The organism is Methanomassiliicoccales archaeon, assembly GCA_029907465.1.
In the GTDB taxonomy this organism is placed as follows: domain Archaea; phylum Thermoplasmatota; class Thermoplasmata; order Methanomassiliicoccales; family JACIVX01; genus JACIVX01.
In genome coordinates this window covers 1-57,671 of record JARYLV010000009.1, presented here as the reverse complement: position 1 = coordinate 57,671, position 57,671 = coordinate 1, and the positions used below count along the sequence as shown (strand labels likewise).

General features: G+C 48.9%; 54 protein-coding genes and 1 CRISPR repeat array (1 of these 55 running past the window's edge). Of the genes, 27 read left to right on the top strand and 27 right to left on the bottom strand.

All coding sequences use genetic code 11. The features are described 5' to 3' along the window. The 8 genes from QHH00_05050 to QHH00_05015 all read right to left on the bottom strand — a co-directional run. On the bottom strand, positions 1 to 955 hold the 5' portion of the coding sequence (locus QHH00_05050) for a V-type ATP synthase subunit A (GenBank protein MDH7508750.1). It extends 779 nt beyond the left edge of the window; only the first 955 of its 1,734 coding nucleotides appear in the window; it begins with the start codon at positions 953 to 955; the stop codon falls past the left edge of the window. A gap of 1 nt (position 956) precedes the next feature. Continuing rightward, positions 957 to 1,265 carry a V-type ATP synthase subunit F gene (locus tag QHH00_05045; GenBank protein MDH7508749.1) on the bottom strand — a complete coding sequence of 103 codons (309 nt, stop codon included), beginning with the start codon at positions 1,263 to 1,265 and terminating at the stop codon, positions 957 to 959. Continuing rightward, positions 1,265 to 2,326, bottom strand: a complete 1,062-nt coding sequence (ahaC, locus tag QHH00_05040) for an ATP synthase A1 subunit C (protein ID MDH7508748.1) — start codon at positions 2,324 to 2,326, stop codon at positions 1,265 to 1,267. The genes QHH00_05045 and ahaC overlap by 1 nt, the downstream gene beginning before the upstream one ends. A gap of 4 nt (positions 2,327 to 2,330) precedes the next feature. Continuing rightward, positions 2,331 to 2,888 carry a V-type ATP synthase subunit E family protein gene (locus tag QHH00_05035; protein ID MDH7508747.1) on the bottom strand — a complete coding sequence of 186 codons (558 nt, stop codon included), beginning with the start codon at positions 2,886 to 2,888 and terminating at the stop codon, positions 2,331 to 2,333. 30 nt (positions 2,889 to 2,918) lie between these two features. Continuing rightward, entirely contained in the window at positions 2,919 to 3,143 is a 225-nt protein-coding gene (locus QHH00_05030) for an ATPase (GenBank protein MDH7508746.1), read from the bottom strand. A gap of 5 nt (positions 3,144 to 3,148) precedes the next feature. Beyond that, the gene (locus QHH00_05025) at positions 3,149 to 5,143 is read right to left on the bottom strand and encodes a V-type ATP synthase subunit I (GenBank protein MDH7508745.1); all 1,995 of its coding nucleotides are present in this window, start codon (positions 5,141 to 5,143) and stop codon (positions 3,149 to 3,151) included. Then, positions 5,118 to 5,462, bottom strand: coding sequence for a hypothetical protein (locus tag QHH00_05020; protein MDH7508744.1), 345 nt, complete (start codon positions 5,460 to 5,462; stop codon positions 5,118 to 5,120). Before QHH00_05020 ends, QHH00_05025 begins: the two co-directional genes overlap by 26 nt. A gap of 147 nt (positions 5,463 to 5,609) precedes the next feature. After that, positions 5,610 to 6,056: a cytidine/deoxycytidylate deaminase family protein gene (locus QHH00_05015; GenBank protein MDH7508743.1), complete on the bottom strand. Its 447-nt coding sequence runs from the start codon at positions 6,054 to 6,056 to the stop codon at positions 5,610 to 5,612. Positions 6,057 to 6,180: 124 nt separating this feature from the next. Between QHH00_05015 and QHH00_05010 the strand changes: the two genes are divergently transcribed. Then, positions 6,181 to 7,266 carry a S26 family signal peptidase gene (locus QHH00_05010; protein MDH7508742.1) on the top strand — a complete coding sequence of 362 codons (1,086 nt, stop codon included), beginning with the start codon at positions 6,181 to 6,183 and terminating at the stop codon, positions 7,264 to 7,266. A gap of 37 nt (positions 7,267 to 7,303) precedes the next feature. On the opposite strand, the gene QHH00_05005 is transcribed toward QHH00_05010, so the two are convergent. Further along, positions 7,304 to 8,545, bottom strand: a complete 1,242-nt coding sequence (locus tag QHH00_05005; GenBank protein ID MDH7508741.1) for an ORC1-type DNA replication protein — start codon at positions 8,543 to 8,545, stop codon at positions 7,304 to 7,306. Between the two features lie 361 nt (positions 8,546 to 8,906). On the opposite strand from QHH00_05005, the gene QHH00_05000 reads away from it, so the two are divergent. Continuing rightward, a complete protein-coding gene (locus tag QHH00_05000; GenBank protein MDH7508740.1) occupies positions 8,907 to 9,389 on the top strand; it encodes a DNA-binding protein in 483 nt (160 codons plus the stop codon). 115 nt (positions 9,390 to 9,504) lie between these two features. Beyond that, positions 9,505 to 10,623: a GTPase HflX gene (gene hflX / locus QHH00_04995; GenBank protein MDH7508739.1), complete on the top strand. Its 1,119-nt coding sequence runs from the start codon at positions 9,505 to 9,507 to the stop codon at positions 10,621 to 10,623. A gap of 248 nt (positions 10,624 to 10,871) precedes the next feature. On the opposite strand, the gene QHH00_04990 is transcribed toward hflX, so the two are convergent. Continuing rightward, complete coding sequence (locus tag QHH00_04990) at positions 10,872 to 11,267, bottom strand: DUF3198 domain-containing protein (protein ID MDH7508738.1); 396 nt, start codon at positions 11,265 to 11,267, stop codon at positions 10,872 to 10,874. Positions 11,268 to 11,389: 122 nt separating this feature from the next. On the opposite strand from QHH00_04990, the gene QHH00_04985 reads away from it, so the two are divergent. The 5 genes from QHH00_04985 (at position 11,390) to QHH00_04965 (ending at position 16,776) form a co-directional block, all read left to right on the top strand. Further along, a complete protein-coding gene (locus tag QHH00_04985) occupies positions 11,390 to 11,782 on the top strand; it encodes a hypothetical protein (GenBank protein MDH7508737.1) in 393 nt (130 codons plus the stop codon). A gap of 106 nt (positions 11,783 to 11,888) precedes the next feature. Next, complete coding sequence (locus QHH00_04980; protein ID MDH7508736.1) at positions 11,889 to 13,244, top strand: tRNA(Ile)(2)-agmatinylcytidine synthase; 1,356 nt, start codon at positions 11,889 to 11,891, stop codon at positions 13,242 to 13,244. Between the two features lie 63 nt (positions 13,245 to 13,307). Continuing rightward, positions 13,308 to 14,483, top strand: coding sequence for an acetyl-CoA C-acetyltransferase (locus QHH00_04975; GenBank protein ID MDH7508735.1), 1,176 nt, complete (start codon positions 13,308 to 13,310; stop codon positions 14,481 to 14,483). Positions 14,484 to 14,512: 29 nt separating this feature from the next. Continuing rightward, complete coding sequence (locus tag QHH00_04970; protein ID MDH7508734.1) at positions 14,513 to 15,376, top strand: 3-hydroxybutyryl-CoA dehydrogenase; 864 nt, start codon at positions 14,513 to 14,515, stop codon at positions 15,374 to 15,376. 149 nt (positions 15,377 to 15,525) lie between these two features. Further along, a complete protein-coding gene (locus QHH00_04965) occupies positions 15,526 to 16,776 on the top strand; it encodes a M20 family metallo-hydrolase (protein ID MDH7508733.1) in 1,251 nt (416 codons plus the stop codon). Positions 16,777 to 16,826: 50 nt separating this feature from the next. On the opposite strand, the gene ftsY is transcribed toward QHH00_04965, so the two are convergent. The 3 genes from ftsY to rpl18a are packed head-to-tail and all read right to left on the bottom strand — an operon-like array spanning position 16,827 to position 18,441. Then, positions 16,827 to 17,783 carry a signal recognition particle-docking protein FtsY gene (gene ftsY / locus QHH00_04960; protein ID MDH7508732.1) on the bottom strand — a complete coding sequence of 319 codons (957 nt, stop codon included), beginning with the start codon at positions 17,781 to 17,783 and terminating at the stop codon, positions 16,827 to 16,829. A 5-nt stretch (positions 17,784 to 17,788) separates the two neighbouring features. Further along, positions 17,789 to 18,211 (bottom strand): prefoldin subunit alpha, encoded by a 423-nt coding sequence (gene pfdA, locus QHH00_04955; GenBank protein MDH7508731.1) that lies wholly within the window; start codon positions 18,209 to 18,211, stop codon positions 17,789 to 17,791. Continuing rightward, positions 18,208 to 18,441 carry a 50S ribosomal protein L18Ae gene (rpl18a, locus tag QHH00_04950; GenBank protein ID MDH7508730.1) on the bottom strand — a complete coding sequence of 78 codons (234 nt, stop codon included), beginning with the start codon at positions 18,439 to 18,441 and terminating at the stop codon, positions 18,208 to 18,210. The genes pfdA and rpl18a overlap by 4 nt, the downstream gene beginning before the upstream one ends. Before the next feature lie 76 nt (positions 18,442 to 18,517). Here rpl18a and QHH00_04945 point away from each other — a divergent pair, with 76 nt between their 5' ends. Beyond that, positions 18,518 to 19,357 carry a radical SAM protein gene (locus QHH00_04945; protein MDH7508729.1) on the top strand — a complete coding sequence of 280 codons (840 nt, stop codon included), beginning with the start codon at positions 18,518 to 18,520 and terminating at the stop codon, positions 19,355 to 19,357. Here the strand turns inward: QHH00_04945 and QHH00_04940 are convergent. After that, positions 19,348 to 20,190, bottom strand: coding sequence for a hypothetical protein (locus tag QHH00_04940; protein MDH7508728.1), 843 nt, complete (start codon positions 20,188 to 20,190; stop codon positions 19,348 to 19,350). The genes QHH00_04945 and QHH00_04940 overlap by 10 nt on opposite strands. 182 nt (positions 20,191 to 20,372) lie before the next feature. Continuing rightward, positions 20,373 to 21,614, bottom strand: coding sequence for a DNA primase catalytic subunit PriS (gene priS, locus QHH00_04935; protein MDH7508727.1), 1,242 nt, complete (start codon positions 21,612 to 21,614; stop codon positions 20,373 to 20,375). A gap of 199 nt (positions 21,615 to 21,813) precedes the next feature. On the opposite strand from priS, the gene QHH00_04930 reads away from it, so the two are divergent. Together QHH00_04930 and QHH00_04925 are read left to right on the top strand one after the other, a co-directional pair. After that, positions 21,814 to 22,443, top strand: a complete 630-nt coding sequence (locus QHH00_04930; GenBank protein MDH7508726.1) for a hypothetical protein — start codon at positions 21,814 to 21,816, stop codon at positions 22,441 to 22,443. Between the two features lie 150 nt (positions 22,444 to 22,593). Continuing rightward, a complete protein-coding gene (locus QHH00_04925) occupies positions 22,594 to 23,505 on the top strand; it encodes a zinc metalloprotease HtpX (GenBank protein ID MDH7508725.1) in 912 nt (303 codons plus the stop codon). A gap of 213 nt (positions 23,506 to 23,718) precedes the next feature. Here the strand turns inward: QHH00_04925 and QHH00_04920 are convergent, their stop codons facing one another. After that, positions 23,719 to 24,411, bottom strand: a complete 693-nt coding sequence (locus QHH00_04920; GenBank protein ID MDH7508724.1) for a PHP domain-containing protein — start codon at positions 24,409 to 24,411, stop codon at positions 23,719 to 23,721. Further along, the gene (locus QHH00_04915; GenBank protein MDH7508723.1) at positions 24,393 to 25,688 is read right to left on the bottom strand and encodes an orotidine 5'-phosphate decarboxylase; all 1,296 of its coding nucleotides are present in this window, start codon (positions 25,686 to 25,688) and stop codon (positions 24,393 to 24,395) included. Before QHH00_04915 ends, QHH00_04920 begins: the two co-directional genes overlap by 19 nt. Before the next feature lie 123 nt (positions 25,689 to 25,811). Between QHH00_04915 and QHH00_04910 the strand changes: the two genes are divergently transcribed. The 3 genes from QHH00_04910 (at position 25,812) to QHH00_04900 (ending at position 28,031) form a co-directional block, all read left to right on the top strand. Next, positions 25,812 to 26,528, top strand: a complete 717-nt coding sequence (locus tag QHH00_04910) for an ATPase domain-containing protein (protein ID MDH7508722.1) — start codon at positions 25,812 to 25,814, stop codon at positions 26,526 to 26,528. After that, a complete protein-coding gene (locus QHH00_04905) occupies positions 26,525 to 27,091 on the top strand; it encodes a hypothetical protein (GenBank protein ID MDH7508721.1) in 567 nt (188 codons plus the stop codon). Before QHH00_04910 ends, QHH00_04905 begins: the two co-directional genes overlap by 4 nt. Positions 27,092 to 27,518: 427 nt before the next feature. Further along, positions 27,519 to 28,031, top strand: a complete 513-nt coding sequence (locus QHH00_04900; protein ID MDH7508720.1) for a type IV pilin N-terminal domain-containing protein — start codon at positions 27,519 to 27,521, stop codon at positions 28,029 to 28,031. A gap of 639 nt (positions 28,032 to 28,670) precedes the next feature. Here the strand turns inward: QHH00_04900 and QHH00_04895 are convergent. Further along, positions 28,671 to 29,189, bottom strand: coding sequence for an RDD family protein (locus QHH00_04895; protein ID MDH7508719.1), 519 nt, complete (start codon positions 29,187 to 29,189; stop codon positions 28,671 to 28,673). A gap of 368 nt (positions 29,190 to 29,557) precedes the next feature. On the opposite strand from QHH00_04895, the gene QHH00_04890 reads away from it, so the two are divergent. The 7 genes from QHH00_04890 (at position 29,558) to QHH00_04860 (ending at position 38,600) form a co-directional block, all read left to right on the top strand. Then, positions 29,558 to 30,727 (top strand): MFS transporter, encoded by a 1,170-nt coding sequence (locus tag QHH00_04890; GenBank protein MDH7508718.1) that lies wholly within the window; start codon positions 29,558 to 29,560, stop codon positions 30,725 to 30,727. Positions 30,728 to 30,842: 115 nt separating this feature from the next. Beyond that, a complete protein-coding gene (locus QHH00_04885; GenBank protein ID MDH7508717.1) occupies positions 30,843 to 31,280 on the top strand; it encodes a PadR family transcriptional regulator in 438 nt (145 codons plus the stop codon). A gap of 124 nt (positions 31,281 to 31,404) precedes the next feature. Next, positions 31,405 to 32,340 carry a permease gene (locus QHH00_04880; protein ID MDH7508716.1) on the top strand — a complete coding sequence of 312 codons (936 nt, stop codon included), beginning with the start codon at positions 31,405 to 31,407 and terminating at the stop codon, positions 32,338 to 32,340. 114 nt (positions 32,341 to 32,454) lie between these two features. Beyond that, a CRISPR array of direct repeats spans positions 32,455 to 33,591; the repeat unit is 37 nt; unit sequence CTTTCAATCCTCGTTTTCTGAGGTTCTATATTGAAAC. Positions 33,592 to 33,932: 341 nt separating this feature from the next. Next, on the top strand, positions 33,933 to 34,445 hold the full coding sequence (locus QHH00_04875; protein MDH7508715.1) for a DUF367 family protein: 513 nt from the start codon (positions 33,933 to 33,935) through the stop codon (positions 34,443 to 34,445). 175 nt (positions 34,446 to 34,620) lie between these two features. Further along, entirely contained in the window at positions 34,621 to 37,251 is a 2,631-nt protein-coding gene (locus tag QHH00_04870; GenBank protein ID MDH7508714.1) for an ATP-binding protein, read from the top strand. A 1-nt stretch (position 37,252) separates the two neighbouring features. Next, entirely contained in the window at positions 37,253 to 37,546 is a 294-nt protein-coding gene (locus QHH00_04865) for a DUF424 family protein (GenBank protein ID MDH7508713.1), read from the top strand. Between the two features lies 1 nt (position 37,547). Continuing rightward, entirely contained in the window at positions 37,548 to 38,600 is a 1,053-nt protein-coding gene (locus QHH00_04860) for an NMD3-related protein (GenBank protein ID MDH7508712.1), read from the top strand. 11 nt (positions 38,601 to 38,611) lie between these two features. On the opposite strand, the gene QHH00_04855 is transcribed toward QHH00_04860, so the two are convergent. The 3 genes from QHH00_04855 to QHH00_04845 are packed head-to-tail and all read right to left on the bottom strand — an operon-like array spanning position 38,612 to position 41,124. Then, complete coding sequence (locus QHH00_04855; GenBank protein MDH7508711.1) at positions 38,612 to 39,364, bottom strand: molybdopterin-binding protein; 753 nt, start codon at positions 39,362 to 39,364, stop codon at positions 38,612 to 38,614. Positions 39,365 to 39,377: 13 nt separating this feature from the next. Then, on the bottom strand, positions 39,378 to 40,211 hold the full coding sequence (locus QHH00_04850; GenBank protein ID MDH7508710.1) for an ABC transporter permease: 834 nt from the start codon (positions 40,209 to 40,211) through the stop codon (positions 39,378 to 39,380). Positions 40,212 to 40,215: 4 nt separating this feature from the next. Continuing rightward, complete coding sequence (locus QHH00_04845; GenBank protein MDH7508709.1) at positions 40,216 to 41,124, bottom strand: ABC transporter ATP-binding protein; 909 nt, start codon at positions 41,122 to 41,124, stop codon at positions 40,216 to 40,218. Positions 41,125 to 41,263: 139 nt separating this feature from the next. Between QHH00_04845 and QHH00_04840 the strand changes: the two genes are divergently transcribed. Both QHH00_04840 and QHH00_04835 read left to right on the top strand, forming a co-directional pair. Beyond that, positions 41,264 to 42,136 (top strand): fumarate hydratase, encoded by an 873-nt coding sequence (locus QHH00_04840; protein ID MDH7508708.1) that lies wholly within the window; start codon positions 41,264 to 41,266, stop codon positions 42,134 to 42,136. After that, positions 42,133 to 42,729, top strand: a complete 597-nt coding sequence (locus tag QHH00_04835) for a FumA C-terminus/TtdB family hydratase beta subunit (protein ID MDH7508707.1) — start codon at positions 42,133 to 42,135, stop codon at positions 42,727 to 42,729. The genes QHH00_04840 and QHH00_04835 overlap by 4 nt, the downstream gene beginning before the upstream one ends. 52 nt (positions 42,730 to 42,781) lie before the next feature. Here the strand turns inward: QHH00_04835 and QHH00_04830 are convergent, their stop codons facing one another. Next, positions 42,782 to 43,831: a carboxypeptidase-like regulatory domain-containing protein gene (locus tag QHH00_04830; protein MDH7508706.1), complete on the bottom strand. Its 1,050-nt coding sequence runs from the start codon at positions 43,829 to 43,831 to the stop codon at positions 42,782 to 42,784. Positions 43,832 to 44,005: 174 nt separating this feature from the next. Here QHH00_04830 and QHH00_04825 point away from each other — a divergent pair, with 174 nt between their 5' ends. Further along, entirely contained in the window at positions 44,006 to 49,378 is a 5,373-nt protein-coding gene (locus QHH00_04825; GenBank protein ID MDH7508705.1) for an ATP-dependent helicase, read from the top strand. A gap of 1 nt (position 49,379) precedes the next feature. On the opposite strand, the gene QHH00_04820 is transcribed toward QHH00_04825, so the two are convergent. Then, complete coding sequence (locus QHH00_04820) at positions 49,380 to 50,291, bottom strand: sulfide-dependent adenosine diphosphate thiazole synthase (protein ID MDH7508704.1); 912 nt, start codon at positions 50,289 to 50,291, stop codon at positions 49,380 to 49,382. 268 nt (positions 50,292 to 50,559) lie between these two features. Here QHH00_04820 and QHH00_04815 point away from each other — a divergent pair, with 268 nt between their 5' ends. Continuing rightward, positions 50,560 to 50,934: a helix-turn-helix domain-containing protein gene (locus QHH00_04815; protein MDH7508703.1), complete on the top strand. Its 375-nt coding sequence runs from the start codon at positions 50,560 to 50,562 to the stop codon at positions 50,932 to 50,934. Here QHH00_04815 and QHH00_04810 read toward each other — a convergent pair. Genes QHH00_04810 through QHH00_04800 form a run of 3 tightly spaced genes read right to left on the bottom strand, consistent with a single transcriptional unit; the run spans position 50,907 to position 53,015 of the window. Beyond that, complete coding sequence (locus QHH00_04810) at positions 50,907 to 51,761, bottom strand: DNA glycosylase (GenBank protein MDH7508702.1); 855 nt, start codon at positions 51,759 to 51,761, stop codon at positions 50,907 to 50,909. The two genes, QHH00_04815 and QHH00_04810, sit on opposite strands and share 28 nt — an antisense overlap. Then, a complete protein-coding gene (locus QHH00_04805) occupies positions 51,758 to 52,588 on the bottom strand; it encodes a class I SAM-dependent methyltransferase (GenBank protein MDH7508701.1) in 831 nt (276 codons plus the stop codon). The genes QHH00_04810 and QHH00_04805 overlap by 4 nt, the downstream gene beginning before the upstream one ends. Then, on the bottom strand, positions 52,533 to 53,015 hold the full coding sequence (locus tag QHH00_04800; GenBank protein ID MDH7508700.1) for an adenosine-specific kinase: 483 nt from the start codon (positions 53,013 to 53,015) through the stop codon (positions 52,533 to 52,535). The genes QHH00_04805 and QHH00_04800 overlap by 56 nt, the downstream gene beginning before the upstream one ends. A 228-nt stretch (positions 53,016 to 53,243) precedes the next feature. Here QHH00_04800 and QHH00_04795 point away from each other — a divergent pair, with 228 nt between their 5' ends. Both QHH00_04795 and QHH00_04790 read left to right on the top strand, forming a co-directional pair. Next, a complete protein-coding gene (locus QHH00_04795) occupies positions 53,244 to 54,056 on the top strand; it encodes a TIM barrel protein (protein MDH7508699.1) in 813 nt (270 codons plus the stop codon). Positions 54,057 to 54,198: 142 nt separating this feature from the next. Continuing rightward, positions 54,199 to 55,296 (top strand): zinc ribbon domain-containing protein, encoded by a 1,098-nt coding sequence (locus QHH00_04790; protein ID MDH7508698.1) that lies wholly within the window; start codon positions 54,199 to 54,201, stop codon positions 55,294 to 55,296. Here the strand turns inward: QHH00_04790 and dnaA are convergent, their stop codons facing one another. Further along, on the bottom strand, positions 55,297 to 57,444 hold the full coding sequence (gene dnaA, locus QHH00_04785; GenBank protein MDH7508697.1) for a chromosomal replication initiator protein DnaA: 2,148 nt from the start codon (positions 57,442 to 57,444) through the stop codon (positions 55,297 to 55,299). Positions 57,445 to 57,671: the final 227 nt, after the last annotated feature.

Below are 57,671 nucleotides of genomic sequence, written 5' to 3'. Positions count from 1 at the left end.
AGACATCGTATCCCATATCACGGTAGTACTCAGCAATCGTCATGCCTGTATAGACTGATGCTTCTCTGGCAGCAACCGGCATGTTCGATGTATTGGCGATGAGGACGGTCCTCTCCATCAGTGGTTTTCCTGTTTTGGGGTCTTCCAGCTTCGGGAATGTTACGAGAACTTCGGTCATCTCGTTGCCTCTCTCACCGCAACCTATGTACACGACAACATCCGCGTCGCTCCACTTTGCAAGCTGCTGCTGCGTCACTGTCTTACCCGTGCCAAAACCACCGGGGATTGCACCAGTACCGCCTTTTGAGAGGGGGAAGAGTGTATCCAGAATCCTCTGTCCAGTTACAAGTGGAATATCGGGCATCGATTTACGAGCGATCGGCCTCGCTGTCCTCACAGGCCATTTCTGCATCATCGTCACTTCTTTTCCCGAAACGGAACATACTGGCTCCTCGACAGTGAACTGACCCTCTTTAATCCATTCAACTGTACCAGAAACATCTGGAGGAACCATGATCTTGTGATCCATATGGCCTTCCTTGACACTGCCAATAATAGCGCCTGGTTTGACCTCGTCACCTTTCTTCACAACAGGCACAAAATTCCACCGCTTCTTCCTATCTAGTCCTGGCGCTGTGACCCCCCGCTTGATGAAGTCGCCCATAGCGCTCATGAGAACCGGCAGAGGTCGCTGGACTCCATCATACACGCTACCTAGAAGCCCTGGACCTAATTCTGCAAGGAGCGGTTGCCCAGTGTCCAACACCTTTTCTCCCGGCCGCAACCCAGAAGTATCCTCATACACCTGGATGACCGTCTTGTCTCCATAGATTTTGATGACTTCGCCCATCAACTTTTCTTCGCCGACCAGGGCGACGTCATACATCCTCGGTGAAATTCCAGTCGCCGTAACGACCGGCCCGGCCACCCTGTAGATTTCGCCAACCTTTGCCATATCAATCCCTCTGCGTTTTATACAAATCGACACCGATAGCCCGTTTGACCTTGTCTCTCAGGTCGCCTTCCTCACGGCCCACTGGAACGACGACCGGCGCAATGTTCTCGAGCACTTTTTTCCGCGTGCTTGCACTTAATTTTTCAAGGATAGATGAGTCGATCGCCAATACGCCGATTGATGTGTCCTGTAGCAGCTCTAGCAATTTTTCTTCAAATTCCTTGACCCCTTCGGCTCTATAAACACGCGTAACACCTGCGAGCCGAAACCCGAGTATGAATTCCTCGTTGCCAAGTACGGCGATCTCCATCAAACCACCAATAAATTCTTTATTACTTCGATATCGAGCCCGCTTTCCTTTCCGCGGGCGATGATCCTAATATTATCGACCTCAATCTTTTTTCTTATAATATAATCGAGTACTGGTAGGATCGAGAGTGGATAAATGTGTGAGAATGTCTCAGATTGCTTCACGAGGTATTTCTGCAGTGCCAGCGTCACCTCGATCAGCGATCCCTTTTCCTTCGCAATGAGCAGCCCTTCTTTAATGTCCTCGTAGAAGGAGAACTTGGCGAGCTCCTCGACCAGACGGTCGAAGTTCTCGACACTTGCGAGGCGCAGTAACTCCTTTATCGTAAGCTCACTGCCGCCATCAATAAAATATCCCTTGCACCTTTCAGGTGGGACATTCTCGCGCTTCAGCTTGAGGAGCGTCTTTAGGTTTGTCACATCGATTTCTTTCTGAACGAATGCGAGAAAAAGCTTCCCTGGTTTTGTATTTGTTCTGATAGAGGCGAGAAGGCGAGAATAGTAGACCTTGTCGAAATATTCCTCGAGTGGCTCGAGCGTTCCACTTTCGCGGTAAGCTGCGATAACCTCCTCGGGGATCGTGATGCCCTCCTTTGTCCTCAGCGCTTCGAGGACTTCTTCCACGGTTTCGAGTGCGAGGAGGGTGTTTAGCGTGTCTTCACCAAGTCTTCCAGCTGGGACGAGATCCTCCTGTATCTCCTCTATGCTCGCACCGGAATACTTCCCCCTGAGGATTGTCTTGATGTTCCACTCGTCCCACCGTCCGAGATAGCCACAGATCATTTCCCGCAGCTCACCTCTACTGAACCCGATGATTTGGCTGTAAATCCTCGCGAGATTGCGGCTTGTTCCCAATTCAATTAGATCGACGCCTGAATACCTCGAGGCAAGCTCCGTCATCTCCACGTGGTACTGTGTCTCTCCGAGGAACCGACCGATTTCGTTCAGGTCCATCATGAGCAGCTTTGGATAGACATCCTTTGTGAGAAGAAGGCTCTTCTTTGCTTTGATCCTTGCGCAGACATATGCGTAATTTCCCTTCTTCCCCCAGAATCGCTGCATAGGTTCACCCGAACAGTATCGTCGAGATCTTCTTCATTTCCCTTTCCCAGATATCCTCGAGCATCGTCCGGAATCTGAAGTCCAGCCGCATTAAACCGTCTTCACTTTCGATGATCAATCCAGGTTCCATGTCATCTTCGACGACGGCAAGAACGGTAGCGTCTTTCTGGACTAGCGAGGCGTCACCCTTCGGGCAAACAATCCTCGGCCTTGGAATAATCGTCTTCGCACCTTCGACGATCTTGTTGTAAACCCTCGCCCTGCTCTCGCGATCCATTCCATAGATTTCACGAAGGGCTTCACTAAACGCGCGATCGAGCATCTCCTTTTTCGCGTTCAGAACGATCTTCTTCGCTTCCAACTCGGCACTCGAGATCTCTTGCTGGGCGAGACGTCGAGTAAGTTCCTCGAGCTGTTTCTCCTGCGCTCGCTTTTTCTTTGCGATCGATTCCTCGCACTCCTTCGATATCGAATCTCGCTCCCTTTGCGCCTCTGCAATTATCTTATCTGCCTCTGTTTTAGCTTTCTCTAGGATATCCCTGATTACAGTATCGAGCGCCATGATCAGGCTCCCTGTTGCGAATTGCTACCCTTATACCATCTTGGTCCACAGCAGAATCGCCATGACGAGCCCGAAAATGATGATCGTCTCTGGAATGACCATCAATACAAGGCCCTTCCCAAAGAGCTTCTCGTTCTCTGCCATGGCACCGACGGCTGCAGTACCGACGTCCTTCTCAGCAAGCCCCGCGCCGAGCCCAGCAAGACCGACCGCGAGACCTGCACCCAATGCGATCAAACCCGCTTCTATTGCCATTTCTTTCACACCTCCGTTGTATACTTTCTTCGGATTCTCAGTGGATTGAACTTAAGACCTCCACCCTCATAGAACTTCGTAAAGAATTCAACATATTGTAACCTGATCCCATGCAACCCCGCGGAGATCACCGCAAGGATAAAGATCATCATGTGTCCGACGGCGAAGACAGCGAAAGCGATAGCGACCATCACACCGCCACCGGGGGCGATCATCTCTATCGCGATCATGTTAAAGGCAAGGGCCATGCCTGCCTTCGACATCCCGATTGCCGCCAACCTTGAATACGACATGATATTGCTGACCAATCCAGGCAGTTCTAAAATAACACTCGCACCTTCTCCCTTGAACCCGATGATGATTCCGAGGATTAATGTGGTAAGACCACCAATCATCCTCGCGTCAGTCATGACCAAAGGTTTCGAAAGAACCAGCCCGTCCAGCAGGACTAACCCGAGCATTACAGCGCCGACTAAAATAAGAAGCCAACAGAGTTTCTCAAGAACCGCATGTCTCAGGCCATGTCGAATTGTGACGTTGATGAACCCAAGTGCATACCCGACGAAGAGATGAATGATACCGATCCAGACGCTTATGTACAAAAGCATTTTTACATCATGGAGCTTGCTAAAGAGGCCCAGTGGGATCGATAAAGCTCCGACCTCGATATGATGCGGGATTTCAATGCCGAGTAAGCTTGACCAGGTGATTTCACCATGAGGACTCGGTGCAAAGTGCAGACCAAAAGCTTCCCCAAACATGAATAGACCGAATATTATTGTGAATATACCGCCGAAGAAGAGCATTGTCGCGATCGTCCGCCACTCATTGCTCGTGCATTTTTTCAACCCTAGATAGCCAAGGATGACGAATGGAATCCCGTACCCAACATCCCCGACCATCAGACCAAAGAAGATCGGGAAGAAAATTGAGATCAGGGGGGTTGGATCGAGCTCGTTATATCTTGGCGTCGAGATCAGCTCAACGAGGTATTCGAAAAGATTGAATGGCCTCGGATTTTCGACCTTAACAGGCGCTTCATCCCTCTCATCCTCATGCCCTTCAGCTACTCTCCTTTCCCTCTTTTCGAGTATTTCTACGTAAATTCTCTCGCCGAGGCTGTCAGCAAATGTTTTCTTGAGTTGTTCTAAATTCTTTTCTGGTATCCATGCCTCGATGATAAAGGAGTGGGCACTCGCCCCGACCCTCAAAGGCGTTTCGGCTTTCTGCACGATGATACTGAGATGTTCTTCTGCCGCGAGCGCAAATGCAGCGTGCTTTTCCCTCAATTTCCCGAGTTTTTCTGATAAGTCAGCGATACTTTTCCGTAAAGTTTCCTCCTCCACAACAATGGACCTCAGGATCTCCTCTGGTCTTCCACTTCTTGGTGGTACAGGAAGTTCAGAAAACCCATGTTGAACGAGGATGCGCTGAGCTTCCTCGGCCTCATCTCTCGCTACAAACAACGCAATAAATCTCCCATCTTTGCTCTTGAACAATTCAAACTTCTCAATAGACTCCCTGATGACCCCTTCCGGATCAAATTTTATGTAACCAGTAAAGACGACTAGAGACTTGTAACCCCTATAGAGATCGAACTCTAGAGGCAAAGCGACAAAAGGCTCAATATTCTTTCTCTCCTGCTCTAATTCGCTCAACCGGACCTCGATTTTCTTCTTCGACTCGACAATATCTGAAATTTCCTGATGAAGCGTTTCAATCATCTGGTCGAGTTCTCTTGCGAGCACATCTGTTCTGATGCGCTCGATCTCCTTCACTTCCTCAATGCCAAGGTCTTTCTGCATCGCCCTCAATTTCAGCAGTTTCTGGGATGCATCAGATGCAGCTGGTAGCGGTGAGCCGAGTGTGAACCCTTTTTCATCCGATGGAAAGTCGATCAGATGCACGCATTCCATTTGGTACAGCAGGTCGACCGTTTTTTCTAAGAGGTCCTTAGAACCGACGACGAGAACTCTAACCATTTGTTCTGGTAGCAGCATCGATCGCCCTCTCAAAAGCGTTCTTTAGATAAAGTCTGATCTCTGGGATGCGCTCATCGGCCAGTTTCTTGATCTTCTCAGCCTCCTCCCGCCCCCGTTTGAGGATTTCTTCTTTTTGAGATGCGATGCGGCTTCTTTCCCTGGAAACAGCTAATTCAAACTCGGCCTTGAGCTTCTCCTCGCTCTCTCTCATTCTTTCCGCGGCTTCCCGCCGGGCGGTGGCGACAATTATTTTTCTCCTTTCCTGAGCCTCCCGGACGATTTGTTCTGCCTCTTCTTCCGCTTTCTTGATTTCGAGAAGCGTTTCAGCTCGTGTCACCAGACTCTCCCCGGATAGCTGCGAGTTGAACATCCTTGTCGTATTTATACGTTTAGTTATTTGATCGTCGAGCAGTCGAAAATAACTTTATTTATAGCCAGATATTTGGACGGTTGGTTCCGCAGGCACTTCGGCGTTCGCCGAACATTATCCCTCAAATTTGCGAACACGGACGTTGCTTTCGCTTAGGATTTTCTTAGAGAGTTCGTCGATGTATTCATCTTTGTAAACGACTTCTTCGATCCCAGCGTTGACGAGGATCTTCGCACACAGGACGCACGGAAAATTCGTCGTGTAAATCGTGGCACCCTTAATACTCACGCCAAAATATGCCGCCTGGATGACCGCGTTCTGTTCAGCGTGTACCCCACGGCATAGTTCGTGTCTCGTTCCCGACTCGATGTGGTTTTGCGCCCTTACGCAACCGACTTCCCCACAGTGCTTTAGACCACGAGGTGCACCGTTGTAGCCTGTCGTAAGCACCCTTTTCTCTTTTACGATCACGGCACCAACCTGCCTACGAAGACAGGTCGACCGTGTGGCTACAAGCTCCGCCATTTTCATGAAGTACGTATCGTTATCGGGTCTCGTCATTGTCACAAGGCGTATTGTCGATTCCTATATCCAATTTTTGCATCTCGAAAGACGGCGCAAACACCGAATCATTAGGCCCCACGAGAAGCCCAATTATTTATAATAAGAGATGCTGATCAGCAACTTGGTCAGTGACACAATGGTCGTTAAGGCGATACGGAGGGTGCTAGTTAATATCGGAATCGCTGCAGCTACGATTATGATTATTCTCTTGGTGCTTTTCGCCTATAGTTCAGTCTGGCCCCCGCTCGTCGTTGTCGAGTCGAGCAGCATGCAACACAGCGACTCGAGGAGTTCCATCGGTGTCATCGATACGGGAGACATCGTGATTGTGAAAAAAGCGCGTGGCGATAACATCATAACCTATATCGATGGGATTGAAAGAGGCCACATAACATACGGTGAATATGGCGATGTCATTGTATATAGGAAGGGTGATAATTCTCCTTCTACGCCGGTCATTCACAGGGCGATTTGCAAGATCATTTACAATGCCACCGGTGGCGGTTTCGATATTCCCTCACTTGCATCACTTCCAGATTGGCAATGGAAAGTTCTACCAACAGGGGATCATACATGGTGGAATCTTCGGACTGCCGTCGAGATTTATGGAATTGGATATCTGAATGTAACGCTTCGACTCGACCTCCGCAGCATACTCCAGTACTTTGAGTCGCGAGATATGACACCTCACGGTGGCTATATCACGATGGGCGATCACAATGTTTTCAGCGAGGGTGGCGTCCTCTACGGATACTATGATCAAATCTCGATTTTTCGCGAGCCTGTAAAGGATGAATGGGTTATCGGAAAGGCGCGAGGGGAGATACCGTGGTTTGGGTTGCTCAAGCTATGGGTCAGCGGGACTGCGCCTCAAAACATCCCCGAGAACAGTAAAACAAACTTATTCATCACAATCGCCGTCGTTATTATCGTACCGATCGGGATCGACATCCTCAATGTTGTTCTAAAAAGAAGGGGAATGGAAATCTTTGGCTGGACCAAGAAATTCAGCCTCAGACACCCCTCTAAAAGAAAGGGAGATAATGAGTTACCGAGAATAAAAGACCATGACATGGACGAGAAGCGTGCAGCGACCAAGACTAATAAAAACAGGGAAGGGGGGAAGGGGCCTCCGAAAATTGATAAAAAAATGGCACAACAAGAAAAAGGGAAAGATAGGGGAAAAGGCGGATCGAGACGAGAATGAATCGTACTTAACTAGTCCCGCACTGAGAGATGTATAATTAAATCAACGTAGTTTGAGTCTTGGGTTTAAAGTTCTTGAGGCCCTGGAGCATCTCGTCCTCCTCCAGTATTTTCTTTGCGTCATGAGGCGGAACACTCAGCTCAATTTCTTTGGTCCGACCACCTCTACCGAACGATTTGACGCGGGCATGGATGATACCGAGCATGTCTAGTTCCGAGATAAGGTCAGTGATCCTCCTCTGCGTCAGCACACTTACACCAACGGCCCTACACAACTCTCTATAAACCTCGTAAACGTCCCCTGTCGTAAGCCTTTCCCGACCTTTCTCTTCGTTTACTACAATACTCATGAGCACGAGTTTCGACTGCGTTGGCAACGTCCTAATCGCCTCTGTAACACAATCGAGCTCGATTTTGTTTTTTGCTTTGTATACATGCGCTTCTGTGATCTTATCATCGCGGTTGCGTTCTGCGATCTCTGCTGCAACCCTCAATAGATCGAGTGCACGCCGCGCATCACCGTGTTCCTGTGCCGCTAGGGCTGCGCAAAGCGGGATAACACTTGACTCCAAGACCCCCTCTTCGAACGCAAGTGCGGCCCTCTGCTTGAGTATGTCTTGTAGTTGCTCAGCGTTATACGGTGGAAAGACCATTTTTTCTTCGCCAAGACGGCTTTTGACGCGGGGGTCGAGGAATTCAGTGAAAGTGAGGTCGTTAGAGATGCCGATTAGCGATACCTTGGCTTTCACGAGGTCATCGTTTATCTTTGACAAGTGATAGAGAATATCGTCACCGCTTTTGTAAACCAATTTATCGATTTCGTCCAAAACAATGATGTTGACTTTCCCCTCCTCTTCGATTCTCTCCCGAAAAATGTTATAGAGTCTTTCTGTGCTCCAACCAGTAAACGGAATTCTCTCACCGAAATCGCTGATCAATCTGTTCCCGATGTTCTGGAGTACTCCGTATTGAGTGTCAACGACTTCGCAATTCATATAGAAAAAGTTAACGCGGTTTGATGTGGCGTCGGCCTTCCTAATCTCATTTCCCAGATACTTCACGCATGCTGTTTTTCCCGTTCCCGTTTTCCCAAAGATTAACACGTTCGAAGGCCTATCGCCCCGCAAAGCTGTAGCGAGAACTGCTGCCAATTGGCTGATCTGTTGCTGTCTATGAGGAAGTTCATCTGGTATATACGATGGTCGTAAGATCTCTCGATTTCTTTTAAATAATGACTTTGACTTGAGATACGGTTGAAAGATGTTCTCATCCAAGGGCACTCCCCCCATATGGCTGAAGGTGCGGGAACAAAAATATCCCACCCCTTCATTTCGATTGGAGATCATATCGAGATCCGATTACCGGAATGAATAGGTTGGTTGATTACAAGAACTTTATTTTTATTTTGCACACACAAATGACCGGAACACTGGTTCAATAAAATGTTGTTGCTGGCTGTTGATCTTGTTCGGCCCAACCCCTTCGTTTCCTGTGGAAGTTTAGCCTCGGCCGATCCCGACAATTCGTATAGGGTTTTTTCTCATCTGGCAACATAAATTAATGCATGACTGCTTAACGGAGAATCGGAATTACCAACTTCATGTGTAGGATTTGGATGCAGAAGGTTGATGCCACGAAATTATGAATACTAAAAATCTGTTATTAGATTTAAAAATAGGAGGGGAAATTTTGATTTGCAGCCACGAAGAAGATATTATTATTGTTAAGCTTGAGGACGGCGAGGATGTGCATTCAAGCCTAATTGAAGTGTCAAAGAGATATGATGTAAAGAACGGTTGGGTTCTTGGCGGGGTGGGTATACTAAGGGAGTTCACCCTTGGCTACTTCACAGGAAAAGAATACATCAAAAAATATTTTGAAAAACCACATGAATTATTGTCCCTATCGGGTTCAATAACAATTGGTACAGAGGTACCAATACATCTTCACTGTTCTGTCTCTAGCGATCAATTCGAAGCATTTGGGGGACATCTTTTTAAGGGGACGGTTAACGTACTTAATGAAGTATTGATCAGAAAGTTTACAAAGATAGAACTAGGACGGCGTTTAAATCCGAAGACAGGATACTTTGAACTGGACATAAAGTGTAGTGAAGAGATGTGATTAGAACATTGGATATTTCCAGGCTTTGTGCGGGCTTTAGCTACCCCACTTCAATCAAATAACTTCAAATAACGATATTGATTAATATTTCCTAAAAAAGCTAAGAGATTTGAATATGAGTTGGCAAACGGCAGCGATCATTACAACTAATGAAAAAGTCGCAGAACTTGAAGAACTTGCAGCATCTGCGGGATATGAAGTGATTTATGAGATTATTCAACGTAGGAATATCCCCGATTCGTCGACGTTCATAGGAAAAGGAAAGATCGACGAGGTCAGGACCGTTCTTCGATGCAGGGCCGTAGATACGATCATAGTTAATGGGGATCTAAAACCGTCACAACAATACAATCTCGAAAGGATGTTGAATATCAAATGCATAGATCGAGTGAGCTTAGTTCTCGAGATCTTTGCAAGTCGTGCCAATAGCAAAGAAGCAAAGTTACAGGTCGAGAAGGCCAGACTTAAGTATGAAATTCCATTCATTAGGGATTGGATCCACCGGACGAAAAAAGGGGAGAGGGCAGGTCATTTTTCTAGCGGCGACTACGAAGCGGCGGTTTACTACGATCTTATTAAGAAGAGGATAAGAAAAATTGATGATGAGCTGAAAAAACTGAGAGAAAACAATCTCTATATAGGATTCAAAAAGAAAATTAGGCCGCCAGTCGTCTCTTTAGCTGGTTATACGAACGCAGGCAAGTCGAGCCTATTCATTAGCCTTACTAAAAAAGATACTATAGTTGAGCCGAAAATGTTCTCCACATTGAAACCGCTGAGAGGGCGTATTGCGAATATCAAGGAGGATCTTATTTTAATAGATACAATTGGTTTTCTGGATAATCTTCCTGTTTTTCTTATCGAATCTTTTAGAAACACGATTGATGAGATTTTCGCTGCTGACCTTGTGTTACTTGTTTTAGATATCTCAGATCCAATTTCTGAGATAGAAAGAAAACTCAATGCATCGATGAAAATCCTGCTACCCGATGTAGACTTTAGAAAAGTGGTTGTCGTTCTGAATAAAATCGACAAGTTAGACTCTCTAGAGGTTGAGGAAAGGATGAGGTTTGTTTCAAATAGAATCCAATCAAATAATATCGTTGCCGTCTCCGCTTCAACAAAAGCTGGAATCGAATCCCTTATTGAGAGAATCAAGGGCTACTTTGAAGCTTTTGATCATTTAAAATCAGATATTCGGCACGTCACAGAAACAAGCTATCTGGCCTCTTGACTCAGCTCGAGAAATAACAGTCAATGCTATTATTTACGATGGCACTGTTAATGTCTCTACATATTGCGAAAAGTTGCCAGGGGCTTAACACTCGACGATATTAAACCTAGTCGTTCAAAAGTTAAAACTCGTGGAGTTGCACGTGGTGTACGCCGTGGGAGACATATTTCCAGTGGAAATAAAGGGGTCTCCCCCTTATAAGAACGATCGTCCGATTTATTACAAAATCTATTTTATATAAGATTCTTTTATTTTATTTTCAGTTCATTCCGCTTCAAGTCAAGTTCTCTTTGATATTTCGATGGGAGTTTCCAGGCCATATACTCAATTTCGTCAAGATTCGTAATGAATTCGGACTTACTTCTCGTGGCGAGTAATTTTCTATATTTCGTGAGGATCGATAAGAACTTCCAAAGCCAAGCGCCCCCTAAAAGGGCAAAAATTAATCCAACTAGAAGCAACCAATAAGCCCATCCAGTCGTAACAAAAAGGACACCCATGAAAAGGGACATCAAAGCGATTCCTAGGAGGGCAAGGCCGAGCAGTGAGAGACATATAGAAAACACGGGTGCCAACTCAACATGTATCGGTTTCCCCATAGTCAACGCATGGGCGAGGCGGCTCTTCAATTTTCTGGCGTTCAACAACCCTTATTCATTAGCCCCAGAGTCAATGACAAACGATAAAAATGAATTCTGTATGTGACGGGGATAAGTTTGATTGTAACCGCAAGCTCCACCTCTTTTGTTGAAAATATGCACGACTGATGACACTAGACCGTAAGGTCGTAGTCCTCTGTGTATTGGCGGCGGTGAACATCAGTGTGCTCCTCCTCATTACGGACTTCAGTGTCCACACGATTGCAAATTTTGAAGAACTTCCTAATGAGAAAGGCCAACGCGTCCATCTGATCTGCTCGATCGAAAGTATCCGGAAGAGTGAGAATGGTTGGATCCTCCAACTCTCCGATTTGTTCGGCCACGAAATTCGTGCCTTCTGCGAATTCTCGTTGGTGGAAGAAGAAGGATTAGATCTTCAACCAGTGGTGGAAGTGATTGCGGATGTCGGGGAGAGCGGAGATTTCGTTTTCATCAAATCGATCGAGCCCTACGATCTCGATATGGTGAATTCGCCGACCTCTCTTTTGCACCATTGTTGAACAAGATATCATTTGGGTCATTCTACTGACTCGTTTGTCCTCGCGGTGTTTGCGAAAAATTAAAGAACAATTTCTGCCCGTGTCTCCCAGGTCAGAGTGAAACGAAATGATCGTTGCGTTCGACGATACCGATTCGACAGAGGGTATGTGCACAACTTTTCTCGCGACCAAGATCATCGAGGAGCTTGAAAGCTACGATCTTATCGGATTCCCTCGCCTCGTCCGCCTCAATCCCGCTGTACCATGGAAGACGCGCGGGAATGGGGCGATTGCCATGCGTTTTGGACATGGGCGGGGGAAGAAGACCCAAATTGGTATGATCTCTGGGTCACCAGTTTATTCGTATGAGCGGGGAGAGAGCGACGTGAAGCTTGAGGAAGTCGCCCAACGCTGTGGCGAAGTCCTCAAGCGGTGGGCGAGGACGGAGGAGGGAGCGAGCCCTGGCCTCGTCGTCACGAGGACGAAACCACGGGAATCTTTCTACTGGAACGCTGTACGCAGTATCGTGGAAAGGGGACTTGTAGAGGAGGAACTGAAAAGAATCGGTGCGATTAAATTCGAACTCTCCGGTGGAAGGGGAATCATTGGTGCGACAGCCGCAGCCGCCTGGCGGCCAAAAGATCGGACCTATGAAATCATTACTTACCGCTTCGAGAATAAGTGGGGGACAGAACGTGAAATCGATGAGAGCACCGTGAAGTCATTGGACTCAACATTTCCATCGACGTTTAACAATTATGATCTTGGGCAGGAGAGAATCGCGATCGCGCCACATTCGCCATGTCCCATCCTTTTTGGCATCAGGGGTGACGATGTGAATGAACTCGTCCCTGCGATGCAATCGATTAAGGGCGAACCTGCAGAACGATGGCTCATTTACCTCACCAATCAGGGTACGGACGACCACATCATTACAGATTGGAGGGAATTAACTCCGTGCAGGTCTTATGCTGTTAAAGGCGTTGTACTCGGAGGACCTACTACGATCAAGGGAGGGCATGTAGTGTTCAAGATGCTACCAGACCAGTATCGAATGCCGATTGATTGTACGGCGTATGAACCTTCAAAAAGTTTCAGGGATGTAATTAGAGCGCTGAATCCCGGCGATCGGATCGTCGTTTACGGGGAGTTGAGGGACGAACCCAGAACCCTTAACATCGAAAAATTGAGAGTCCTTGATTTAGTAGAATCGAGGGAAAAGACTGGGAATCCAGTTTGCCCTTCCTGCGGGAAGCGCATGAAATCGATTGGAAGAAGCGCTGGCTATCGGTGTCGCCGATGCGGAAGTAAGGCATCCGAAGCAGATGCTGATTACCGCATTGTCCCGCGGCCAATCCAGATCGGGTGGTACGAACCTCCAGTTTGTTCCCGCAGACACCTGAGCAAGCCGCTAAAGAGAGTTCTGCAAAAGCCATTACGATTTTGTCGATCGCCGACAGAAACTCAGGCAATTTTAAAATAATCACCAACTGTTAGTCACGCAGCGAAGTCCGACTATCATTTAGTGAACGAGGAGTGGTACTTGATGAAAGAAGTTGTAATACTCAGCGCTGTTCGAACAGCTGTTGGAAAATTTGGTGGAGCACTTAAGGACATCCCAGTTTATGACCTCGGGGCGCACGTGATAAAAGAAAGCGTATCGAGGGCCCAGCTGGAGCCTACCGACATTCAGGAATGTATCATGGGCATTTGTCTTCCAGCTGGCGTCGGGCAGAACCCAGCGAGGATGGCGGCTATCAGGGCCGGTCTTCCGTACGAGATCGGTGCGCTCAACATCAGCAAGATGTGCGGATCCGGCCTGAAGGCAGTTATGCTCGCTGCGAATGCGATCAAGGCTGGGGAGTACGATGTGATCGTTGCCGGAGGAATGGAAAACATGAGTGCGGCACCGTATTTGCTCCCGCAGGCCCGGTGGGGCTATCGGATGAATGACGGTAAAGTCGTCGACCATATGATTTTCGATGGCCTTTTCGATTCGAATGCGGGCATGTTGATGGGGATGACTGGTGAGATTGTGGCGGAGAAGTATGGGGTGACGAGGGAAGACGCAGACCTCCTCGCGTATCAGAGCCACACCAAGGCACTCGAGGCAATTCGATCTGGACGGTTTGAGAAGGAAATCGTCCCATACAAAATTAGCACGAAGAAAGGAGATATCGAGTTTAAGGTTGATGAGGGCGTCCGCCCAGATGTCTCTATGGAGTCACTGGCAAAACTGAAACCGGTTTTCAAAAAAGACGGTATCGTCACAGCGGGAAACTCATCACAGATCAGTGATGGAGCCGCAGCGGTCGTCGTCGCCTCGCGGGAATTCGCGGAGGAGAGGGGGATTAAACCGATGGCGACGATCATCGATTACAACACTGGTGGGGTTAAACCAGAATACATAATGGAAGCGCCGATCCCAACGGTCAGGGCGCTCCTCAAAAGGAACAACATGAGTATCGACCGCATCGACCTCTTCGAACACAACGAGGCCTTCGCGACGGCCTCTGTCGCTGTCAAGAGAGAGCTCAATGTTCCCGAGGAGATCTTCAATGTAAATGGTGGCGCAGTTGCACTCGGTCACCCAATTGGGTGCAGTGGTGCCAGAGTCCTGACAACACTCCTCTACGCGATGCACGACAGGAATAAGGAAACCGGTCTGGCAACGCTGTGCCTTGGTGGTGGAAACGCTGTCGCCATGATTGTTAGGAAATAAAGAACAATGAGGGTCTTGGGGGGAATGAGATGAAGAAGATTGATGATGTGAGGAAGATCGGCATTGTCGGCGCAGGGACGATGGGGAGCGGTATCGCGCAGGTCGCTGCGCAGAGTGGGTATGAAGTCATCCTGAACGATATCAGTGATTCATTCATTCAGAGCGGAATTGCGAAAATTGAGAAGGGCCTGAGTAAGGCGATTGAAAAGGGGAAGATGACAAAGGAAGACAAGGAGAGTATAATGTCGAGAATCAGGGGCTCGGTTAGACTCGAAGACCTAGCGGATTCGGATGTTGTTATCGAGGCGATCCTCGAGGACCGGGCCGCAAAAAAGCAGGTGTTTGCATCCCTCGACTCTATCTGCAAGCCAGATACGATTCTTGCATCGAATACGTCCTCGATCCCAATCACAGAACTCGCATCGGCAACGAAGCGGCCTGATAAGGTCGTCGGTATGCATTTCTTTAACCCCGCCCCGGTCATGAAACTCGTAGAAGTCATTCGGGCAGTACAGACCGCCGATGATACGAAGGAACTGGTTAAGGCGCTCGCCGTTAGAATGGGCAAAGTACCCGTCGAGGTCAACGATTTCCCAGGATTCTGTACGAATAGAATTCTCGTGCCGATGATCAACGAGGCCGCATACTGTTTGATGGAAGGTGTTGCATCGGCTGAGGCGATCGATCAGGTCATGAAGCTCGGTGCAAATCATCCGATGGGACCCCTCGAGCTGGCCGATCTCATCGGCCTAGATGTTTGCCTCAATATCATGGAAGTGCTCTACAGTGAGTATGGAGATCCGAAATACCGGCCATGCCCCTTGCTCCGAAGATTGGTTCAAGCAGGTCGCCTCGGGAGAAAGACTGGCTGGGGGTTCCATAAATACGAGTGACAAACTAGAAAATAACAGGCTGGACATCAATCGTGGGTCTTTGACTCAAGATCATGCGGATGATCGATCAGTGGGTGTTTTCATGGACAAGAAATCGTGGCCATAATGATTTATAAGGAAATAAGTCTCTTCTCATTTAGAGTGATCTGATGCCATCCGTTGATGAACTGCTTGCTGTCATAGATGATTATAAAGACGAAATGGTCGAAGCGTTGAAGGAACTCATCAGAATTCCCGCAATTGGCCCTGAGAATGGGGGTGATGGGGAGTTTGAGAGGGCGAGATATCTGAAAGAACTCGCCGAACGCTGCGGGTTCGAAGAGATTGAATTGTTCGATGCCCTCGACGAAAGGGTACGCCTCCGTTTGAGACCAAATATCGTTGCTAAGAAGAGGGGCTCTTCTGATCAAACTGCGTGGATAGTCACACATATGGACACGGTGCCGCCTGGAGATCTTGACGGTTGGAGCTATCCTCCGTTTTCCCCTCGGGTTGTTGATGGCAAGCTCTATGGTCTCGGCGCTGAGGACAATGGTCAGGCGCTTATCGCATCGCTCTTTGCCGCCAAGGCGATCAACAGTTTCGGATTGATTGGCGAAAAGACAATGGGTCTGGCGCTTGTGGCTGATGAGGAGTGCGGGAATGAAAAAGGGATCAAATTCCTCATTAGGGAAGGTGTGTTCCGGTCCGGTGACATGATCTATGTGCCAGACTATGGTGTGCCGGACGGGTCTGTCATCGAGGTCGCCGAAAAATCACTCCTCTGGCTTAAGATCACCGTTGAAGGCATTCAGGCACACGCCTCTTCCCCTGGAAAGGGGATCAATGCGATGAAGGTCGGATCGAAATTCATGTCTTTCCTGCTCGATCACCTGACGGAAAAATACGGTAAGTTGAATGACCTCTTCATCCCGCCAAATTCTACATTTGAGCCGACGAAGCGGTTGCAGACAGTAGGTAACATCAACACGATCCCGGCGGAGGACGTTTTCTATCTCGACTTCCGCGTATTGCCAGAGTATGAGATCGAAGAGGTCAGGAAAACCGTTGAGACGATTGCTGTGTTGTTTGAAGAGAGGACAGGCGCGCGAATTAGGATTGAAACAGAGCAGTTGACTAAGGCAGGTCCCCCCTCATCAACAAACACTGACGCGATAAACGCGCTTGTATCAGCGATCAAGAGGGTGAAAGGGATTGAACCTGTGGCAAGGGGTATCGGTGGCGGCACATGTGCCAATCTCTTCAGACAGGCAGGGTTCGAGGCATACGTGTGGCAAACGGTTGATGGGGTGGCGCACGCGGTCAATGAATATTCGAAGGTGGACAACCTTATCAACGACGCAAAGGTCTTTGCGGTCATGCTTGCGACGATTTGTTATCCAGATCAGTTCGAGCGCTGATCTGCAGTCGAGCGATTGATCTTCTGCGCCTTTATTAAAAGATAACACTTTTAGCTGGCAGGCTCCTTTGCGAACAGCCTTTCGACCATCCACTTGCTATCGAACTTGATGAGGTCATCGTATCCCTGACCCGTCGAAAGGAAGGCGATCGGTTTGTTGACTGCGTGTGCGATAGAGAGGGCAGCACCCCCCTTCGCGTCCGCATCAATCTTCGTGAGTATGACGGCGTCGATCCCAACCTCTTTATCGAACGTCGCAGCCTGCTCAATTGCGTCGTTGCCTGCAAGGGCATCGCCAACGAAAATCACGAGATCTGGTTTGACAACCCGTTTGATCTTTTTCATTTCATCCATCAGGTTCACATTCGTTTGCATTCTCCCAGCCGTGTCGATGAGGACGACGTCTTTCTTCCTCGCTTTGGCATGCTCGACCGCGTCAAAGGCTACGGCGGCTGGATCACTCCCGGGTTTGTGTTTGACAATCTTGCAGTTTAGCCTTTCCGCATGAACACCCAGTTGTTCGATCGCGCCCGCCCTGAAAGTGTCGGAAGCTGCGAGCACGCAGCTCATCCCGTTCTTTTGAAGGCGGTGGGCGATTTTCGCGATGGCAGTCGTCTTGCCCGTCCCATTAATGCCGACGAACATGAGGACGACAGGTTTTTGCCGGGTCGCTATGAATTGGTCAAAGTCGAACTCACTCCTCTTAAGGACTTTCTCAATAGAACTCTTGAGTGCGAGCTCGATGGCGTCCTCGGGGGCATACCCCCTTTCTATCTTCTTACCTACCAAGTTATCACGAACGCCCTTCTTGATCTCTTCCACAACTGGAAGGGCAACGTCTGACTCGAGCAAATCAATCTCGAGATCCCAGAGTATCTCGTCCAGCACATTTTCAGAAATCTTTCGTCCGCTGTCGCCGATAATCGTCTCCGGCGACTCTGGAAGTTCGGTCGCCTTCTTCTTCCATCCAAAGAGTTTTTGCTTCAGCGACTCGAACAACTTGGCCACCAGTCCTAAATCTTCTGCTGCACTTTCTGATAGGTTTCCTGGATTTTTCTCGTCAGCTGGGAACTCTGTGCCTCGAGCGCCGATCTTCTCTCACCGAGTTTGTTGAAGGTGTCGATAAGTTCCTGTAACCTTGATTCGATCGTTTTGACCGCCTCATCCATGGGTTTTTCGACTGAAACTCCGCTGCCGATCCCGACGATCGCCTTCCTGTTCGAAGCCACCTTCGCAAAGACGAATGAATTTCCACCAACTGGCACGAGGACCTCCGTACCTTCTTCGGATTCAGAGATGCTCGCGAGCGTTGACTTCGCCCTCATATGCTCTTCAATTGATGCCTGGACAATCTGTTGCTGCTCGGCGAGGCTCTCGATCTGCGCCCTGTAAAGATCAAGAAGGGCGAGCGACTCCTGCAACTCTTTTTCGCTCATCGCGCCCCTCCTGCGAGATATCTAACGACTGGGTCAGTGGCCTCTTCAATGCTGATCTCCTTGACCTCATTCAACTGGATCTGCTTGCGAGGAACCTTATGCCTGCTCCCGAGGTTCGAGAGTATCCTGTGAATCGCGTCCTTCTCGTCGGTCGCTGCGATCTCAATGCTAAACTTCTGTTTCTTTCGAGGATTGATCTTGAACGTGCCTTCCACCCTGAACGCTCTCATATCATCTCCGCTTCGTGGAAGTGTCTCAATCGAATAAATATTTTGGTGAAGAGTGCGTTTTAGATTGGAAGGAGTCATGAGTGAAACGATCACCGCATTTTACCCGGGCAGAAATTTTCCAGCTATCTCGATCACGGGGCCACGCTGCACTCTGATGTGCGATCACTGCCGTGGAATCTACCTCCGTGACATGATCCCTGCGACATCGCCTGAAGAGCTGTTATGCGTTGTATCTTCGGTCATCAAGCAGGGAGCTGAAGGCATTCTGCTGAGCGGAGGCTCGAACTCGAGGGGAATGGTTGAACTCGATCGATTCGCACCAGCGATCAAAGAAATTAAAAGAATGGGGCTGAAGGTCAATGTCCACACAGGTCTCATTAGATCTGACACAATCCCTCTTTTGGCGGAGGCCGCCCCAGATTGCTTTTCGGTCGATGTTGTTGGGGACGAGAGAGTCATTAAGAACATCTTTCACATTGAAGCATCACCAGCAGACTATTTGAACTCAATAAGATTGCTCTTTGATAACGGTGTAAAAAAGGTTGTCCCGCACTACTGTGTCGGCCTTTCTGATGACTCTGATAAAGAATGCGAGGTGATCGACCTCCTGTCGGGACTTCCGATATCCGCGTTCGTCGTTATCATCTTCCGGCCGACACCAGGCACTCCGCTATTCAACCGGCGACCGCCTGATGATTCCCGTGTCCTCAATTTTGTGGGGCGTGCTGTTGAATCTCTCCACTGCCCAGTTCTCATCGGTTGCATGAGGCCAAGGGGAAACTGGGAGCTCGAAATCGAATGCGCCAAACTCGGAGTTACTGGTATCGCGCTACCGTCAAGGAGAACAGTCACAAGCCTGAGAGAAGAGGGTTACAGAGTTGAAACGCAGAAATGCTGCTGTGCCCTTTACCGATAAATCGACTCACCAGCGTATTTCCTTCTAAGAGCTGAAAAGTATATGATCGCGGTCGCGTAGACAATGATGAAGATGAGGGCAAAGAGAGGGACATAGTCTAGGAAAATCGGTGAGATGTTCTTGTGCAGCGTGTAAGAGAGTGGTGAAAGGTCATCATCTAAATGCTCGACGACGATATAGAATGTGCCGTATTTCGCGTCAGGAAAGTCGAAGCTGATCGTCGGGTCGCTCGCGTTGACGGTGTAATCAAGATAATTGATCCTGTGCAGTTTTAGCATCTCTGGGTCGATCATGTATGTTGGATTGTTTGCTGGGTAATAGTCCGAACTGACGACGTAAACGTTTGCTGCATTCCCATCACTTTCGATCGTGATCCGGTTCACTGAAACGATGCCGAGGTGATCTTTATTGTTGAATTCGACGACGCTCGATACCGTTCCGCTTGTACTCATGGCCTCTTCGAACGCGTTGTAGATGAACGGTACTTTCAAAATGATGATGACAGCGGCGCAAATGGCAATGATGATTATGCTCCTCCTGATGAACCGCTTTGCCATAAAAGACTTCGAGCTCATCGAACGTGCAAGTCTTATCTCAAGCGCTCTGAAATAAAAGCTCTCAGCCCCGATGATGACGCCCATGAGGAGTAGAAAATAGATAAAAGAGTTGATTGGCAGATAGAATGGCTTGAGCGAAAATGCCTTTTCAGAGAAGATGAGAACGATGACCGTGGCAATCGTGAAAATGACTTGGATTAGGTATAAATAGAATTTAATACGACGGATGCGCGTCAATCGCCATCCGCCCTCAAGCGCCTCCTTTCCGCCCTCCATCAGGCTCGTTACGAAGCATGACCTGGAATGAATATATATTTTTCGTTGTGGTTTATCGATCTGGATAACTTCACTTCTCTAATCCATTTTTCAGGAGACCCAACAACTCAAGAATCGACATCGAATTTGAATTGCTCGAAGGCTGGATCATTCATGCTGCCAGATCAACTTGGCCACAAAAATCATACGGCGAGCTTTGCTTCCTTCCTGCAGAGGAGGAAGATCGCCGCGAAAAGAGGGACTTCGACCTCGCCCTCAAGGGCGAAGCGCTCACCCCTCAGTTTTATATCGATCTTACGATTAGTGATGAGCTTGACTGGATCATCGGTAAAGGTGTCTGGCACCGCATCCCTCAGAGGATCAAATTCGTCGAGTTCATCTCTGCTCATCTTGACGACGAGAAGCCCCGTCTTCCCGTGGAGGGTAAAGGGCAAACGAATCAACCTCTTAATATCGCTCGTCACCGGCTCATCCACTTGCCCAGCCACTCTCGACTTCACCTCTTCAAAGACAAACTTGAGAAAAAGGTCTCTCACCTTGTCCGAAGAGAAGATCTCAAGCGTGTTTTTCTCGAAGAGGTTCTCCTTTCCCCTAATTTCTCCCCTCTTTGAGAAGAGATCGTCAAGCATCTTCTCGATGAGATGGTCTGATGCGTCTTTCAGCGAGGGATAGCGCTCTTTGATCGCATCTATAGACAGGCCAGTGATCTCATCCAACAGCATCTCAGTACCCTTGCGAAGTCGACGGCGCCACGCAGCTGATCGCGCAGAGGGGAACCTTCTCGAAATGCCGATTTTCGTCACATGCTTGAATTGCCTTTTTTCAAAGGGCCCCATCGGAAAAAGCCAGTCGATGTCGAGGCCCGTGCCAGTAATAAAATCTACGATTTCCCTGCGTTCGTGGCTTCTGAGTGATGTCACGCGGTCATCGCTCACATGGACGTGATATCCTCTTCCGCCTGAGAAAACGACCTTGATGTCCCGCGATCCGAACCCCAGGTCACCCATGAGAAACTCATCAAGAAGACGTATGATCTCCTTTTTAACATTGGAGAGCATTTCGGGATAGCTCATCGATTCCGCGCCTTTGATGTGGTCTGCGTCGAGATCGAAGATGAGGTCAGCGCCCAACCACCCCTTCTCCTCCATGGTAGGGGCTGATGGAACTTCATAATACGCAGAAGAATAATAGACATGCGCTGGTACCTGTGAGACAAGGAAGGAGGCCAGTTCATTCACCCTCGTGAAAGCGACGTGCCGCTGGACGAAGTCCCTGTCGAAGAACATGAAGCCAAATTCGCGCCTTCCGAAACGCTCAGGCGGAGGGGGTGGCGACCTCTCATAATGTTTTCTAAACCAATTGATGATGAATTCAGTTTCCCTTGAAATCGTCCTTGTGCCATCGGCCATCGGATCGCTACACACATTAGACACTCCTTTACTAATATGGTTTGCCCTGGCGGGTGCCAGATGATATTGCTTTGTTTAACGAAGTTCCTCCTCACGGCCCAATGGATGCATTTTAGGAATCCGTCCAAGCAGTAGAGGACCAAATCTCCAATGTCACCGCAGTGCCATGTAAAGATAAAAGCGAGAAGATCAATATTTAATACCGCAGAAAGATATGCCTTTTTGGATACGGATGAAGGCCTTTGTCAAAGTGGAATATAGTAGTGAGGGCAAGTCGCCTGCGGAAATCGAACGTATCTTCAATGAGGCTGGATTCAAGAAAATTGCTGGGGCTCCAGTTTTTGAAACCGAGGTGGAAGAAGAAGGTCAACTGACTGAGAAAATCGAAAGATTACACCATTTGCTCAAGAATACAGGAATTATATATATTCCCTCGATTGCGCGACCGACTGAAGCACAGCCCCCGAGGTCTGCGAACTATAGGGAGCGGTTGGATCTCTGGAAGGTTCTCGGGATTAATGCTGATGAGCTCGTTGATCTCCTCGAATATGATGTCGAGAAGTTCAAAGCGAGGGCGATGGAACTTTTCAAGGCAGAGGTTGACCGCGTCGCCCTGGAAAAAGAGAAGGAGTTGAGAGAGATCCGGGAAAGGGAACTGATTGAGCGGGCAAAGAACATGATCGTCGAGAGCGCGAGGGTTGAGGGTGGACAGACATTCCAGGAGCTGTTGAAAATCATCGGCATTGACGAGGACGTGCTCTCACAGATGATCGACGAACTTGTTGAAAAAGGCAAGATCAGAGCGGAGCAGAGGGGACGCAGGGTCGTTTATATCGCCTCGTAGTCTTTGTGACCTAAGTATTATGGACTTTTCAGGGAGAGTCATATTTTCCATCAGCGTTTGTTTCTCCCAAATCCTCACCTAAAGGATCTAACTAGTTTGCCCGAATTCATAAATCCCAGACCGCCATTTGGAAAATAAATAAAGCTAAATATGGGTTTCAAGATTGATGCGATCAAGGTGAGAGCGTTGGGAGCAGTTGCGCGCACGGCCTTGCTATTTGCGTTCATGTTCGGCCTCTTTATCCTTATAGGCTGGGCTATTGGGAGCCTATTCATTGGTAACTGGATCGTGGGAGCGGTCTTCTTCCTCGCGATTGCGGCAGTTTTCAATCTCATCGCATACTTCTATTCTTCAAAGATTGTGCTCTGGTCGTATCGTGCGAAGATTGTGAGTGAAAAGGAAGCGCCGAGGCTTCACAAGATCGTCAAGCTCGTCGCTTTCAAAGCAAATATGCCGATGCCGCAGGTCGCGATTGTCCCGAGCGAAACGCCGAATGCGTTTGCAACGGGGCGCAATCCAAAAAACGCGGTCGTGGCGGCAACTGAGGGCATCCTCAAGACGCTCAACGATGAAGAGCTTGAAGGCGTCATCGCCCATGAGTTTGCGCACATAAAGGACAGGGATATTCTTGTCATGAGCATCGCTGCGACGCTCGCTGGGGCGATCTCCTTTGCTGCGAGATCCTTCTGGTACAGCGTCCTCTTCGGTGGCGGGGGCCGCAGGGACTCATCGACGGCATTTATCGCACTTATCGTCGCGATCACCGCGCCGATTGCCGCATTGCTCATTCAACTGGCAATCTCGAGGAGTAGGGAATATTTGGCTGATCAGGAGGGCGCGATGATCATCGGGAGACCGATGAGCCTGGCAAGGGCGCTTGAGAAGCTTGAAGCAGCGAACAAGCGCAACCCCATCAGGTTCGGAAACCCCGCCTCCTCATCAATATGGATCGTCAATCCATTTGGTTCAAGCGGGTTCGTTCACCTCTTCTCCACGCACCCGCCGATCGCCGAGAGGATCAAGCGCCTCAAGCAGATGGCGAGCAAGATGGGGCAGTTCTGACCTTTACATTTTTTTAAACTTTTTTTGTCTTTCCATATCCATATTTTCCCTTCCCATCATGGTCGGAAATTAGAGCGAGGTCAATTGGGTTTTGTATCTGGTTCGAAACAATCTGGCTGACGTTTTTCGATATTCTATGAGATTTCGTAAGATTGCCTTCGACGCAATCGCTTTAGTGAGGAATCGAAGTCTCCGACTTGTTCCAAACTCAATTCAGAAGAGAAGGTCCTCTTCTATGCCAATCTTTCTCGCGAAGTTGTAGGCAGGCGTGACATTGTAAACTTCTGAAAGCGTCCTATGGACATCAGTCCCGATCGAAAATCCGACTTTTCCTTTGAGCTTCGCGATGAGGTCTTCCGCCCTTTCATAAAACGCCATCCCGTTCCTTCTGTACGGCTTCGCCGTGTTGATTTCGATGAAAAGGTTATATTTAGAAAGCGTCTCAGCGAGATCAGTTGGCTGGATGTCAGAGAACGCCACTTCGAAATCAGGATGCGCGAGTCCACAGGGGACGGAGAGTTTTGAAGCAAAGTTTCCGATTGTTTCAATGTCTGCACCACCGTTGAAAATATCGTTGACGTGCTCGAACAGAACGAGATCGAGGGAATTGAGCATCTCTACTGGTATTTTATTGAGATCGCACCGGTCCGGATTCGCGTCAATCTCCACTCCAGCTAGGACAGTGATTGTCCCTTCGTATTTTTCCTTGACACTTTCAATCGTCGCGAGATAGCGCTTGAAATCACGCCTGCTGAGCGAGCGGACTTTGGCCGTTTCGAAATGATCGGTGATTGCGATATGTGTTAATCCGTTCCTCGCTGCCTCCCTGACAATCGTCTCGATGTCAAAGGACCCATCGGAAAAAGTGGTGTGTGCGTGTAGATTGATCACTGTACCTTTTCCCACTTCTCCAACTCCTGCACGCTTGAAAGTGTTCTCCCCCTTTTGATCTCCTCTCTGATTCTATTCTCCCTTTCTAGTACATCGATAGCGCGATTCGCGATCTCGACCGCGTGTTCCTGTGGTACGACGATGACGCCACTTTCGTCCCCAATTATCCAGTCGCCTGTGCGGACGACCTGTCCACCGCAGACAATCTCGAGTCCGATCCCCCCAAATCCTTTTGCCTCGCCGGCTTCCGGTGTCACATACCTCGAGAAACAGGGAAAACCGATCTCGATAATCGTGTCGATATCCCTGACGGCACCGTCGACGACAATACCAGCAATCCCCTTGACTTTACAGCTCCAGGAGGCGAGCTCCCCCCAGACCGCGATGTCGCTTCCGCCAGCATCGACGACGATGACATCGCCCTTTTGCGCGCGGTCGATCGCCTCCACGGGCTTAGCCCAGTCCCCCTTCGATGTCTGGACGGTCAGCGCCCGACCGACCATCTTGGTGCCGTGTCTTATTCTCGGGACAATGCCCTTCATGACCCCCCTCTTGTGCGCTGCGTCGGCGATATTCGGCGTCGAGACGCGTGAAAACGCTTCGAAGAGTTCCTCGGCCGTGTATTTTCTTGAGAGGTCAGAGGCGATCGACTCGCCCTTCTCGATCGCCTCCTTAATTCTTTTCGCGGCCGCCCTCACGTCCTCCGCCTTGATAATCCCCCCGCCGACGATGATGATCGAAGCGCCGGCTTTCAGGAATGAGGCGGCTGTCTCGGAAGTGATCCCGCCAGCGACGGCAACTGGAATGTTCGTTGCCTCCGACACCGCCCGGACCATCTCGAGGGGCGACTTTCCGCCGCGCATCTGTTCGTCGATGCCGACGTGGAGGCATACGAAAGAGGCGCCGAGTGACTCCACCTCCTTCGCCCTTTTCACTTTGTCCTCGACATTCATGAGGTCGACCATGATCTTCGTCCCATACTTGCGACCAGTGAGGACCGCCTCGGAAATCGTCCCGTCGTCAGAGAGTCCCATGACTGTCACGACATCAGCGCCTGCCTTTGCCGCTATTTCAACCTCGAATCCCCCGACGTCCATCGTCTTCATGTCCGCGACGAGCACGCGACCAGGAAATTCACGCTTGAGTGCTCTCAGGCACTCGGCACCCTCGCTTTTGATCAAAGGCGTCCCCGCCTCGATCCAGTCCGCTCCACCTTCGACCGCTTCTTTCCCAATTTCAATCGCTCTCTTGAGGTGCATCAGGTCAAGGGCGACCTGCAAAACGGGTTTCATCGACCTCGATGAAGAGCCTCTCTTCTAATAAATTCTTTTGAATGAGAAATAGATGCGATCCTCTCTCGAGAATTGTATTTTTAGGAAAACCATATAAAAAGGCAATGTGATAGTGTCCAGCAAATGCAGGGAATCCGGCAGGACAGCAGAAGGTGCGTGACGGGCATCGAGGATCTCGACAAAATCCTTAACGGCGGGATACCTGTCGGGAACATGGTTGTGGTTGCTGGCAGCTATGGGACTGGAAAGACAACGTTGGCGTTTGAATTTCTCGTCCGCGGGGCTTTGGTCGGTGAGAAAGGTCTTCTTGTGCTGACCGCTGAGCCGCCAGAGAAGATGCTTTCGAACATCCTACGGTTTGACTTCTTCGAGGAGAAGATGATCGTCGATGGGAGGATTCAAATCGTGCAGCTGGAGGACCTTGAGAAGGTCGTTGGAGGGGCACTCGAGATCGATATGTATGAGAAGGGACTGAGGCTTCTCGAATCCATTGGGGAGATAGTTGAGAAAAGCAATATCAAACGCATGGTCATCGATTCCTTCAGCAGCCTTTTCAATGACGATCCTCTTATCAGAGGAAAAGTGCTGAGAAAGCTCAGCTCTCTTTTGTATGAAAAGGAATGCACCGCGATGGTCGTCTTAGAAGGAATGGATGGAAGGGAGGGAGCCATCGCCGACGGAATTATTTTGCTGAGTAATTATGAAAGGCGAGGGGATCTGTTGAGGATCATGCAAGTCATCAAGATGAAAGGTACCGACCACTCCCGATCGAAGTATGTCGTTGATTTCACGACGTGCGGCATGCTCGCATCGCCGCTCCTCAGGGGAGGCGCGGTATGAATCACGCACTACAGGGAAAGGCAGCGGCGAAGCTCGAGGAGGCAGGTCCCAGCTCGGCACTCGCTTTTGAAGTCGATGTAGAAAAGTATTTTGATTTCATCAGCGAGGTGCTCGAGTCGTTCGTGAGCGCGAAGAAAATGAAATGTGTCTATGTTACCTCTTCAATTCCTTCTTCAACACTCATCAAAGCGCTCGAAGTACTCGGCATTGATCTCTCAAACGTCCACTTCGTCGACTGCGTTTCGAAGGCGATCTTCGGGAGTGCACCATCGTCCGACAATATTTCCTATGTTGAGAGCCCGACGATGCTCGAGAACATCGTTCTTAAAGTCAAGTATTTCTTAAGAAAAGGGGGAGGGAACCTGCTCGTCGTCGTTGACTCGGCGAATGCGTTCGCCGTATACAACGACATGCGGATCCTTTTCGAGTTCTTCCAAATCCTCCTCAACGCTGTGCGATCAAGGGGGGATTACGCGGCAGTTATTTCAATTTCAAGTCAGACGAAGCCTGAGGTCAAAGAGATGCTGGCGCTCGTGAGCGATCAGGTCATCAGTCTTTCGTGATACATATCATAATTCTTCGTAAATCAAAACCTTCAGTTCTGAAAAAAAAGGATCAGTTGAAACATTTGTGAAAATCATCGGATCGGGGAATGCTTCAGCGCGAGTTGTAATTTCTGGAGTTGTAATTTCTTACACGAAATGATCAGGATTCTTCTCCTTTAACGACTCAACAATTTTTCACAACTTTATTTATTCATTAATTTTTAATCCGATTTGCTCCCATTCTCTTCAGATTCTTTTTCGAGTTAAAAATCATTCAACTTGATAATCCTCTTTCTATTCGTCAATAATCGAATTTTTTATGAAATAAATTCGGTCTTTGTCGTATTGTCAGAATCTGACTTGATATCTAAATAGAAAGCTTTATAATCATAGACACATAAATTACTTCCAGCGTAGGCGTAGCCTATATTAGGAGGACAGAATAATGAAGAAGATATGGAAGATAAGAAGGGATTCTGAAGCGGTTTCCCCGGTCATCGCCACCATCCTCATGGTCGCCATCACCGTCGTCTTGGCGTCGGTGCTGTACGTCATGGTCATGGGGTTCGGAGGGCCGACAACCCAGACACCAACCGGCTCATTTTCTTCCGTAGAAAAAGTGTCAACAACCGAAAAGGTGAGGTTTGGTGTAATTACACCAGAAACTACATGGACCGAAATAAAAATCGTGGTAGAAAATGTAACTGCTGGCCAAAGTGATACATGGACATTCCCTACAAGCGGGACTAGTCTGACACCACCTGCCAGTCAGAATATAGACTGGATATCGGGGATATCATACGCTGATTTAGCAGGCGATGGCAAAATAAGTAGCGGAGACTATCTGACAATTACATTCTCTTCTCAAGGAGGGTCGGCGCCTTACGAGTTCAAAGTATCAATGGTGTACATCGCAACCGGTGCTGTGATTGATGACATATCGTTCACATGGCAATAGGAACAAAAACCTTTTTTTATTTATATTTAAAATTTTCTGGAATGAAATTCAATAGATTTTCACTTCTGAATCCAAAAATTGTATCATGTGGCAATTTTCAGCAAGTCAATCTCTTTCTTAAGGAGAGTGCTCTCACGTTTTATTGTGGTGTTTGTTAGGGGATTACCACCGACAGCGAAGCAATCCCTAATTTACTCTCACCTGAAATTAGGAGAACTATAATCTTGCTGATAATTTGTTTTCTCACGGTCTTTCTCCTATAAATCCAGATGCGCTATCATTTGGTCAATTGAAATGTGCAAAAGTATAATTCTAAATAAGAACCATGATTTGAATTAAGATTACATAAACGTATTTAATTCTGAACCTCTTATCATTTTTTTTAAATTAATAAATATATAGATAGATATATTTACTTAATGTGCGTTGTTCATTTTTGTAATCTCACTTAATTGCTATAGAAATTATTAATTTGAACTCCGCAAAGAAAAAAAATGTCCGATAGAGAAGATTACTATGCAACGTCGCTAACTTTCGAGCAATTAGCGATTATACCATTTAGATTTACTAAGGGAATTCTGAGTAGTGTACTCTCTTCGGGATAAACGATTTCATACCATCATTCATGATGATCTAGCGTCAATGAACTTCCTGCGGGCTCATCGTCGAATTCTCAACTTCTCTTTTTCTCGATCGCCTCGCAATCTTCGCGACACGCTTTAATTCCGGTGTGTACATGATGACCGAAGTCCCAGCAATCGTGTCACTCCATCGCTGCCTCGGATCCCCATCAATGGCAAGCCCGACCAGAACATCAAGTGGCAGAAAAATATACCAGAAGATCTTCGGCACGCTTCTAATAAAGGTTTTATGCATCGATAAATGCTCATTTTCTCTCACACAAATGACTTTTAAGTTAAGCAGGCTCTTCCCGATCGTTTTTCCATAGATTCCTTCGAGAATAGAGCTATATAAAAACCACGCGACTCCTGCCGCAACACCAGCGATGATGTCCTGATACGGAGAATTGATGAAAAATAAAAGGACTCTGATCGGAATGAAGATGATGAACGCATCGATAATCGCCGCAGCAATCCTCCTCAACCAGTGCCACCTCAAAGCACTGCTGTGCTCTAAAATATCATATCCCGTTGGCATCCCATCCACCGGTAATGCATATTGTCCGAATGTCGTTATATATTTTTGCCTGGATCAAAAAGTTCTGTGTGGGCGGATTTGCTTTGCAAAGGAAGCGAAATGCGGGGATTTGACTTAGCACAAATACCATGCGCAAAGGGATCAAATCAATTTTTCAAAGAGTGAATCGACATCATCAATAAAAACCTGGATGCCACTCAGCTCGCCCGTCTCTCTTCACATTTCTGCGCTGGGTTTATCATCATCGTGGCATTTTATTGTAAACCAAGATCGTCAATTAAATTTAACGCCTCGATTGACATTTCTCTCGTCGTTCTCAGAAGAGAGAGGCTCGTGCTCGCATGCCTTCTGGCGAAAATGGAGGGGAGGTGAAAAAACGCACATTTGCGATGCAGATCATTGTGCTCCTTGGATTCGTGAGCCTCCTCGGCGATGTTGTTTACGAAGGCGCAAGGAGCGTTACAGGCCCCTATCTCGCGCTTCTCGGTGCAAGCGCGGCGGTGGTCGGCTTCGTCTCGGGCTTCGGGGAATTTATCGGGTACGCGCTGAGACTCGTATCAGGTTACCTAGCGGACAAGACCGAACGCTACTGGATGATGACATTCATCGGTTACGGCCTCCTCATTTCAATCCCGATGCTCGCTTTCGCCGGTCGTTGGGAAATCGCTGCGATTCTTTTAATCTCGGAGAGAATGGGAAAGGCGATTAGATCGCCCTCGAGGGACGCGATTCTCTCGCACGCGACCAAGCAGGTCGGGCGGGGCTGGGGCTTCGCAATCCACGAAGCGTTGGATCAAATGGGAGCGATCATCGGGCCGCTGCTCTTTACCCTCGTTTTCCTCTTTAACGGCGGTTACGAGAACGGCTTCGCCTTAATGCTCATCCCCGTCGTTTTCATGATCGCGATTCTTTTCCTCGCGAAAAGGAAGGTACCTTCTCCAGCAAAACTCGAAAGCGAGGACGTTGAAAAATCGAACGGTGAAAAAAGACTCCCGCGGATCTTCTGGATCTACACTGCGTTCATCATACTTGCGGTTGCGGGATTCGCGAATTTTCAGCTCATCTCATATCATCTGAAGACTTCCTCGATCGTTTCGGACGCGGAGCTACCATTATTCTACGCGCTGGCGATGGGCGTCGATGGTCTCGTAGCCCTCATTATCGGAAAGTTTTATGACAGAGCTGGTATGCGTTCGCTAACGCTTATCCCATTACTCACAATCCCAATTCCTGTCCTCGCGTTCGCCACTTCTTATCCCCTCATTTTACTCGGTGTCGTCCTCTGGGGCGCGGTCATGGGGATTCACGAGACGATTATGAGGGCGGCAATCGCTGACATGTCCCCTGTGCAGCGGAGGGGCGTCGCTTACGGAATCTTTAACACTGCATATGGTGCATCTTGGCTCATCGGCGGCACGGTCATGGGCCTCCTATACGAGATTTCGATTTCCTGGCTTGTCCTCTTCGCGGTCATTGCTCAGATCGTTTCCATTCCGCTTCTTTACCTCATGAGAAAGACGCCACTTCGCAAAACTTAATCCAGTGAAATCCAGAAATTGATTTTGTTCCGTGAGGTCTCCGAGAAAAAATATATAGACGATCTTCATATATACATAGACCCTCTATATATCAATCAAGAGAAGGAGGACGACGGTGAAACTCGAGGATGAGGAGTACTGGAAATCGATGATCAATATGGCACTCACGAAGTTCCTCATACTCAGAACGCTCTATCATCAGTCATCCCATGGATATGCCATTCTAGAAAAACTCACGGAGTTCACAAGCGGTTGTTGCACACCGACCTTCGGAGCGATCTATCCGATCCTGAGGGATTTTGTTTCAGATGGGTACGCGACTGTTGAAAGTAAGACCGTCAACGGCAGAAAACGGAAGATTTACAGTCTAACGGAGAAGGGAAAGAACGCTTACGAATGCGCGCTTTCGACGTGGAGAGAAGTTATCCCTTATCTCCAGAAAGCGGTTGATGAATTAGAGGACACCTCGTCACTTCATGGTGAAAATCCAGATCAAAATCAAGGGAGGGGTGAAAAGTGTCAGAAGAGAAGAAAAGTCTCAAGGAACGGCTAGCGAAGCCGAAAAAGGGGTGCTGCGGCGTTAAGATCGTGCCAAAGGAGGAAGCGGAGAAAGGCTCGAAAAAGTGAAGTCCCACTTCTCATGGCGTGAAACTAGCGCCTCTCGGTGAGGTGAAAAGATGAGTGAAACAATCAACAGCTTAGCGCAAGCTGGCGAGTTCTTCGCGGTCATCATGATCGAACTGACGATCCTTTTCATCGGGATCACGTTTCTTGTTGGGATCATTCAGGAGTATGTTTCGGAGGAAAAGATAAAAAGGGCCCTCGGGAGCGACAGGAGAAAGGCTCTTGGATGCGTGATCGGGGCTACGTTTGGCTCTCTGACGCCATTTTGTTCGTGTTCGACTATTCCGATATTCATCGGTCTCGTAGACGCTGGCGTTCCGTTCGCGATCGCGATGTCTTTCCTCATCGCATCTCCGCTGCTAAATCCTGTCATCATTGGGTTGTTGCTCTTACTTCTCGGTTCGAGTATCACGATCCTTTATGCGATAATCGCGTTTGTCTCGGCAGTCGTCATTGGTCTTGTTCTCGATGCAATGGGATTCGAGCGCTATTTGAAATCAGTCGAGGTCGTTGGTAAAGAGGAAAGAGAGGAGGTTCTAGTACAGGCGAATGATGATTTCTGGAAAAGACATGCGCCGCGATTGAAGAGGGCTGGCACTTTTGCATGGTCTCTCTTCCTTCACATGTTCCCGTATCTTCTAATAGGCGCTGGGATCGGCGCGTTTATTTATGGATTCGTCCCGCAAGATATCATCGTTCAATATGCTGGGCCTGGCAACCCGTTTGCGATCCCTGTAGCAGCTGCGATTGGCATCCCTATGTACATTCGAGCAGAGACGATCATCCCGATCGGGTTCGTGCTCGTCGAAAAGGGTATGAGCGTCGGTACGGCGATCGCCTTAATCATTGGAGGCGCGGGGGCAAGCATTCCGGAGCTTACGATGCTCGCTGCGATTTTCAAAAAGAAATTGCTTGCCGCTTTCATCGTTGTGATACTGTGCATCGCGATATTGACAGGGTATCTCTCGGATTTCCTCATTTCGATTTGAGATTATTGCGGTAATATTGTGTGTACCAGAATTCGATCTTCGCATGCGCCATTCGTAGCAAACGAAGCGATACTTTGCAAATTTCCTTGATATGGAAACCCCTATGCAAATCGTCTTTCAATCCTCGTTTTCTGAGGTTCTATATTGAAACTAGCGATGTACCTGATGTTGCATATGCGACGGGTGTCTTTCAATCCTCGTTTTCTGAGGTTCTATATTGAAACGTACCAACAACGCCTGCGGGAAGTTTTCTTTACCAGCTTTCAATCCTCGTTTTCTGAGGTTCTATATTGAAACAGTCAGGATGAGCATGAAGCATTGTTGAAGGCTGAAGCTTTCAATCCTCGTTTTCTGAGGTTCTATATTGAAACCGCTAACCCGCCGTACATACGCCAAGAGTTGCTGGGCTTTCAATCCTCGTTTTCTGAGGTTCTATATTGAAACTCCTTCTTATAGTGTCACGTTTCGGTTTAGAGGAGGACTTTCAATCCTCGTTTTCTGAGGTTCTATATTGAAACCTCGCTATGGCCGCTCCTTTCCTTATCAAGCTGGGTATCTTTCAATCCTCGTTTTCTGAGGTTCTATATTGAAACCAAAGAGATCCGTGTGGAGGTCTTCAGAGGTTCGCCTTTCAATCCTCGTTTTCTGAGGTTCTATATTGAAACCGAACTTGATAAATTCTATCAAAATTGGTATTCGGACCTTTCAATCCTCGTTTTCTGAGGTTCTATATTGAAACCCTATTTGCATAAGACACACCGCAATATTACTATCTTTCAATCCTCGTTTTCTGAGGTTCTATATTGAAACGTACCCTTTATTATCATACTTTACTCCAGCTGGTAACCTTTCAATCCTCGTTTTCTGAGGTTCTATATTGAAACGGTGCGGGGTCATTCCGCCGTCACCCCCTCTAGCGTGCTTTCAATCCTCGTTTTCTGAGGTTCTATATTGAAACGAATACGCTGTATGTACCGATAATGAACGAGTATATTCTTTCAATCCTCGTTTTCTGAGGTTCTATATTGAAACTTGACACAACCAATTGGACAACGAGTTAAATAAGGCTTTCAATCCTCGTTTTCTGAGGTTCTATATTGAAACAAAAAAACGCAGGGATACGATGATGTTCTATCAGGCACTTTCAATCCTCGTTTTCTGAGGTTCTATATTGAAACAACCCAGCGGTGAATTATAAATTCCGAAATTTCATTCTTTCAATCCTCGTTTTCTGAGGTTCTATATTGAAACCGGCTTTATTTTACGAAATATCATAACGATTAGATTTCTTTTTCGTTGTTTAAGAGAGAAATTCGAATAGAGATACAAGTTGCTTCCTAAAATTAGCTGTTAAAAAAGGGGCTCTTTTGATCGGTTTTGTGAAGGTCTTTATAAATCCTCCACCGGAAATGAGACCTTCACATTCCGACTCGTACATTTTTTGAGTCTTGTCTAAGAATTAATAATTCCTAATTTTGTAGTCGCAACAGACCTAGCTAAACTGGATGGATTTAGGGCTAGTAAACTGCAAATCTTTAGTGTAGAGGCACGCAAATCTTTATCGGGATGAGGCGATTAATTCATGGAGTTACATGATCCCAGTCTACGTCTACGACGCTGGCCAGTGCGATCCCAAGAAGTGCACCGCGCGAAAAATGTCGAGGATGCATTTGGCAAAAACGATCAAGACAATTCGCGAAATACCCCCTGGTAGCATCGTCCTCAACCCATTGGCAGAGAAAGCTTTGTCTGTGGAGGATAGAGAGAGAGCGCTTAAGAAGGGCATCGTCGTCATGGATATCTCCTGGGAACACATCGACCTATTCCCGAAGATCAGGAAGGACGTCGAACACCGTGCACTCCCCTATCTCCTTGCAGCCAATCCAGTCAACTGGGGGAAGCCGACGAAATTGAGCAGTGTGGAGGCAGTCGCCGCAGCGCTTTTTATACTGGGGTTCCCTGATGAGGCAAAAAAAGTACTCTCCAAGTTTTCCTGGGGTGATAATTTCCTCGCGCTCAACCGAGAGCCTCTTGAACGCTACGCTCGCGCGAGTAGCAGTGCCGAAGTTGTTGACATCCAGAAGGAATATTGTGAAAAGGAATAGCAAAATGCCAGAGTTTTCCTCCTTATTATCTTGAGAGATGTTGATTCACTTACTCATTTCATCTTATTATTCAACTTTGGTTGTTGACTAAACTTGTTTATTTAGAAAGCTCTTATATCCCTTCGCTCTTCGCAAGGACTGCACAGCCGATCCGTCCGCCCAAGGGAGGGATTTTTTGCCGGTCGAGTACACGAATGAAGATCTTATCGCCAGGTGGGAGGAATTCTTCGAGACGACAGAGTACAGACTGAAGGTCAAAGAAGTCTCGGACATGTACCCTGAGTTGAGAAGCGTCCTCGTCTCATATTCTGACATTGACCAGTTCGATCCTGACATCGCTGACTATTTGCTCCAACACCCGCACAAAACGCTCTGGACTGGAGAACAGGCTATTAAAAAGATGACCCCACCTGGCAGGGAGGGCGTTGATATTCATCTGAGGATCATCGGTCTTCCGAGGGACAGCAGGATCGAGATCAGGAAGCTCCGCAGCAAGCACCTCGGGAAGCTCATTTCTGTCGAAGGTCTCGTAAGGAAGGCGACAGAAGTCCGCCCTAAAATCACGAGTGCACTTTTCCAATGCATGCGCTGTAATCAGGTTATTAGGGAACCGCAAGAAGGTCTTTATTTTAAGGAACCGCTCGAATGCTATAAGGAACAGGGAGGATGCGGTCGGACCGCGAGCACAACAAAGTTCAAGTTGTTGACGGAAGAGTCGCATTATGTTGACACCCAGAAGATTGAGATACAGGAGAGTCCAGAAGGTCTGAGGGGGGGCGCTCAGCCGGAAAGGCTCATCGGCTATCTCGAAGACGACATCGCTGGCAAAATATCTCCAGGCGACAGGGTCATTCTCAACGGCGTGTTGCGATCCGTGCAAAAAGGCGCTCAGATCAAGTCTACGCTCTTCGACATCAATCTTGACATTAACTCCGTGGAATTTCAGCAACACGAATACGAGGAGATCACGATTAGCGAGGAGGACGAGCAAGAAATTATACGGCAGGCGAGGAGCCCCGATATTTTTGAGAAGATCGTTAAATCGATCTCACCAGCGATCTATGGCTATGAAATTGAGAAGGAGGCGATCGCCCTCCAGCTTTTTGGCGGTGTGCCGAAACAACTCGAGGACGGCACGAGGGTCAGGGGCGATATCCACATCCTCCTCGTCGGCGATCCTGGTGTTGCGAAGTGCGTGACCTATGAGACTGAAATTACATTGAGCGATGGGACGAGGAGAAAGATCGGGGATGTCGTAGAGGAAGTACTAGCAAGAACGAATCCAGTGGAAATCGATGATGGGGTCTACGCTGAGACAGATTTGGCGGTTCTCACATTTTCGCATCGCGGGGTCATCGAGGAAGGAAAGGCAGTCAGAGTATGGAAGCGGCAGTCGCCAGATTACCTCCTTCGTGTGACGACCGCTAGCGGCAAGACGTTAACCGCGACCCCAACCCACCCACTCTTCGTACAGAACGGCCCGCGGGTGCAGCCACGTAGCATCATAAAACTTGATGTCGGGAGGTACATCGCAGTTGCAGAGGGGCGGGGGAAAATAGGACCTGATGAATCAATTGGCTATGCGAGGGGGCTTTCTTGGGATCAAATTGTGTCTATTGAAAAGATCAAGGCTGAGGACGAATGGGTCTATGATATTGAGGTCGAGGGGACGCACAACTTCATTGCGAACGGCATCATTTCGCATAACAGCCAGTTGCTGCGCTACATGTCCGAGCTCGCCCCCCGGGGTATTTACGCGTCGGGAAAGGGGTCGTCTGCAGCCGGGTTGACAGCTGCAGCAGTCAAGGACGAATTCGGCGAGGGCCGTTGGACTTTGGAGGCTGGAGCCCTCGTCCTCGCTGACAAAGGAATTGCGGCGATCGATGAGCTCGATAAGATGGAAGAGCATGACCGGAGTGCGATGCACGAGGCAATGGAAAGTCAAACGGTGACGGTCGCAAAGGCGGGGATCACGGCGAGGTTGCAGTGCCGATGCGCAATTCTCGGCGCAGCTAACCCAAAATACGGCCGATTTGAGGAGCACAATTACATTGCCGACCAGATTAACCTCCCGCCTGCTCTTTTGTCGAGGTTTGATCTCATTTTCGCGATGACCGATAAGCCAGATGCAGACCTCGATGCGAAGATTGCCAATCACATACTGAAAGCGCACCGGTGGGGTGAGATCAGGAAATATAAAGACCTGAGCGAGATTAAAGAGATTAAGATCAATCAGATCATGGCTGATAGCCAGGAGCTCACGCCAGTCTTTTCGAGGGATTTCTTCAGGAAGTACATCGCGTACTCGAAGCGCTTCGTACCAGTGCTGACGGATGAGGCTATGAAAATCATCCACGACTACTACCTCCAGATCAGGAAGCAGGGGGAGGGCGAGGGTGCCTCAGTCCCTATCACCGCGAGACAGCTCGAGGCCTTCATCCGCCTTTCCGAGGCGAGTGCGCGCGCGAGGCTGAGCCCCCTCGTCACTGCGGAGGATGCACACCGCGCTGTGAGGATCGTTGAGTACTACTTAAGAAAGATTGCCGGAGAAGCGGGGAGACTGGACATTGATATAATCACGACGGGCACGAGCAAGTCGCAGCGCGAGCAGATCGGTGTGCTGAGGAAGCTGATTTCCGATCTCTCGGATCCGAGAAAAGGAGTCCCTGTTGAAACGCTCGTCGAGGCCGCGGATAGGGAGGGGATACCCGAGGACAGGGTGAGACTCCTTTTGAAACGATTGAGCACGGCTGGCGAGATCTATTCGCCTTCACCAGGCTACTATAAGCTGGCGTCGGAGGAATGAGTTGATCACAGCGCGCGTCTACCGGAGGGGAGAGGAAATCGTCGTCGCAGCATGTGATAAAGACCTCCTCGGAAAAATGTTCAGAGAGGGGGAACTGCACATTGAGGTAGTCAAGGACTTCTACGAAGGCGAAGATGTAGACGAGGAGACGCTGGTCAATAGGCTTTCAATCGCGACGATCGCCAATCTCGTCGGGGAGTTGACGGTGGGGATCGCAATCAGGCATAACTTTATCAATGAAGAGTGCGTGCTAAGGATTGCCGGCGTCCCACACGCACAGATGGTGAGAATCTAGAATGTTCTGCGTCAAGTGCGGCCGTGAAGGCCCTACATACGAAAATCTATGCGCCTCATGCTTCATCGCCAAGACGCGCTTCTCGGATATCCCAGATCACGTCGATTTAGTACAATGTGCACTCTGCGGTGAATTTTTGTTCGATAGGAACTGGAAGGACTACGCCTCGATCGAAGACGCCGCTGAAGCAATTGCGCTCCAATCGATTAATCTTCGCAAGGGCGCTTGGGTTGAAGATGCCGCTGTCACCATCAGTCAGAGAGACGAGAGGAATTACAATTTGGCGATTGATCTTACTATCAGATTCGAAAACCTCGTCAAGAATGAACGGCTGGAGACGACAGTGCGCGTCAAGAAGGGGTTGTGCCAGCGCTGCAGCAGGATTAAAGGATCATATTATGAATCGATCATCCAGATCAGGACAAGGGGCCGGGCATTCCCCCCGAAAGAAAAGGAATCGTTGCTATCTGAGATCGAAGCGCTCGTCGAAACAGCTTCGAGGAAAAGCAGGGACGCATTTATTTCGAAGGTCAAAGAGGAACAGGGCGGCTTTGATGTTTACTTGTCCTCATCATCCCTCGGCAAATCCGTCTCAAGGGAAATCTCGAGACTACACGGGGCAGAGTTCAAAGAGTCCGCTAAGCTCGTCGGCCAGAAAGATGGAAAGAATATTAAGCGGGTGACCTACCTCGTCCGGCTCCCTTCATATCGAATCGGTGATGTCATTCGTTACAACGGCAGGATGTACTATGTCGAAGGGATCGGCGTGCATGGAGCGAGATTGGTCGACCTCGAGACTCATGAACCGATGATGTTCGGTAGTGGCGAATTGGAATCTGCACCAGTGGTCGTAGGTCGCGAGGAGATTTCGGAGACGGTCGTGTTGAGGGAAGAGAAGAAGGAAATCGAGGTCCTCGACCCCACAACGATGAAGCCCGTCGTCGTCAAGAAACCGCATTCTTATACCGTAAAAGAAAGGAAAGTGAAAGTCGTCGTCCATGAAAACCAGGTCTTTCTAATTCCGCATGTGCATGAAAGATCACGTGGAGAATGAAGGATCGAGTCTCATTCCTCAATGAAGGCATCCTTGGATTTCTCAATGAGGGCTTTCAGCTCCTCTACAGCCTTCTCTACTTCCTCCTTCTCCCCCTTAACTATCACCCTATTCCCCCTCTCTCGCCACTGCTCATCAGGTAGTGAGGCTATTTTCACCCTGTATTTCTTGACGATCTGGTTGAAGAGGGGCTCCATCGTCGTTTCGCCCCTCCATGCCCTGATCTCCATTGTGTAGAGGTTCTCGCCCTCAATTCTCGAGAGGATATATGTTTCAAACATCGGGATCATTTCTCTCGGGAATCCTGGCAAACAGAATATTGTCATTTTCCCCTTTTTCGCCTCGATCCCGCATGCCGCCCCAGTGATGTTCTTAAGCGCAATCGTGCCCTTGGGAATCGTGGCCATTCTCAGCGCCTCGTCGGTCAGAACTGGCTTTTTTCCGTACATTCTTTCGACTGCTTCGCTCAGCCAACCGACAGCTTCCTGGTGGATCTCAAGGTCAACGCCGAGGAAATCGGCGAGGGCGTACCGCGTCACGTCATCGAGTGTCGGGCCGAGGCCACCTGTCATAATGACTAAGTCAACACCCCTCCGCTCGGCAAATCGTAGTACATCCGTGATTTCTTGTTTATCGTCCCTGAGGATCGTGATCATATTGATCGAAGCATTCTTCTCCCTGACGAGCTGTATCATCTGTGTTGGATAGGGATTTATTTCCCCGGTGAGAAGCTCATCGCCGATGTGAATGATCTCGATTTTCATCCGATCTCCTCCGTCACGCTGCCATTTCTCTCCTAGAGAAAATTATGAACGCGAGGAGTAATGAAATGACGCTGTACGCAATCGCAACGAGAATCGCTGTCGTCACCTCAGGGTAATAGTTCGCGATTTCAAAGACGCCGCCACCAGGCAAGTTTATCGTTTGAACGAAGTCCTTTGGATAGGGCGTCTCCATAATGTAGTTGATCACGCCAGAAGCAAAACTTATGGAAAAGTCTGGCTTGACCTTTGCGAACGTCAGAATCCCGTCTGCGATGAGGAGGATCGGGAAGAAGAGGGCGAAGGTGAGAACGAGCGCTCCAGTCGAACCCTTCATGACAGCGCTGATGAGGTATGCGACTGAGACGGCCGCAATCGCGAAGAGAATCGCGAGGCCGAATGATGACGCTGTTAGTTCAGAAAGGCTACCTCTGACCGCGAATACAAGAACAGAGGAAACGCCGTAAAAAATCCCTAATGCCGCGGAAATGATGCCAACAGACGCGAGGAACTTCCCTGCAAAGAGGACACTTCTTTTCACGGGGTTGGGGAAGATGAGGTACCCCGTTCTGTTCTGGAATTCTGACACGAGGGAATCGCTTGCCAGCAATGTCGTCCCGACGATGATCAAAAACCAGACCCATTGAACAAAGAGCTGTGAGAATTCCGCGGGGTCATCGGGATAATCCCTTCCTAGTGCAGGAGGGACGACCATGATGAGTGCGATCATGAGGAATTCAAGAACAAAAATTCCAAGGAGGCGCCTGCTCCTTAGATACTTGAGGAATTCGTACCGGGTGACAGTCATCATCTGGCTGAAGTCTGATGGGATATTGCTATCGACGGTCATCTCCTCACCTCGAATCCTTGATCAACGACATATAAAGTGACTCCAGTGCGACCCCTATCTCCCTAAAGCTCACGACCCTGAGGCCTAATGCCTGGATGTCGGTCAACAGCTTTGCCTGCATCTGCTCATCACCGTCGAAGGTGATTTTGAGCTGTCGGTCTCCCTGAGGATCTGCCGAAATGACACCATCAAAGTGAGAGATACGGTCGACCATGTAGCCATCCAATGGCTGTAGTACCCGCACTTCGAGGTCCTTCACGCGCGTCTTGCGTGTCAGCGAGTCGACGGTATCATGTAGCAAGAGTTTCCCCCGGTCGATAAGGGCAACGCTTTCGCACACCTCTTGGACTTCGTTGAGGAGGTGTGAACTCATGAAGATCGTGTAGTCGCCCTTCTTCAGCTCCTTGAGGATATTCCTGACCTCAACCATTCCTCTAGGGTCGAGTCCCGACGTCGGCTCATCGAGGATAAGGACAGTGGGCTCGTGCAGGAGTGCCTGCGCGATCGCGAGGCGCTGTTTCATTCCTTTTGAAAACTTACCGATCCTTTTATTCGCCCATTCCGAGAGCTTGACGACTTCGAGGACCTCCTTGCTTCTCCTCTCAATCTCGTTCTTGGACATCCCTCTCAGGGTGCCGAGGTAACTCAAGGTCTCAATAGGCGTTAGGTAGGGATAGAACTCAGGTGTCTCGACGACAGCACCGACACCAGCGAGCGCCTTCTTTGGGTCCTTCGTCACATCGATCCCGTTGAGAAAGGCACGGCCTGATGTGGCTGAAAGCATGCTTGTCAGAATTTTGATCGTCGTCGTCTTCCCGGCACCGTTAGGGCCGAGGAAGCCAAGGAACGATTTCTTCTTGACCGTGAGGTTCAGCGTATCAACTGCTTTGAAGCCATTAAATTCCTTCGTCAAGTTTTCAATTACAATGGGCGCATCCATATGAATGACCTACTGATTTGAGTGAACCGTTGAACGAAGGAGTTACGATATTAAATTTTTGGTAGCGCAGACAAAACATTATTTCCAAATGCCCCAATACATTTTGTGTGGTATGATGATCTCCTCCCATCTGATTGAAGAAGTTGTTGTGGATCTTTTGCGAAGGGCCTCAATGACGATTCCCAGTGACGTCCTCCGCGCGCTAGAGAACTCAATTGAATCTGAGGTCTCTGATGTTGCGAGGGTCCAGTTACAGACGATCCTCGAGAACGTCAAAACGGCGTCGGCATGTTCGATTCCTTTGTGCCAGGATACTGGGATCCCCCTCTTCTTTGTCAGAGGTGAGTGTACCCCGGAGGTGATGGAAGGGATCAAAGCCGGAGTGAGGAGGGCAACGGAAGAGATCCCGCTACGGCCAAACGTCGTCCACCCGATCACACGAAAGAATCCTGGAAATAATATCGGCGAACGGATGCCCTACGTCCATTTCTCACCAGGGGAGGAAGATTACTTCGAAATCACGGTTATGCCGAAGGGAGCCGGATCTGAGAACATGAGCGCGCTGAAAATGCTCAACCCCTCAGACGGTCTGGAGGGGATCAAGGCATTCATTCTGGAAACGATTGTTGGCGCCGGCGGGAAGCCGTGCCCGCCTGTTATTGTGGGCGTCGGCATCGGCGGGTCTTCTGATATTGCTATGACGTTGGCAAAGGAAGCACTTCTTGTTTCCCTCGAAGAAGAGAATCCTGACCCCGATCTCTCTGCGCTGGAACGGGAGATTCATTCAGCGCTCAACCAGACGGGTATAGGGCCGATGGGGCTCGGTGGACGAACGACAGTCCTCGGTGTCAAGATTAAAACGGCGTACTGCCACACAGCGAGTCTACCAGTTGCGATTAATCTGCAATGCTGGGCGGCGCGAAGGGCAACGGCGAGAGTCTTTGAGGACGGGACAGTCATTTACCTGCCTGGGGGGTCACAATGATCCTCACAACCCCTCTCTCAGAAAAAGTCATCAGGTCGCTCAGGGCTGGTGACACGGTTAGGCTCAGCGGCATCATTTACACGGGCAGAGACGAGATGCATCGTCGGGCACTCGAAATGCACGAACGCGGGGAAACGCTCCCTGTTGATTTGAGAGATGCAGCAGTGTTCCACTGCGGGCCGATCGTGAAGAAGGAGGGAAACGATTGGAAGGTGCTGGCCGCCGGCCCGACGACAAGTGCAAGGATGAATGGACTCGAACCCAAGTTCATCGAGGTCTTCGGTGTGAGAGCGATCATTGGGAAGGGCGGGATGTCAAGGCAAACCGCAGAAGCGATGAGGCGTTATGGATGTGTTTACCTCGCTTTCACTGGCGGTGCTGCTGTTATAGCAGCGAAGAGAATCGATAGAGTTGTCGGTGTCGAATGGCTTGATTTGGGAATGCCTGAGGCACTTTGGGTATTCGAAGTAAAGGATTTCGGTCCGCTCATCGTCGGAATCGATGCAAATGGCGAGAGCCTTTATGATGAGGTGGATAGGCGGGTGAAAGAAAATCTTCCCGCGGTGCGGCAAAGCTTAGGCTTGAAGAAGTGACGGGGTGTCAGTCGGTTTTTTCATGAAATTTTGAGTGATGATCCTGGGTTCACTATTTCCCTTCATCAGTCTTCTTTTCTTCTTGCTCTTCGACTTCCGGCTCTCCGCGCGCCAGCAGTTCAGGGTTCTCGATAGTCTTGAAGCGGATGAAAAGGGATATGATCAGCAGGACGATCGCGACGGAAAGGGCGACGACCATCAGGGAATGCGGGAGATCGAACCCCGGAATGAATCCACCGTTTCCCTGGGGTAGCTCTTTCTCAAGGGAAAGATCGTAGCGCTTTTCTTCAAACGGCGAGAGGGTGATCTGAACCGTCCTCTCTTGGTATCCCTGTTTTCTGAATATAAGGGAGTATGTTCCAGATGGAACGTTTGAAAATGTGTAATTGCCATTTGCATCTGTTGTCGTAGAAGCCGAATAACTCTGCGATTGCAGGATGACTTGTACGCCAGCAACTGGTCCTTCCCCAAAATAGACTCGACCGTAGAGCTTCGCGGGTTGCTCGAGTAGTGTGAAATTGAGAACGGTCTTTTTTCCCCGAAGAATGACGACAGGCTCATTGTAATATGAAGTCCAGTATCCTTGCTTTTCTGCATAGGCGACATAGATCCCCGGTGCAACCCTGTTAATAGTGTATTCGCCAAGCGGGCCCATAGACACAGCCGAATAGTTGTTTTTTGAACTCTTCAGATGAATAGTAGCTCCCTGTACCGGCGCTGTACCATTTGTGACGTGGCCCGTCAGCGTTCCGAGGATTTCAGACATCGTAAAATTGAGAACTGGAATGTGTGAGGGATCGACGATGACGTTGTGATAGGTGATATTCGCTGTGTAGTTCGTTAAGGAGGCTGTGATGTTGTACGTGCCAGAAGGAAGCGATAGGTTGTATTCGCCAGAGGTGTTAGAAATGGAAAAGAACACGGAGTTTGTCGTCGTGTTGACCGCGGTGACGTTGACCCCCGCAAGTGGCGAGCCCGTATCGTCGAAAACAAACCCTCTGATGTGGTAATTATCCTCTTGCGCGAGAGAACTGATAGAGGCAGGTAGCAAGAGAATGGAAGTCATGGCAGCGATGAGTAGAAAGGCAGAAAAGGTTCTCATGTCAGGCGTACTATAGACTGCTGAGAATAAATTAATTGCGAAACATGAAATTCGTTGGATAATTTGTGGTGATCCCTGAGGGAATGTGTCCTCTTCCCTATGGAACCCCTCTTCGTAAATTAGTAATATGAGAACGATCAATGAATTTTGATTTCAGTTCGGAGAGATAGGTTGATGATCGAACGAGTTACGCGGTGCTACACGAAAGAGGAAGTACTCGCTCTCATGGATCCGCTGATCGCGGAATGGTTCAACGGTAAATTTGAGGATCTGACTGAGCCGCAATCTTATGCGATCCCCCTCATTCACCGGAGGGAGAACGTTCTTGTATCCTCACCAACGGGCTCAGGGAAAACACTGACCGCCTTTCTGGCAATCATTAATGAGCTGGTCAGCTACTCAAAAAAGGGAAAGCTGGAAGACAGGGTATATGCGGTCTATGTATCCCCATTGAAAGCCCTCGCGAACGACATCAACAGAAATCTCGAGGAACCGCTGAGGGAGATGAAAGCTCTCGCAGAGAAAAAGGGCCTGGAATTCCCAGATATCAGGGTTGGCGTGCGGTCCGGTGACACCTCGTCCTATGAGAGGCAGAGAATGCTGAGAAGGCCGCCGCACATCTTCATCACTACTCCAGAGTCGCTTGCACTGGTTCTAGCAGCCCCGAAGTTTCGGGAGCGGTTTTCGGAAGTGGAATATGTGATCGTAGACGAGGTTCACGAGCTCTGCGACTCGAAGAGGGGCGTGATGCTCTCCCTAACGCTCGAAAGGCTCCAGGCGTATTGCGAAAGGCGATTCGTGAGAATCGGTCTGTCGGCAACCCTCGCCCCAATCGAGGAGATCGCTGCATTCCTTGCAGGTTTTGAGGATGGGAAGCAGAGGCCAATCAAGATTGTTGAGGTACGAAGCCAGAAGAACCTTGACTTGAAGGTCCTCTGCCCAACAGAGGACATGACTGCCTTACCCTACGAAATCGTCAATTCGAAAATGTACGACATGCTGAAGGATCTCATAGAGAAGCACACGACGACACTCATTTTCACCAACACAAGATCTGGAACGGAAAACGTCGTGTACAAGCTGAAAGAGAGGGGCGTTGAGGCAATCGAGGCACACCACGGGAGTCTGAGCAAGGAGACAAGACTCGATGTCGAGGAGCGGCTGAAGAAGGGCGAATTGAGATGCGTCGTCTCATCGACGTCCCTTGAGCTAGGTATTGACATCGGGTCGATTGATCTCGTTTGCCAGATCGGCTCGCCCAAGTCGGTGGCGAAAGCGCTCCAGCGAATAGGGAGAAGCGGTCACGGCTATAGGCAGACCTCAAAGGGCCGGCTCATCGTCTTCGACAACGATGATCTCGTTGAATGTGCCGTGCTCTCGAGGGCTGTTAAGAGGAATCAGATCGACAGGGTGAGCATTCCTGAGAACTGTCTCGATGTGCTGGCACAGACGATTGTTGGTATGTCGATCGAGAAGCGATGGGATGTAAAGGATGCGCTGGGGATCATTCGTCGCTCATACTGCTACAGAAATCTAAAGGAGGAGCAGTTTTACGACGTACTCCGCTACCTCGGGAGCAAGGATGAGTTTGAGGGTGTTTACTCCAAGATTTGGTACGACGAGGTGGAAGGGCGCTTTGGCAGGAAGCGGGGAGCGAGGATGATCTACTCGCTCAATCTTGGGACGATCCCGGAGGAAGCGAATTATACCGTTTATACAGAAAAAGGAGGACAAGTGGGCGACGTATCTGAAAAGTTCGTCGAACGTCTCACGCCGAAGGACATCTTCGTGCTCGGCGGAAGAACCTATGAGTATGTCAGGACAAAGGGCATGAGGGTTTTTGTCAAGACGGCGACGGGAAGGAAACCGACAGTTCCTTCGTGGACAGGTGAGATGTTACCAAGGAGCTTCGACCTCTCCATCGAGATTGCACGCTTCCGCAGGGAGATGGCGGCGAAGCTCAAAGAAGACGAGGAAAAAACGATCAGGTGGCTTGTCGCTGATTTCAATATCGATTACGGGTCTGCCAGATCGATCATCAGTTACTTCAAAGAGCAACAGGCAGCCTGTGGCATAATACCGAATGATCGCGTGCTCGTGGTCGAAGGTTACAGGGACATGGCTGGCAACTACAGTATCGTCTTCCACTTCCCCTTTGGCAGGCGCGTTAACGACGCTCTTTCCCGCGCATACGCGTTCCAACTTACGAAGTCTCTCAACTGCAATGTCAGCGTGTCTGTAACAGACGATGCATTCTTATTGAACATGCCAAAGCGAGTCGATCTTGACGGGATTGAGAAGATTGTGTCGAGTAACGACCTTGAAAATATTCTCCGGCGCGCCGTCAGGGACTCTGAGATATTCAAACAGCGGTTTCGCCACACGGCCGCAAGGAGCTTCATGATTCTCAGGAATTATAAGGGGAGAGAAGTCTCCGTCAATAGGCAACAGCTTCGCTCGGGCTATCTCCTTGACGCACTTGGTAATATAGAGAAGATGCCGATCATTGAGGAGACTTATAGGGAAATCCTCAACGATGTCATGGACCTCCAAAATGCAAAGCTCGTATTGTCCTTGATTGAAAAAGGGGAGATCGCCGTCAAGGCAATTGACTACTCCTCAACCCCCTCGCCGTTTGCCCACGGCGTAATCCTTGCTGGTATCTCTGACATCGTGTTGATGGAGGACCGTAGCTCCCTGCTGAAGGAACTCCATCGCAAGATTCTCTCTAAAGTTCTCGTCGCTGAGCTATCAGAATTTGAGTTCGATTCGGAACGAGTCGCTGCCTACTTTAGAAAGAAGCTCGGAACGATCGAGAAAAAGGAGGATATCCTTAATTTGCTCAGGCTCGCAGGGCCGATGAGAATTTTCAAAGAGCGAGCGCGGAGTATCTATCCCTACGCTTCGAAAGACAGAAAGACCGTTGAGAAGTGGGCAGAGGAGCTTCTCGAAGAGATGAAGATTGCATCGGTCTTCATTGATGACTTTTACTTCGTCGCAAGTGATGATCTCAATACATTCGCGACTGTGTTCAGCAAAGAACGATCGCTCGGCGATCTCGAGCGAAGAGTTCTTGACGCGCTCGGTGAAGAAAAAACGCAGGCACAGATTGCGCAAACCATCGGAATTGACCTTGAAAAGGTGAGCAGGGTCATCCATGTTCTGGAATCAACCCAACTCGTCGGAAGAGTTGCGCATAGGGGCGGCCAGTGGTTCTTTAAGCGCCGGGACATCACAAAGAGACCGTACGATGATTCCCTGCAGATCGCCGTACGCAAATTCCTTGCCTCAAACGGTCCAGCGACGGTCGAAGAGATTGCATATGCATTGATGCAAGCGGAGGAAAAGGTTCTAGACTCAGTCGAATCACTCGTCAACGAGGGTGTCCTCGTCAAGGGTAAATTCATCGTCTCGGAGAAGCCACAGTACATGCTTCGTGTCGACTATCTTAGGTTGCGGAGCGAAAGCCTTGTGGCTTTTGATTCGAGGACGGTCGAATCCTATCGCAGGTGGAAGCTCGATGGCCCCTTCAATTCGATCGAAGAATGCCTCCGCTTCCTCGGAGGGGTAGGTGACCCCCTCGATGTCTTCTATCGTGTGCCAGGGTTTACGATGGAAGAATGGGAGTGCTTAAGAAAGTCTGGTAGGATACTCCTCGGGCGTTTCCATAGGGGGCGCGTGAGGTATGTTTTATCGGATGATGCGCCGCTCTATGTGTCTGCTTACAGCACATCCGCGATCGGGCGGTGGGAAATCGAGATACTTGATCTCATCAGGCGCCACGGCAGCCTCAGTTTCAGGCAACTTGCCTCCCTCGTGAACATGACGAAAGAGCAGCTGAGAACGGTTCTCGAGAGGCTCGACAGGAATCTTTTGATCATTAGGCTCTACGACGAAAACGAAAATCTTTCGAGGGAGAACTTTTACGGCTGCCTCAATGTTCCACCATACGAAGGTGATGCGAAGGAGGAAATTGTTAGGCGATTCGTCAGAGCCTATGGCCCGGTTTCGTTGCAAGCAGTCCTGGGTTATACTGGCTTTTCGCCAGGAGAAATCGAGGCGATCCTTGATAGGGAGGAAATAGCGAGGATTAATGTGGGCGAATCGCAGGTGGAGATGTTCATCTTCGCCGACGAGCTCGATAAGCTCGAATGCTTCACTGGCTCCGTGAAAGAGACTCGTATAAGATCACTCCACGATCCTGTGGTTCAACCTCTTTGGACCGAGATCGCTTCGAGGTACGGCGATAAGTGGGTCTATCCAGTGATGCGCGATGGCACCTTGATCGGAGCGGTCGAAGAGTGGAGAATGAGCGGGTGCATTGAAATTAGGGCGATCGATCTTGATGACCATGGCGTACTCGATGAGGTTTTGAACGCGATCGATGACATGATGGTCTTTTACCGGCAATTGGGCTACGATATTGTAAGGGTAAAAGAAGCACTTGGCGCACAAGTTGAAGAACTTTCCGATGAGCTCATCGCGAAGTTCCACGATGCTGGATACCACCGGATAGGAAGGTCCCTCATCAAGGGAAACTTTGTTCCGCAAGTCTACGCATGGGAACAGGTTCTCCAATACATCTTCTCGAGGCAGTCGATTTATCCGCAAAATAACTTTGAGAACGTACTCGTGGCGGTGAAGAAGACAGGTGGGTTCAGGGCCGATCCGCCCGCGTATCTCAGGAGTAAGGTGAGGGTCCCATTAAAAAAACTCCTTGAACAAGGGATGCTTGTTCGAGCACAAGTGATCCCCTCTTTCATGACCTACACGACCGTTGAATTCGCCTCACTTTGCCGAAAGGCAAGGAACGGCGAAATAACGGACGACATGAAACTCCTCCTCCGTGTCATCAGCGATTATTATTCGATTTCAAGAGAGGAGTTATTTACGGCGTCACCGCTAGGCTATGGGAGGACGCACGCGGCGCTCAAGAAACTCGTGGAGATCTCAGCAGTATATTTTGACGGGAAGAGGCGGATATCGGTCGTGCCAGACATCGACCTCACTGTGGACGAAGCGCGCACTAGACTCGTTGAACATCTCTTTGAGAACTACGGCATCTTCAGCGCAGAAAACCTCGCGAGGATGCTCGACTTCATCATGCCTATGAGGGATTTGAGAAGGCTGCTTGCAAACCTTGAGAGAGAAGGTCTCCTCGCCAAGGGATATTTCATCAGCGACGATGAAACACTTTATTGGATATTGAATAATGATCTACCATTGAAAGAGATCGAATATGAGGACGGGTTTGTCCTCACGACCGACGACAACCTCTACTTCTATCTACAGCCTTGGTTGAAGAAAGAGGCTGGGCAGCGCGCTGAAGCGATCTTTAAAGGGCCTCGTTTGATCGGCAGTTTCAAAGCCCATCGCCTTGGCACCGATCTTTACCTCGATGAATTCCATGGTGGTCAGGAGGCGAAGAGGATACTCAACGCCCATTTGCGGATCAATAACTTCACGCTTAGGAAGAGCAGGGAGGAAAAGATCCCTGACTGGGAAGTCCAGGAGTTTTACGAGAAAACCCATCCAGGTGAAGTCTAATTCATTCCTTTCTGCTCAAGATGAGTTCGGCAACTTTCTTTCCTGACAGGAGCATACCGCCGAAGATCGGGCCCATCCTAGGCGCACCCATTACAGCGTTGCACGCCATACCAGTGACGTAAAGGTTCGGGAATACCTCGACGGTGTTCTCGACGGTCATCTTTTCGCCGACCTCTGCCCACATACTCTTCTCGCCCTCGATCCTGCCTGATGGCGTGCGCAGTTTTCCTGCTTTTTGTTGCACAATCTTACAGATCTCCGCCGCATGACCTGTCGCGTCGATCACGTATTTTGCCCTCACGCTTACTGGGTCGACATGAAGGTTCGCAATATCCACAGCACTCCAGTTTATGACAACTCCAGTCACCTTAGAGTCCCTGATCATTACGTCCTCGACTGTAATCGCGTTAAAGAGTCGAGCACCTGCATCGATTGCTGCAGCAATCATTTTGGCTGATGATTCGACTGAATCCGCTGTGTAGTAGCCGTTACCTTCGTTTCTTAGCCTGACTCCTATCTCCTCGAGAAGGAACTTCGATTCCTCCTGCACGACGATGACCGGGAAAGTCATTCCGCCCCCCCACATGCCACCACCGGGCGAGAGACGCCTTTCGAAAATAACAACCCGTTTTCCTCCCCTTGCTAGGTATCTCGCCGCAGTGAGGGACGACGGACCAGCACCCGCAATAACAACGTCCACATCGAGGTTTTCGATAAACTCTCTCGAAAACCGTTCGACGATATTTCTCGTAATTATAACCTCGTCAATTGGCATGAGACGACACCCGTCCGATTTAGAGTTGTTCATGAAACAACAATCTTCCTTTATGAATTTGTTGTTTGAAATAAGAACAACTTCGGAAACTGGAGGCCATACTGTCCACTTACACAAATCTGAGAGCCTCTCGGCCATGAAAATCACCGCATACCCGCTGGTAACATCAGAGCACAGAATTGCGTACAATCAATGATTTTTCGTTGAGTAAGCCGAATTCGGGCTCGTGATCTGCTCCCAAATCAGCCTTTTGGACCATGTTTCAATCCATAGACGCTGGTGGAGAATCAACTTACTAAATCCCAGATCATAAGGCTTGCGCCCAGCTAACCTTCTGTCTATCTTTCGAGAGAGTCGAAAGGGAAATTATAAAATCTTTAATATCGTTAAAATATCACGGGCCTATATGAAGATCCCATGTGAGCTGATTGTTTGGTATGTGCTGCCTTCGATACGCAGAGAACTGGCAAGGGAACTCGTCGAAAAGCACGGGATGACGCAAGCCGAGGTCGCCCGCCGTTTCGGGGTAACCGATGCCGCGATCTCACAGTATTTGAAATCAAAGCGCGGTACGAGCAGGGAGATCGAGACAAGTGAAAAGTACGAGGAATTTAAGAGAGAGGTAGAGCGAGCAGCCATGAGGATCCTAAATGGATCGGACATTGTGACAGAGACTTGCAGAATTTGCGAAATGGTCAAGAAGTGCGGTATGCTCGTTTCGATTTACGAAAGCTATACGGGTGTCAGAGCGCCTCAATGCATCTGCCCCCGCGTGGATTGACTAACTCTCTCATCAATGAAAGTTAACCCCGTATTGCTTTTCGCCTCTGAGAGATAGATAAACTCCTGAGCGTAACCAGCGTAGACACCAAAATACGATCGGCAGAATTTGCTAACTTTTTTATAATTTCCTTCAACACCATAGTGTTTTCTCACGGCCCTTGCAATCCTGACATCGATCGGAAAAGCCTCTAGTTGATCGAGAGAAAAGAGCGCGATGCAATCTGCGACCTTGTCTCCGACCCCCTCAAATTTCTTTAGTGTTCGGACGCAATCCTCGTATTCCATTTCCCTGAGCTCATCAAAATTGATGCTGCCGTCATAGACACGCCTGGCAAATTGGACGAACCTATTGCAACGAAAACCGAGACCGCAACGATGTACAGCCGTCTCATCTCCCACGATGCTCTCTGGTGTGGGGAAAGAATAATGGTAGCTGTCGATCCTCTTTCCAAAGGCCATGCACAGGTTTTCAATCATCTTCTCAATGCGCGGAATGTTTGCGTAGGTAGCAAGCACGAAAGATGCGGAACACTCCCAGGGGTCTTGCCTGATCAGTCTCAATCCTCTGTATCGTTTAACGAGATTTGAGATATAGTCGTCTTTGGAGATATCGCCGTAAATCCGCTCAACATGATCGTCCGCTCTGAAATACTGGCGGAGGAAATATTCATCAGCGTCTCCGCGTACTTCGATGAAATCATTTTCCTGTTTCAGTTCAATAACCCTCGCGCCAACAACTCCGACCCACCAATCCTTATGCCTTCTCCATCGAAAGACTTGTCCACAACCGAGCGTATAGTCCAGATTGATCGGCCTTATATTCATCGCATCTTCCTGGCCAGGAATATCATGAGTTCGCTATCTTTTTTGAACGGCGAGAACGCGTAGTCTCCGTAAACATCGAGTACGTCAAAATCGCACCGCTTGAGCAGTTCGACCATCTCCCTGTAACTGGAGTATCGAAGCGTGAATGTCGTCGTGACACGTCTTAACGGCCTGTCCTGTCTCGAGATATCATAAAAATAGTGAATCATGATTCTCTGCGAAGCCAGATCGTAGTCCCACGACTCGAACCGAGAAATGATTTCACCCTCGGGCGTCAATTTCGTGCCAGCATGGTAAAGTGCTCCGCCAACCTTGGAAAACTTTGGATTAATGATGGCAATTGTAAGCAAACCATCGCCAGCCATATGCGCGGAAATGTTCCTTAGTGCCTCCTCCTGATCCGCAGTGTCGAGGAGATGCATGAATGAGTTGTAAGGAAGGATCACTAGTTTGAATCGTTTCGATGTCTTAAATGACCTCACATCACCCTGGATAATATCAATTCTTTCCTGTGTCTTTTCATCGAGGAGTTCAATCTTCTCGGCGCATCGATCGAGCATCGCTGAGCTTCTATCCACGCCGGTCACTTCATAACCCTTTTTGGCGAGTGGGATCAGAACTCTGCCTGTGCCACACATGCAGACGAGAATCGGTGGTCCCGCCGTTTCGATGAGCTGAACATAGAAGTCGATGTCGTCTCTAAAGTCTTCTGTCCAGATATCGTAGTATTTCGCTGATGCCTCGTACTCATCCAGGGTTTCAAACTCCCCCTTATCGCTTGTATCCGATCTTTCTGAGGAACTCCTGCCTTTCTTTAATTTTCTCATCGCTCTCGACCCCTATTGGTGGCTGGCCATCGATCACACCGATGATCCCACGTCCCCGCTGCGATTCTGCGACAATCACTTCGACCTCATTTGCAGTCGCACAGAAGATCGAACAGATTTCTGGAACGTCTCTGATGTTCTTCATCACATTGATCGGATATGCGTTACGCAGAACAATGATGAAGGAATGTCCTGCACCGACCCTCATCGCATTGCGGCTTGCACAGGATTTCAATTCTTCATCATTGCCATCAACCCTCACCAGTCTGTCTTGAGACGCCTCGCAAAACGCGACCCCAAATTTAATGCCAGGTACAGAAGTAATGAGTGCCTCATAGAGGTCCTCTACCGTCTTGATGAAATGCGACTGACCGATAATGACGTTCGTATCGTGAGGTTTCTCGATGAGCACCGATTCGATCTTCATTGTTTCATCCCAGTATATACATAACCTCCATTAATAAAAATCTTTAGAGACAGGATCGATGCGGCCTGAAGTGTATTGCACCAGCGGACCACAAGGAGGTTCAGTAGTATCGTCATGAAAAACTGAAAATCGGATACCCCATGATCCTTCTGAATACTCTCGAGACCAGTGGGCAAATCGCCAGGGTGCAAGGGCATTATTAATATCGTTACTCATCGATCTGCTATTGTGTACTATTTCGGACCTGCGGGATATCCAGAGGGTAGTAAAGGGCCGCTTGATGCCCTTGAACGGATTAGAGCTCTAGGTCTCAACGCGCTCGAGGTGCAGTTTGTCAGACAGGTCATGATTTCCGAAGAGAAGGCACGATTGGTCGGCGAAAAAGGAAGGGATTCTGGTATTCTGCTGAGTGTCCACGCACCATATTACATTAATTTTAACTCGCCAAACAAAGAAACGATTAAGAAAAGCGTGGAATGGGTTTTGAAATCGGCGAGGGCTGCTGATGCAATGGGCGCATGGATCGTTGTCGTTCATGCTGGCTCCTATGGAACTGCGTCCCCAGAAGTCGCGACGAAGAATATTATTCGGGGTATCAAGAGCTGCCGAAAGAAGCTCGAAGATGAAGGTATCGGGGTATATATCGGGCTCGAGACGATGGGCAAGAAAGGATATTGGGGGACGCCTCAAGAGATTGCAAAAGTCGTTGAAGAGATTGAAGGGACATGCCCAGTAATCGATTTTGCGCATCTTCATGCGAGGAGTGATCGCGGAATCAAGACAGAAGAAGATTTTGAAAGGCTGATAAGATATTTTGAAGAAATCTACAATGGGCATCTTCATATCCATTTTAGCTCCGTTGAATTCACTGGTGCCGGCGAGAAAAAACACTTGCCCCTCGATGCAAAATCTCCCGACTTTGCGCTTCTCGCCCCCTGTCTCAAGAAGAGGTCTTACGACATCACCGTCATCAGCGAGACGCCATTGCTTGAAAAGGACGCAGCAAAGATGAAAGAGATACTATTGAATCTGGAGGATTAGGGCCTGGGAATGGCTATCCAGCTGGGGGGGGAATATGATCGAAATCGTATCGAACGAGATCGTTATTTGCCACTCATTGGACGATCATGATTATAACTAAATATCTCAACAGAGATTATCGATATCTGACGCTGGTGGTTTATTGAAAGCCAACCGCTCTGGAAATAATGAAGGTCGTGATCAAATCGAGTTCGATTGCCCTGAGTGTGGGACTCATATCGTTGGGGAAGTCTCAAAATGCCCTAAATGTGGCGTCGAATTTGTAATCGAAGAGATCATCGAAATTGAATGCCCCAATTGCGGAGCGGCTGTACCAGCCGAACTCGAACGGTGCCCGAAGTGCAATGCAAGGTTGGAAATCTCAAAAGAGGGAGCTGAGAAAATCGAGACATCAGCGGGAGGAGAAGCTGGAGCGACGGGAACGGCGATCGAAGAACCGCCGGTAGGGGTTGAGGCAAGGGCAGCCGAAGAAAAGGAGATCGAATTGAGAAAACAATTCCCCCTCCTCGTCGAGGAGGTCAAGTCACTCCTTGCGATGGCAAATGAATTCAATATTGAAGTAAACGAGGCGAAGCGGTTCATCGACAAGGCGGTTAGGGCTGGAAAACAGAGAGATGTTGTTTCTGCAGTTAATTTTGTACAGGAAAGTCTGGCTCGGGCAAAGAGTACCATTGAGGAAAAGATTGCTAGGGAAATCGAAGATCTCGAAAAGCTCGCGGAAGTCTCAAGTCAAATAGGCTCGGATCCAAAGGCGATCCTTCAGTCGTTAGAGGTCATCAAAGCAAAGATAAACACCGGTGATTTGAGGGGTGCCTTGATCGAAATAGAAAATGCCAAGGGCGTCGCCAGGCAGATCACAGGGCGCTATATAGAAGCGAGTGAGATGTGTGAAGCTCTTGAGAAACTTATTAAGAATTCCGAGTATCTCTATGTCGATGTCAGGGAGGCGAGAAGGCTTCTCAATGAAGCTCGGGATGCAGGGAAGCACGGCGATTGGACGATGATGGGCGTTCTCGCAAAGAAAGGGAGGGAAGAGCTGCTAAAAATGCTTCCAGATGTCTTAGAAGAAGAGTTAAAGAAATCGAAGGAAACGCTCCTCGATGCGAAGGCTGCAGGTAAAGATGTCAGTTCCCTTATCAAGATTCTGAAAGATGGGGCTGTCGCCTTTAAGAGAAACGATGTTGAGGAAACACTCGAGAGACTCATCGAGTTCAAGGCCGAAATGAAGCGCCTCTCGTGATCAGGAGGTCTTGAGGACTTCCATTTCCCTCTCCAGGATCGATCTATCCTGTGGGCTAAGGCTCTCCTCATTAACCGAGACGACAAAAATTGAAGGGGTCTCTGAGATCTCATCGACAACGCTTCTGATGAACCTAACGATTCCCTCAAAGGTCGTGTTGCTGATCAAATACTGGATATCGTCAAGAAGAATGACGCATTTTTCATTCGTTCTGATAAACTCTTCGATCACGAGCATGATTCTTTCCAGGGACGGCGGTAAGGTCTGTACTACAGTTGATTCGCGGTCTGTGAGCCAATAAATTGTGGCTTGGAGTTGTCCCAGCTTACCGGCAAGGTTCCTCGGGTGCCCCCTTGTGATAGCGAGCCCTTTGTAGCCCTCCTGGACCTTTGAAACGAACGCTCTGTGCGCAACCTCAGGTTTCGGCTCTTCGACTAAATAACTTTGACCGCCGGCGAGGTCGAATTTGAATTCTTTGATGCGCATCCCTTCTGCTTCGTGACTCAAGACCTCTTTCGCGAGTGCGAGGTCTATGTCGGTGCGCATGAGCGAAGAGAACGCAACGATCCTGTTGAGGCCACCTTCGAGCTGCCTCACATTGTCCCTGCAGACATTTGCAATGAACTCAAGTACCTCTTTCGGCACAGCGATTCGCTCTTCCCTCACCTTCTTTTCTAGGATCGCGACGCGTGTTTCGTAATCAGGCGGCTGAATATCCGCAATAAGTCCGGATTCAAAGCGTGTCAGAAGTCTCTCTGATAACGATGGGATCTCCTTCGGCAACCGGTCAGAAGCGAGCACAATCTGCCTTTCATTCTCAAGGAGATCGTTAAAGATCTGGAATAGCTCTTCCTGCGTTCGCTCTCTGCCAGCAATAAATTGCACATCATCGATCAAGAGCACGTCAACTTTCGAGTGGGCTTTTCGAAATTCTTCTACTTTGTTCAACGATATTGCCTCGATGAGCTCTGTTTCGAATTTTTCCATTGAGGTGTAAATAACCAATAGATTCTGATGCCTCTCGAGAATCTCGTTACCGATCGCATGCAAGAGGTGAGTTTTTCCCAGACCAGATCTGCTGTAAATGAAAAGAGGATTGTATGCGGTTCCTGGGTTGCTCGCGACGGCTTTCGCCGCAGCAACTGCAAACCTATTGCTGTGACCTACGACAAACTGTGAAAAAGTGTAACGGGGGTTAATCGCCCTTCCATATTGAGGTTTTTGCGTAACGAACTCGTTGCATTTTGAGCAGAAACCATCACGATCTAAGACCTCACCGCATTTCGGACATCTCGCCCTTTTCTCCGTGCCGAGAGCCCTCATCTTATGATACTGGAGGATGAGGTCATAGACGTGATCGATCCGCTCGTTCTGTTTCTTCCTCTCAATATCGAGGCGGATCTCTTTCTCCGCAAGCTTCTCCTTTTCTGATCTCTCTATCCTCTTTGCGAGAAGATCGAATTCAATTTCAGCCTCCTCAATCCGTTCAGGATCCATCGCTTTCCGGAGGATTGATTCGACTTCCCTTTCGATCCCTACCTTATTCAGAAAACGTAGACGCTCGATAAGAGCTCTCGCCCTTTCGACATTCGCCTCAAAATGCGGGAGAATTCTTGAAGCCTTATCCGGATCATCCAGATATATATCCAGCAATCGGGACACGACGAAACCTTCGCGGGCCCAACTTTCAATTTTCTTCGCGACCGCATTCATGTTACCAGCGAGGACACTTAGGTCGACGGGTTTTGATGGTGGTGGGGTTGAAAAAGAGGGTACGACTTGGAAACCCTTGATCTCAGCCCCCTCGAATCTCTTCAAAATATCCCTCGGGTCTAACCCAGTATGTAGGGAGATCGATGCGTTTGAATACTGTGAATCCTCGAAAATGAACTCCAGTGCCCTCTCGCCCCTGTAAATTTTCTCAGCGTTATTCTGCCCCCTCCTGTCGACGTATAGGGCACCTATCGGCTCGCCAGCTTCAAAGAGAATCACACCTTCTGATTCACTCTGTGGTTGCCGTAGACCTATTCTAGCATAACCAGAAAAGGATTCCTTTTTGATTCTATCGATAATATTCGATAAAACTCCCTCACCACCACTTGTTTTTTCGATGACTCTTGCGTCAGGGAATCCCGCTTCGATCAGCAAAATAATCAATACTCTATAATCATGATTAATTAAATCTTTTATGTAATTGGATTGCTGGCTCATCGGTATTTCGGACGCTTAACGAGTATCACTAGTCGTCGATCAGAGGAAGTAGCACAGAAATTCCTTAGGGGTCCTAAAAATTATACCAAACCTTTACTTGAACGAGAAATCATTTTTTTGTTCGAAAAACAGCCTTTCTCGCAAGATCAAATTAACACATTTTA

Excerpts from the sequence above, each read along its gene's own strand:
- QHH00_04900 (MDH7508720.1), top strand. The coding sequence starts at position 27,519 with ATGAAGAAGATATGGAAGATAAGAAGGGATTCTGAAGCGGTTTCCCCG.
- QHH00_04830 (MDH7508706.1), bottom strand. The coding sequence starts at position 43,831 with ATGAGAACCTTTTCTGCCTTTCTACTCATCGCTGCCATGACTTCCATT.
- QHH00_05025 (MDH7508745.1), bottom strand. The coding sequence starts at position 5,143 with ATGCTGCTACCAGAACAAATGGTTAGAGTTCTCGTCGTCGGTTCTAAG.
- QHH00_04800 (MDH7508700.1), bottom strand. The coding sequence starts at position 53,015 with ATGAAGATCGAATCGGTGCTCATCGAGAAACCTCACGATACGAACGTC.
- QHH00_04965 (MDH7508733.1), top strand. The coding sequence starts at position 15,526 with ATGCCATCCGTTGATGAACTGCTTGCTGTCATAGATGATTATAAAGAC.
- QHH00_05045 (MDH7508749.1), bottom strand. The coding sequence starts at position 1,265 with ATGGAGATCGCCGTACTTGGCAACGAGGAATTCATACTCGGGTTTCGG.
- QHH00_04880 (MDH7508716.1), top strand. The coding sequence starts at position 31,405 with ATGAGTGAAACAATCAACAGCTTAGCGCAAGCTGGCGAGTTCTTCGCG.
- QHH00_04820 (MDH7508704.1), bottom strand. The coding sequence starts at position 50,291 with ATGGCCGAGAGGCTCTCAGATTTGTGTAAGTGGACAGTATGGCCTCCA.
- QHH00_04835 (MDH7508707.1), top strand. The coding sequence starts at position 42,133 with ATGATCCTCACAACCCCTCTCTCAGAAAAAGTCATCAGGTCGCTCAGG.
- QHH00_04945 (MDH7508729.1), top strand. The coding sequence starts at position 18,518 with ATGAGTGAAACGATCACCGCATTTTACCCGGGCAGAAATTTTCCAGCT.
- QHH00_04970 (MDH7508734.1), top strand. The coding sequence starts at position 14,513 with ATGAAGAAGATTGATGATGTGAGGAAGATCGGCATTGTCGGCGCAGGG.
- QHH00_04930 (MDH7508726.1), top strand. The coding sequence starts at position 21,814 with ATGCCTTTTTGGATACGGATGAAGGCCTTTGTCAAAGTGGAATATAGT.
- QHH00_04940 (MDH7508728.1), bottom strand. The coding sequence starts at position 20,190 with ATGGAGGGCGGAAAGGAGGCGCTTGAGGGCGGATGGCGATTGACGCGC.
- QHH00_04860 (MDH7508712.1), top strand. The coding sequence starts at position 37,548 with ATGTTCTGCGTCAAGTGCGGCCGTGAAGGCCCTACATACGAAAATCTA.
- QHH00_04810 (MDH7508702.1), bottom strand. The coding sequence starts at position 51,761 with ATGAATATAAGGCCGATCAATCTGGACTATACGCTCGGTTGTGGACAA.
- QHH00_04905 (MDH7508721.1), top strand. The coding sequence starts at position 26,525 with ATGAATCACGCACTACAGGGAAAGGCAGCGGCGAAGCTCGAGGAGGCA.
- QHH00_05000 (MDH7508740.1), top strand. The coding sequence starts at position 8,907 with ATGAATACTAAAAATCTGTTATTAGATTTAAAAATAGGAGGGGAAATT.
- QHH00_05015 (MDH7508743.1), bottom strand. The coding sequence starts at position 6,056 with ATGACGAGACCCGATAACGATACGTACTTCATGAAAATGGCGGAGCTT.
- QHH00_04815 (MDH7508703.1), top strand. The coding sequence starts at position 50,560 with ATGAAGATCCCATGTGAGCTGATTGTTTGGTATGTGCTGCCTTCGATA.
- QHH00_04915 (MDH7508723.1), bottom strand. The coding sequence starts at position 25,688 with ATGAAACCCGTTTTGCAGGTCGCCCTTGACCTGATGCACCTCAAGAGA.
- QHH00_04895 (MDH7508719.1), bottom strand. The coding sequence starts at position 29,189 with ATGCCAACGGGATATGATATTTTAGAGCACAGCAGTGCTTTGAGGTGG.
- QHH00_04925 (MDH7508725.1), top strand. The coding sequence starts at position 22,594 with ATGGGTTTCAAGATTGATGCGATCAAGGTGAGAGCGTTGGGAGCAGTT.
- QHH00_04980 (MDH7508736.1), top strand. The coding sequence starts at position 11,889 with ATGATCGTTGCGTTCGACGATACCGATTCGACAGAGGGTATGTGCACA.
- QHH00_05030 (MDH7508746.1), bottom strand. The coding sequence starts at position 3,143 with ATGGCAATAGAAGCGGGTTTGATCGCATTGGGTGCAGGTCTCGCGGTC.
- QHH00_05035 (MDH7508747.1), bottom strand. The coding sequence starts at position 2,888 with ATGGCGCTCGATACTGTAATCAGGGATATCCTAGAGAAAGCTAAAACA.
- pfdA (MDH7508731.1), bottom strand. The coding sequence starts at position 18,211 with ATGAGCGAAAAAGAGTTGCAGGAGTCGCTCGCCCTTCTTGATCTTTAC.
- ahaC (MDH7508748.1), bottom strand. The coding sequence starts at position 2,326 with ATGCAGCGATTCTGGGGGAAGAAGGGAAATTACGCATATGTCTGCGCA.
- hflX (MDH7508739.1), top strand. The coding sequence starts at position 9,505 with ATGAGTTGGCAAACGGCAGCGATCATTACAACTAATGAAAAAGTCGCA.
- QHH00_04850 (MDH7508710.1), bottom strand. The coding sequence starts at position 40,211 with ATGACCGTCGATAGCAATATCCCATCAGACTTCAGCCAGATGATGACT.
- QHH00_04875 (MDH7508715.1), top strand. The coding sequence starts at position 33,933 with ATGATCCCAGTCTACGTCTACGACGCTGGCCAGTGCGATCCCAAGAAG.
- QHH00_04910 (MDH7508722.1), top strand. The coding sequence starts at position 25,812 with ATGCAGGGAATCCGGCAGGACAGCAGAAGGTGCGTGACGGGCATCGAG.
- QHH00_04805 (MDH7508701.1), bottom strand. The coding sequence starts at position 52,588 with ATGAGAAAATTAAAGAAAGGCAGGAGTTCCTCAGAAAGATCGGATACA.
- QHH00_04985 (MDH7508737.1), top strand. The coding sequence starts at position 11,390 with ATGACACTAGACCGTAAGGTCGTAGTCCTCTGTGTATTGGCGGCGGTG.
- QHH00_04855 (MDH7508711.1), bottom strand. The coding sequence starts at position 39,364 with ATGAAAATCGAGATCATTCACATCGGCGATGAGCTTCTCACCGGGGAA.
- QHH00_04825 (MDH7508705.1), top strand. The coding sequence starts at position 44,006 with ATGATCGAACGAGTTACGCGGTGCTACACGAAAGAGGAAGTACTCGCT.
- QHH00_04840 (MDH7508708.1), top strand. The coding sequence starts at position 41,264 with ATGATGATCTCCTCCCATCTGATTGAAGAAGTTGTTGTGGATCTTTTG.
- rpl18a (MDH7508730.1), bottom strand. The coding sequence starts at position 18,441 with ATGAGAGCGTTCAGGGTGGAAGGCACGTTCAAGATCAATCCTCGAAAG.
- QHH00_04975 (MDH7508735.1), top strand. The coding sequence starts at position 13,308 with ATGAAAGAAGTTGTAATACTCAGCGCTGTTCGAACAGCTGTTGGAAAA.